General features: G+C 61.8%; 48 protein-coding genes (2 of these 48 running past the window's edge). 13 read left to right on the top strand and 35 right to left on the bottom strand.

What is annotated here, in order from left to right:
- From ABH944_RS33440 to ABH944_RS33425, 4 genes are all read left to right on the top strand, one after another.
- Positions 1-853: the 3' portion of an amidohydrolase family protein gene (locus ABH944_RS33440; RefSeq protein ID WP_404611664.1), read on the top strand. The gene continues 44 nt to the left of window position 1, outside the view; only the last 853 of its 897 coding nucleotides appear in the window; the start codon falls outside the window, past its left edge; it ends in the stop codon at positions 851-853.
- A gap of 50 nt (positions 854-903) precedes the next feature.
- Positions 904-1,791: an isocitrate lyase/PEP mutase family protein gene (locus ABH944_RS33435; protein WP_404611662.1), complete on the top strand. Its 888-nt coding sequence runs from the start codon at positions 904-906 to the stop codon at positions 1,789-1,791.
- A 75-nt stretch (positions 1,792-1,866) separates the two neighbouring features.
- Positions 1,867-3,180 carry an MFS transporter gene (locus tag ABH944_RS33430; protein ID WP_404611660.1) on the top strand — a complete coding sequence of 438 codons (1,314 nt, stop codon included), beginning with the start codon at positions 1,867-1,869 and terminating at the stop codon, positions 3,178-3,180.
- Between the two features lie 302 nt (positions 3,181-3,482).
- Positions 3,483-3,785, top strand: coding sequence for a hypothetical protein (locus ABH944_RS33425; protein ID WP_404611658.1), 303 nt, complete (start codon positions 3,483-3,485; stop codon positions 3,783-3,785).
- An 87-nt stretch (positions 3,786-3,872) separates the two neighbouring features.
- Here the strand turns inward: ABH944_RS33425 and ABH944_RS33420 are convergent, their stop codons facing one another.
- The 4 genes from ABH944_RS33420 to ABH944_RS33405 all read right to left on the bottom strand — a co-directional run bounded on the left by ABH944_RS33420 (position 3,873) and on the right by ABH944_RS33405 (position 7,445).
- On the bottom strand, positions 3,873-4,343 hold the full coding sequence (locus ABH944_RS33420; RefSeq protein WP_404611656.1) for a MarR family winged helix-turn-helix transcriptional regulator: 471 nt from the start codon (positions 4,341-4,343) through the stop codon (positions 3,873-3,875).
- Positions 4,344-4,385: 42 nt separating this feature from the next.
- The gene (locus ABH944_RS33415) at positions 4,386-5,924 is read right to left on the bottom strand and encodes an MFS transporter (RefSeq protein ID WP_404611654.1); all 1,539 of its coding nucleotides are present in this window, start codon (positions 5,922-5,924) and stop codon (positions 4,386-4,388) included.
- Between the two features lie 245 nt (positions 5,925-6,169).
- Positions 6,170-6,628, bottom strand: coding sequence for a GNAT family N-acetyltransferase (locus tag ABH944_RS33410; protein ID WP_404611652.1), 459 nt, complete (start codon positions 6,626-6,628; stop codon positions 6,170-6,172).
- 61 nt (positions 6,629-6,689) lie between these two features.
- On the bottom strand, positions 6,690-7,445 hold the full coding sequence (locus tag ABH944_RS33405) for an AAA family ATPase (RefSeq protein ID WP_404611712.1): 756 nt from the start codon (positions 7,443-7,445) through the stop codon (positions 6,690-6,692).
- 151 nt (positions 7,446-7,596) lie between these two features.
- Between ABH944_RS33405 and fabV the strand changes: the two genes are divergently transcribed.
- Positions 7,597-8,793 (top strand): enoyl-ACP reductase FabV, encoded by a 1,197-nt coding sequence (gene fabV / locus ABH944_RS33400; RefSeq protein WP_404611650.1) that lies wholly within the window; start codon positions 7,597-7,599, stop codon positions 8,791-8,793.
- A gap of 84 nt (positions 8,794-8,877) precedes the next feature.
- Here fabV and ABH944_RS33395 read toward each other — a convergent pair whose 3' ends face one another.
- The 3 genes from ABH944_RS33395 to ABH944_RS33385 are packed head-to-tail and all read right to left on the bottom strand — an operon-like array spanning position 8,878 to position 13,101.
- Positions 8,878-10,347 (bottom strand): efflux transporter outer membrane subunit, encoded by a 1,470-nt coding sequence (locus ABH944_RS33395; protein WP_404611648.1) that lies wholly within the window; start codon positions 10,345-10,347, stop codon positions 8,878-8,880.
- 20 nt (positions 10,348-10,367) lie between these two features.
- On the bottom strand, positions 10,368-11,969 hold the full coding sequence (locus ABH944_RS33390; RefSeq protein WP_404611646.1) for a DHA2 family efflux MFS transporter permease subunit: 1,602 nt from the start codon (positions 11,967-11,969) through the stop codon (positions 10,368-10,370).
- Positions 11,962-13,101, bottom strand: coding sequence for an HlyD family secretion protein (locus ABH944_RS33385; RefSeq protein WP_404611644.1), 1,140 nt, complete (start codon positions 13,099-13,101; stop codon positions 11,962-11,964). The genes ABH944_RS33390 and ABH944_RS33385 overlap by 8 nt, the downstream gene beginning before the upstream one ends.
- A gap of 92 nt (positions 13,102-13,193) precedes the next feature.
- Between ABH944_RS33385 and ABH944_RS33380 the strand changes: the two genes are divergently transcribed.
- Positions 13,194-14,000 (top strand): CerR family C-terminal domain-containing protein, encoded by an 807-nt coding sequence (locus ABH944_RS33380; RefSeq protein ID WP_404611642.1) that lies wholly within the window; start codon positions 13,194-13,196, stop codon positions 13,998-14,000.
- A 58-nt stretch (positions 14,001-14,058) separates the two neighbouring features.
- Here the strand turns inward: ABH944_RS33380 and ABH944_RS33375 are convergent, their stop codons facing one another.
- Complete coding sequence (locus ABH944_RS33375) at positions 14,059-15,114, bottom strand: class I SAM-dependent methyltransferase (protein WP_404611640.1); 1,056 nt, start codon at positions 15,112-15,114, stop codon at positions 14,059-14,061.
- Positions 15,115-15,221: 107 nt separating this feature from the next.
- On the bottom strand, positions 15,222-15,434 hold the full coding sequence (locus ABH944_RS33370; protein WP_404611638.1) for a DUF1059 domain-containing protein: 213 nt from the start codon (positions 15,432-15,434) through the stop codon (positions 15,222-15,224).
- Between the two features lie 402 nt (positions 15,435-15,836).
- Between ABH944_RS33370 and ABH944_RS33365 the strand changes: the two genes are divergently transcribed.
- On the top strand, positions 15,837-16,184 hold the full coding sequence (locus ABH944_RS33365; protein ID WP_404611636.1) for a hypothetical protein: 348 nt from the start codon (positions 15,837-15,839) through the stop codon (positions 16,182-16,184).
- 99 nt (positions 16,185-16,283) lie between these two features.
- Positions 16,284-16,814: a Spy/CpxP family protein refolding chaperone gene (locus ABH944_RS33360; RefSeq protein ID WP_404611634.1), complete on the top strand. Its 531-nt coding sequence runs from the start codon at positions 16,284-16,286 to the stop codon at positions 16,812-16,814.
- Between the two features lie 37 nt (positions 16,815-16,851).
- Here ABH944_RS33360 and ABH944_RS33355 read toward each other — a convergent pair whose 3' ends face one another.
- The 17 genes from ABH944_RS33355 to ABH944_RS33275 form a co-directional block, all read right to left on the bottom strand.
- Positions 16,852-18,210, bottom strand: coding sequence for a sigma-54-dependent transcriptional regulator (locus ABH944_RS33355; RefSeq protein ID WP_404611633.1), 1,359 nt, complete (start codon positions 18,208-18,210; stop codon positions 16,852-16,854).
- Entirely contained in the window at positions 18,203-20,005 is a 1,803-nt protein-coding gene (locus ABH944_RS33350; protein WP_404611632.1) for an ATP-binding protein, read from the bottom strand. The genes ABH944_RS33355 and ABH944_RS33350 overlap by 8 nt, the downstream gene beginning before the upstream one ends.
- Positions 20,006-20,567: 562 nt before the next feature.
- On the bottom strand, positions 20,568-21,314 hold the full coding sequence (gene phbB, locus ABH944_RS33345; protein WP_097272888.1) for an acetoacetyl-CoA reductase: 747 nt from the start codon (positions 21,312-21,314) through the stop codon (positions 20,568-20,570).
- Positions 21,315-21,379: 65 nt separating this feature from the next.
- Complete coding sequence (locus ABH944_RS33340; RefSeq protein WP_404611629.1) at positions 21,380-22,561, bottom strand: acetyl-CoA C-acetyltransferase; 1,182 nt, start codon at positions 22,559-22,561, stop codon at positions 21,380-21,382.
- Positions 22,562-22,729: 168 nt separating this feature from the next.
- Positions 22,730-24,064 (bottom strand): NAD(P)/FAD-dependent oxidoreductase, encoded by a 1,335-nt coding sequence (locus ABH944_RS33335; protein WP_404611627.1) that lies wholly within the window; start codon positions 24,062-24,064, stop codon positions 22,730-22,732.
- A gap of 47 nt (positions 24,065-24,111) precedes the next feature.
- Positions 24,112-25,455 carry a dicarboxylate/amino acid:cation symporter gene (locus ABH944_RS33330; protein ID WP_404611625.1) on the bottom strand — a complete coding sequence of 448 codons (1,344 nt, stop codon included), beginning with the start codon at positions 25,453-25,455 and terminating at the stop codon, positions 24,112-24,114.
- Between the two features lie 118 nt (positions 25,456-25,573).
- On the bottom strand, positions 25,574-27,856 hold the full coding sequence (locus tag ABH944_RS33325) for an NADP-dependent malic enzyme (RefSeq protein ID WP_404611623.1): 2,283 nt from the start codon (positions 27,854-27,856) through the stop codon (positions 25,574-25,576).
- A 56-nt stretch (positions 27,857-27,912) separates the two neighbouring features.
- Positions 27,913-29,676 (bottom strand): dihydrolipoyl dehydrogenase, encoded by a 1,764-nt coding sequence (gene lpdA, locus ABH944_RS33320; RefSeq protein WP_404611621.1) that lies wholly within the window; start codon positions 29,674-29,676, stop codon positions 27,913-27,915.
- A gap of 13 nt (positions 29,677-29,689) precedes the next feature.
- Entirely contained in the window at positions 29,690-31,297 is a 1,608-nt protein-coding gene (locus ABH944_RS33315) for a dihydrolipoyllysine-residue acetyltransferase (protein WP_404611619.1), read from the bottom strand.
- A gap of 20 nt (positions 31,298-31,317) precedes the next feature.
- Positions 31,318-33,999, bottom strand: coding sequence for a pyruvate dehydrogenase (acetyl-transferring), homodimeric type (gene aceE, locus ABH944_RS33310; RefSeq protein ID WP_404611618.1), 2,682 nt, complete (start codon positions 33,997-33,999; stop codon positions 31,318-31,320).
- Positions 34,000-34,282: 283 nt separating this feature from the next.
- A complete protein-coding gene (locus ABH944_RS33305) occupies positions 34,283-35,518 on the bottom strand; it encodes a polyhydroxyalkanoate depolymerase (RefSeq protein ID WP_404611616.1) in 1,236 nt (411 codons plus the stop codon).
- A 51-nt stretch (positions 35,519-35,569) separates the two neighbouring features.
- Complete coding sequence (tcuC, locus tag ABH944_RS33300) at positions 35,570-36,868, bottom strand: MFS transporter (RefSeq protein ID WP_404611614.1); 1,299 nt, start codon at positions 36,866-36,868, stop codon at positions 35,570-35,572.
- Positions 36,869-36,954: 86 nt separating this feature from the next.
- Positions 36,955-39,654, bottom strand: coding sequence for a CoA-binding protein (locus ABH944_RS33295; RefSeq protein ID WP_404611612.1), 2,700 nt, complete (start codon positions 39,652-39,654; stop codon positions 36,955-36,957).
- Positions 39,655-39,682: 28 nt separating this feature from the next.
- Positions 39,683-40,969, bottom strand: a complete 1,287-nt coding sequence (locus ABH944_RS33290) for an ATP citrate lyase citrate-binding domain-containing protein (protein WP_404611611.1) — start codon at positions 40,967-40,969, stop codon at positions 39,683-39,685.
- Positions 40,970-41,003: 34 nt separating this feature from the next.
- Entirely contained in the window at positions 41,004-41,321 is a 318-nt protein-coding gene (locus ABH944_RS33285) for a hypothetical protein (RefSeq protein WP_404611609.1), read from the bottom strand.
- A gap of 314 nt (positions 41,322-41,635) precedes the next feature.
- Positions 41,636-42,910 (bottom strand): MFS transporter, encoded by a 1,275-nt coding sequence (locus tag ABH944_RS33280; RefSeq protein WP_404611607.1) that lies wholly within the window; start codon positions 42,908-42,910, stop codon positions 41,636-41,638.
- 120 nt (positions 42,911-43,030) lie between these two features.
- Positions 43,031-44,215: a M20 aminoacylase family protein gene (locus tag ABH944_RS33275; protein ID WP_404611606.1), complete on the bottom strand. Its 1,185-nt coding sequence runs from the start codon at positions 44,213-44,215 to the stop codon at positions 43,031-43,033.
- Positions 44,216-44,330: 115 nt separating this feature from the next.
- Here ABH944_RS33275 and ABH944_RS33270 point away from each other — a divergent pair, with 115 nt between their 5' ends.
- Positions 44,331-45,290 (top strand): LysR family transcriptional regulator, encoded by a 960-nt coding sequence (locus ABH944_RS33270; RefSeq protein ID WP_404611604.1) that lies wholly within the window; start codon positions 44,331-44,333, stop codon positions 45,288-45,290.
- 16 nt (positions 45,291-45,306) lie between these two features.
- On the opposite strand, the gene ABH944_RS33265 is transcribed toward ABH944_RS33270, so the two are convergent.
- Entirely contained in the window at positions 45,307-46,533 is a 1,227-nt protein-coding gene (locus tag ABH944_RS33265) for a gamma-butyrobetaine dioxygenase (protein WP_404611602.1), read from the bottom strand.
- A gap of 244 nt (positions 46,534-46,777) precedes the next feature.
- Between ABH944_RS33265 and ABH944_RS33260 the strand changes: the two genes are divergently transcribed.
- Positions 46,778-47,734, top strand: a complete 957-nt coding sequence (locus ABH944_RS33260; RefSeq protein WP_404611601.1) for a GlxA family transcriptional regulator — start codon at positions 46,778-46,780, stop codon at positions 47,732-47,734.
- 12 nt (positions 47,735-47,746) lie between these two features.
- On the opposite strand, the gene ABH944_RS33255 is transcribed toward ABH944_RS33260, so the two are convergent.
- The 7 genes from ABH944_RS33255 to ABH944_RS33225 form a co-directional block, all read right to left on the bottom strand.
- On the bottom strand, positions 47,747-48,259 hold the full coding sequence (locus ABH944_RS33255; protein ID WP_404611598.1) for a DinB family protein: 513 nt from the start codon (positions 48,257-48,259) through the stop codon (positions 47,747-47,749).
- 149 nt (positions 48,260-48,408) lie between these two features.
- Positions 48,409-49,317, bottom strand: a complete 909-nt coding sequence (locus tag ABH944_RS33250; protein WP_404611596.1) for an ion channel — start codon at positions 49,315-49,317, stop codon at positions 48,409-48,411.
- A gap of 74 nt (positions 49,318-49,391) precedes the next feature.
- Positions 49,392-51,230: an FAD-binding oxidoreductase gene (locus ABH944_RS33245; RefSeq protein ID WP_404611594.1), complete on the bottom strand. Its 1,839-nt coding sequence runs from the start codon at positions 51,228-51,230 to the stop codon at positions 49,392-49,394.
- 52 nt (positions 51,231-51,282) lie between these two features.
- Entirely contained in the window at positions 51,283-52,626 is a 1,344-nt protein-coding gene (locus ABH944_RS33240; RefSeq protein WP_404611592.1) for an FAD-dependent monooxygenase, read from the bottom strand.
- Entirely contained in the window at positions 52,623-53,279 is a 657-nt protein-coding gene (locus ABH944_RS33235) for a PadR family transcriptional regulator (RefSeq protein ID WP_404611591.1), read from the bottom strand. The genes ABH944_RS33240 and ABH944_RS33235 overlap by 4 nt, the downstream gene beginning before the upstream one ends.
- A 247-nt stretch (positions 53,280-53,526) precedes the next feature.
- On the bottom strand, positions 53,527-53,937 hold the full coding sequence (locus ABH944_RS33230; protein WP_404611589.1) for a DUF3574 domain-containing protein: 411 nt from the start codon (positions 53,935-53,937) through the stop codon (positions 53,527-53,529).
- Between the two features lie 74 nt (positions 53,938-54,011).
- Positions 54,012-54,737 (bottom strand): sulfite exporter TauE/SafE family protein, encoded by a 726-nt coding sequence (locus ABH944_RS33225; RefSeq protein WP_404611587.1) that lies wholly within the window; start codon positions 54,735-54,737, stop codon positions 54,012-54,014.
- A 276-nt stretch (positions 54,738-55,013) separates the two neighbouring features.
- Here ABH944_RS33225 and ABH944_RS33220 point away from each other — a divergent pair, with 276 nt between their 5' ends.
- Together ABH944_RS33220 and ABH944_RS33215 are read left to right on the top strand one after the other, a co-directional pair.
- Positions 55,014-55,421 carry a MerR family transcriptional regulator gene (locus ABH944_RS33220; RefSeq protein WP_404611585.1) on the top strand — a complete coding sequence of 136 codons (408 nt, stop codon included), beginning with the start codon at positions 55,014-55,016 and terminating at the stop codon, positions 55,419-55,421.
- Positions 55,376-55,777, top strand: a complete 402-nt coding sequence (locus ABH944_RS33215; protein ID WP_404611583.1) for a carboxymuconolactone decarboxylase family protein — start codon at positions 55,376-55,378, stop codon at positions 55,775-55,777. Before ABH944_RS33220 ends, ABH944_RS33215 begins: the two co-directional genes overlap by 46 nt.
- Before the next feature lie 60 nt (positions 55,778-55,837).
- Here the strand turns inward: ABH944_RS33215 and ABH944_RS33210 are convergent, their stop codons facing one another.
- Positions 55,838-56,731: a LysR family transcriptional regulator gene (locus ABH944_RS33210; RefSeq protein ID WP_404611581.1), complete on the bottom strand. Its 894-nt coding sequence runs from the start codon at positions 56,729-56,731 to the stop codon at positions 55,838-55,840.
- 278 nt (positions 56,732-57,009) lie between these two features.
- On the opposite strand from ABH944_RS33210, the gene ABH944_RS33205 reads away from it, so the two are divergent.
- Positions 57,010-57,671 carry the 5' portion of an NAD(P)H-dependent flavin oxidoreductase gene (locus ABH944_RS33205; RefSeq protein ID WP_404611579.1) on the top strand. 415 nt of this gene lie beyond the right edge of the window, so the window shows 662 of its 1,077 coding nt (coding positions 1-662); its start codon is at positions 57,010-57,012; its stop codon lies off the right edge, out of view.

The raw sequence follows: 57,671 nt of genomic DNA, 5'->3' as shown, positions 1-57,671 counted from the left end.
GGTGGTGGACCGGTGGTATGACACCAACGATATCGACGATGCCCAGATCACCGCTATCGACGCCCATGCCCACGTATTCATACGCGGCTTGCCGCTGGCGCGGCAGCGTCGCCACGCGCCGGACTACGACGCAACGCTCGACGCATACGCGGGCCATTTGCTGGCGAACGGCGTCTCGCACGCCGTGCTGGTCCAGCCCAGTTTTCTCGGCACGGACAACAGCTTTTTCCTCGATGTGGCGAAGCGCTATCCGCGACGCTTTCGCGGGGTCGCGGTCGTGGATTGTGCAGTGACTGACACCGAGCTTGCACTGCTCGATAGCACCGGCGTGGTGGGTATCCGGTTGAACCTGATCGGCTTGCCGGTTCCTCAGTTGAGCGCACCTGAGTGGCGGCGATTGCTGGCGCGTGTCAATGCGCTCGGCTGGCATGTCGAGGTCCATCGCGAAGCGGTGGATTTGCACGCGGTAACAGGTCCACTGCTGGAGCAGGGATGCACCGTGGTCGTCGATCATTTCGGCCGCTCGGATCCGCGTACCGGCGCTAACGATCCGGGTTTCGGATACCTGCTCTCGATGGCTGCAACAGGGCGTGTCTGGATTAAGCTATCGGCGGCTTACCGGAGTGCGCCCGGCGATGACGGAACAGTCTTGGGGACCACCCTGGCAAGCCGGCTTCTCGATGCTTACACGCCCGAGCGTCTGGTCTGGGGCAGCGATTGGCCGCACACGCAGCACCAGCAACTGGTCGATTACGACGCCACGCGGCGCGCGCTCGATCAATGGGTTCCCGACGCGGCGCAGCGCGAGTGGATTCTCACTCGCTCGGCCCGCACGCTGTATCGATTCGAATAAATTGTCCCGGCGTCATCATCGTCACTAACGTCAACACGGAGAGTTCAACCATGTCGCTTCCCTCTGCTGAACGTCGCAGCGCCTTCCGCTCGCTGGTCGAAAGCCGGCAAGCGTTGCTCGTGCCCGGCGCCTTCAACGCGCTAAGTGCGCGCGTTGTTGCCGATACCGGTTTCGGTGCGTTGTATATCACCGGTGCCGGCGTGACCAACATGTTTTTCGGGCTTCCGGATCTCGGGTTTATCGGCTTGAACGAAATGGCCGACCATACCGCGCGCATTCGCGACGCTGTGGACTTGCCGCTTATCGTCGATGCCGATACCGGCTACGGCAACGCGCTCAACGTGCGTCACGCGGTTCGCACGCTGGAACGTGCGGGTGCCGACGCCATCCAGCTCGAAGACCAGGTAAGTCCCAAGAAGTGCGGGCATTTCGCCGGCAAGGCGGTGATATCGGCAAGCGAGATGGTTGGCAAGCTGCACGCTGCCGTCGATGCACGCGAGGACCCCAATCTGCTGATCGTTGCCCGCACCGACGCCTGCGCGACCGATGGATTCGACGCCGCTATCGAACGCGGGCATCGCTTCGCTGAAGCTGGCGCGGATGTGCTTTTCATCGAGGCAGTTGAAACGATCGAGGAGATCCAGCGCTTGCCCGCGATGTTCAATGCGCCTCAGCTCATCAACATCGTGATTGGCGGCAAGACACCCACGCTGCCGCAATCCCGGCTGGCGGAGCTTGGTTTCGGGATCGCGCTATACGCCAACGCATCGCTACAGAGCGCCGTACGCGGCATGCAGCGGGCTCTGGGGGTATTGAAGGCCCAAGGGAAGCTCGACGAGGATCCGGACCTCGTGGTGCCGTTCAACGAGCGCCAGCGCCTGGTCGACAAACCCTTCTATGACCGGCTCGACGAAAAATACGCCGCGCATGATGACTAAGCAGATTGCGCCGCGAAGACGGTGGAGCGCGGGCTTCACCGCATAACAAACAAGACAAACAAAAGGAGACTGACTATGAGCGCCCCTCGAATGGAAGGCCCCGCGGCTCGGCCGCCGCTGTTGAGATCCATTGCGGGGGGCCTCGCCGGTAACCTGATCGAGTGGTATGACTTTCTCGCGTACAGCATCTTTTCGATCTACTTCGCCAAGGCGTTTTTTCCCAGGGACAACGCCACGGTCCAATTGATGAACGCGGCGGCCATCGCGGCGGTGGGGTATGTGGCGCGTCCGCTCGGCAGCTGGTTGATCGGGTTGTATGCGGACCGTCGCGGCCGCAAGTCCGCGCTGACCTGGTCGGTATCGGTCATGTGCATTGGCTCGCTGATCATTGCCGTGACGCCGGGCTACGCGACTATCGGCGCTTTCGCCCCCGCCATCCTGATTGTTGCGCGGCTGTTGCAAGGCTTGAGCATGGGCGGCGAATACGGCACGAGCGCGACTTATCTCAGCGAGATCGCGCCCGCGAACCGTCGGGGCTTTTACCTTGGGTTCCTGCAGGTCAGCGTGGTGACGGGGCAGTTGCTCGCGTTGGGTCTGCTGCTGGTCATGCAGCATTTGCTGTTCACCTCCGGGCAGATTGACCGGTGGGCGTGGCGAATACCGTTTGTGATTGGCGGCGTGCTTGCATTGTTTGCGCTCTACATGCGGCGCAATGTGATGGAGAGCGAGGCATTCCAGAAGAGTGGGACCCGGCACGGTCCACCTATCAGCCGGGAGATGCTGCTGCACTGGCGGCAACTTTTATTGGCTGTCGGAATCACCGTGGGCGGGACCGTGGGTTTCTATACCTACACCGTCTATATGCAGAAATTCCTTGTGAATACCGTTGGGCTTGGCAAGGAAACGGCGACACTGGTTTCCGCTTTGGCGCTGTTGCTGTACATGCCGTTGCAGCCGCTCTTTGGCCTCGCCTCCGACATCCTGGGACGCCGGCCTGTCCTGATCTTTTTCGGGCTGAGCTGTACATTGTTTTCCGTACCCATTTTCAACGCGCTTGCCAGTACGCATGATCCCCTCGTTGCGTTCGTCTTGTCGTTTTGCGGGCTCTTCATGCTGAGCGGTTTTACGTCGGTTCACATGCTGGCGAAGACCGAATTGTTTCCGGTGCGCATCCGGGCGCTGGCTGTGGGGCTGCCCTATGCACTGACCACGGCCATTCTGGGCGGCACCACGGAATTCGTCGCGCTGAAGTTCAAGTCGATCGGGCACGAGCAGTATTTTTACTGGTACGTGTCGGCGTGGTCCGCTATTTCGCTGCTCGTCTATCTGAAAATGCCGGAGACGAATGGGCGCAGCGCGAGACTTAAGCTTCAGGAGACGATCGAGTGACGAGGGCGGGCGGGAGAAGCGGGCGCTGCCGTTGATGAGCCGAGTTGTCATGCCCCTTTTTCCCGATCCGCGCTCCCTTGTGCATTCGCTGGAACCGTGTCAATCTATTTCCCGTTCGCCACGCGGCGTCTGCATTGAAAAAATCGACTCCCAGCGATTTCCGCCGAAGCCTGCTGAAGTTTGAAACCCGGCGAACCGTGTCACGCGAACCGTCCGTCCCCAAGCGCAATACAAGAATAAAAAGCGCCGCCGGACGAGGCCGCTGTTTCATTGAGGTGCTTCATTAATAGACGGAGTCAACCATGTCTATTGTTGCCATTGATGGTGTTCGCTGGACCAATGATCGCGTCACTCATGTACGTTGGGGCAGCATCGATGAATTGACGGCCAGCTGGACGTCGGTACCCAAAGTAGTCGATGTGGACCGCGTTGTAAAAGTCCTCGAAAAAGGGGAGACGGTGCGCACGGTGTTCAAGCTTGGGGGGCGAAGCTATCTGGGTCCTCAGGTCAGCTCGATCCCTTACGCTAACGGCCACATTGGCATTGAAACCTCTTTTGAAGAGGGTCGGATTGAAAAGACGTTGGAAGATCTGCCAACTGTTTGATCGATTCAACTGACTTCGTTTTACCCTTCCGCGATAGTGGACAAGCTTGGGTGGCGCGATTGTGCCGCCCAAGCTTGTCCGTTGAACTCATTCGTCCAGGAACGCTTGCTCCAGCTCGTCGGAATAAACCTCCGCAAGCAGCGCGCGCAGCTTCGACGCCCTGGCTGCGCCATAGGCGTTTTCGAAGCGCATTTGCGCTTCATTCCAAAGGACTTTCGACTCCGCCAGCTTCTTTTTTCCGGCTGGAGTCAGGGCAACGCGGCGCCCGCGTTTATCCGTTTCATCGGGAAGCGATTCGACAAAACCGTCGCGCTCAAGCGGCTTCAGATTGTGTGAAAGCGCGGACCGGTCCAGCACCATGTCGTTGGCCAGGTCGCTCATGTTCGGTGTGCCCGCCCGATCGATATGCGCAAGTGTTGAATGCTGCGACAGCTTGAGGCCGCAAGGCGCGAGCACGGTGTCGTAAAGCTGCGAGAGCCTGCGCGTGGCTTTACGCAACGCGGCGCCGTTGCATACCGAGACCGCGGCGGACGAGTGCTGTTTGTTCGAAGTGTTCATGGCTCACGTGAAAATGACGGTTCGAAAGATCATCCGGCAATCTTAGTCTATCGACACATCCAGGCGCATGGCGGACGGCCGATCCGGATGAGGCGCCGTTTCCTCGGCGCTGATCAGCAGCCAGCACGACGCGCACGCCACGAATGCAACCGCGGACGCCGCAAACAGCACACCTTCATACCCGTATCCGAGACTGGCCCGTGCGATTGATCCAAGCCCCTGGTGCGATGAAATCAGCGACGCTGCCGAAGCCAGATTCCCGTTTGCTATGGAGCGGGTAATCTCGAGCTTGTCGTGGCCGCCGAGTGCCGGCAGTTCTCTCTCAATGCTCGCCTGGATCCGATAAAACAATAGCGCGCCTAACGCCGCGAACCCCACCACAATGCCGCTGAACCGCATGGTTCCGGATACCCCCGACGCCATGCCCGCCCGCTCCACGGGGATCACGGTCATGCTGACCTTGGCGATCTGACCGTTGAGAATCCCGGCACCGGTGGAGGCGATCAGCATGGGGACGAAGATCGCGCCATAGCTGAATGCCTGGATCCGCAGCGCGGTTCCGAACAAGCCAACTGCGACCAGCAACAGGCCGCAGACAAGCAGCATGCGTCCCGACATCCGGTGATCAAGGTACACGGACACGATGCGCGGCACCCCGAACAAGGGCACGGCGAGCGGCAGCATCAGCAGGCCGGCATCGAGCGGAGAATAGCCGAGCGCGCTTTGGAAAAAGAAGGGCAGATAGGTCAGCATGGTCAGGAACGCGACCGCGTACGACACGCCGGCCAGATTCGCGCCGAGATAGGTCCGCTTGATGAAATAGCCAAGTTCGACCATCGGACGCACCTGCCTGAGTTCGACGATCACGAACGCGATAAGGAAAATGACCGAGCCTGCCAGCCGCGCCCTGACGGACGTGCTCAGCCATCCCTCACGGTTGCCCGAGATCAACGCCCAGGTCAGCAGTCCAAGAAATGCGCTGAACGTCACGACTCCCCGGACGTCAATGGCGAGCGCATGCGGATCCCTGGATTCATCGACTACGAAATACGTCAGCGCGATCATGATTGCGCCAACTGGCAGGTTCACATAGAAAGCCCACTGCCAGCCGAGCGACTGCGTGATCAATCCGCCGGCCACGGGGCCGAGCATGATGGCCACGCCGATCACCGAGCCCCAGAACGCAAATGCCTTGGCGCGTTCCTTCCCCTGGAATCCATGGGCGAGAACGGCGAGTGCGGCGCTTAGCTGCAACGCGGCGCCTACGCCTTGGAGTGCGCGTGCGCTGTTCAGGACAACCGTCGACGTAGCCGCGCCGCAGATGAAAGACGCGGTGGTGAAGACGAACAAGCCGATGATCAGCAAGCGCTTTCTGCCGAAGCGGTCGGCGAGCGCTCCGGCCGGCATGACCAACGTTGCAAACGCCAGCGTGTACGCCGAGATCACCCATTCAATCCCGGCGAAATCCGCATGCAGCGAACGCGCGATCGAGGAGAGCGACACCGCGACAATATTGGCGTCCAGGTTGATCATGAATGACGGTACCGACACGCATAACAGCAACAGAAACCTTTTCTGCATAACTTTGCCTTGACGGGATAAGCGGCGGCGGACCGGGCGAATCGATTGTTGCAGGTACATCCAATATAGTGGCATATGCCACTATATTATCTCGTGCAGCCATTTAGGCAAGCAAATTCTATTGCGAGCTTATGCGCGGCAAGAACTCGTCTTGGCGGAAATGAAGACGCACGGATACCCGTGCGTTGGTGTGCTGGAGGAGAGAGGAGGCTTGTGGGCAGCTTTCAGCCAGAGCCCGGCGGGCTCTACAAGGCGAGCTTGTAACCCTCGTGGCTGGCCTTGAAACCGAGATTTTCATAGAACCGGTGGGCGTCGGTGCGGCTCTTGTCGGTGGTGAGCTGGACGAGACTGCACCCTCGCGACTTGCACTCGGAGATTGCCCATTCGAACATCTTGTGGCCTAGCCCGGAGTCACGCCGATGCGCGGCAATCCGGACTGCCTCGATCTGTCCCCTCCACGAACCCAGGCGTGCAATGCCGGGGATGAACGAAAGTTGCAGTGTGCCGATTATCTCGGTGCCGTCGACGACCACCACCAGCCGTTGGTTCACATCGGCTTCTATAGACTGGAACGCATCCACATAACGTTGATCAAGCGGCGTGCCGGTGTTTTCTCTCTTGCTCCCCAATTCGTCGTCGGCCAGCAAGGCGACGATTGCGGGGATATCCGCCAGGAGAGCGGTCCGGAAAACAAGGTGATTCATGCTGGAACCTCAGAGGGTCGGGAGTTGAAGGATGCAAACCCGGGTTGCCCGGCGAACCATGCTATTCCTCGTCGCCCAGAAGCGTGCGGAGCATGCGTTCGGGATTGACCAGGAACGACCTCATGACCTGGAAGTGTTCGGTCTCTTCGTAGGTGACGCGCGTTACGCCTTCCGCGGTGAATTCGTAGATCCACGCATCCGGATACGCCATCAGAATAGGCGAGTGAGTGGCAATGATGAACTGGGAATCGTCGCGGGCAAGATCGTGAAATCGGGCAAGCGCGGTGAGTTGACGTTGTGGCGATAACGCGGCCTCAGGCTCATCGAGGAGGTAAAGACCCTTGCCGCCGAGGCGGTTCATCAACAGCGCCAGGAAAGACTCGCCATGCGAGCGCTCGTGCAGTGAATTTCCGCCGTAAGAGTTAATGACGGGAGGACCGAGCGAAGGTTCTGCGTCGAGCTTCTCGATCTCGGTGGCCACGTTGAAGAAGCTTTCCGCGCGCAGAAAGAATCCATCCTTCGGACGTTTCACGCCCTTGGCTATGCGGAGGTATTCGTCAAGCACCGAGTGCGAGGCTCGGGTCCCGAAGTTGAAGTTCTTCGTGCCGCCCTCGGGGTTGAATCCCATGGAGACAGCAATAGCTTCCAGGAGCGTCGATTTCCCCGAGCCGTTTTCACCGACGAAGAAAGTCATCTTTGGATGCAGTTCCAGAGTCTCCAGTGATCGGACAGCCGGCAACGAGAACGGATAACGATCGAATGATTCGACCTTGTCTCGCTGCAAAGTGATCCGGCTGATGTACTGGGTAGAGATCATGATGTAAGCGTTTTGATGAAGCGCTATCTTAACCCGGTGGAATATCGCGTAATGGGACGAGCGGGTACCCACATCACCTCCCTCAATTACAATGCTGAAAATTTTCGTGCCGCCTGACCGTAATCCCGGCACCCTCACAAGCGAGGTCTTCATGATCGTCAAACCACGCGTGCGCGGTTTTATCTGCGTGACTACTCATCCCGTCGGCTGCGAAGCCAATGTCGAAAAACAAATTGGCTATGTGACGGCACAAGGCCCCATTGCTGCGGGACCGAAGAAAGTCCTGGTGATCGGTGCATCGACCGGGTACGGGCTTGCGGCCCGGATCACGGCGGCATTTGGTTGCGGCGCCGGGACCCTCGGTGTCTTCTTCGAACGCCCCGGTGAAGAGAGTAAGCCCGGTACGCCCGGCTGGTACAACACCGCGGCTTTCACCCGATTCGCGACTGCGAAGGGGCTCTATGCAAAGAGCATCAACGGCGACGCTTTTTCCGACGAGATCAAGCAGAAGACAATCGATGTCATCAAGCGAGACCTTGGGCAGGTCGATCAGGTCGTATATAGCCTTGCGTCACCACGACGGACGCACCCGAAGACGGGAGAGGTGTTCAGTTCGACGCTGAAACCGGTCGGCAAGGCCATCACGTTGCGCGGCCTCGACACCGACAAGGAGGTCATCAAGGAAAGCATCCTGGAGCCGGCCACGCAAAGCGAAATTGATAACACCGTGGCCGTGATGGGCGGTGAAGACTGGCAGATGTGGATCGACACGCTACTCGCTGCGGGCGTTCTGGCGGAGGGGGCGAAGACCACTGCGTTCACCTACCTGGGCGAGAAGATAACGCACGACATATATTGGAACGGCTCCATAGGCGCAGCGAAAAAGGATCTGGATCAAAAGGTCCTGGCTATTCGCGACAGCCTCTCGAATCACGGCGGCGATGCGCGCGTCTCGGTATTGAAAGCGGTTGTCACACAGGCGAGCTCGGCCATTCCCATGATGCCGTTGTACCTGTCGCTGTTATTCAAGGTCATGAAGGAAGAGGGCACGCACGAAGGTTGCATCGAGCAGGTCTATGGTCTCTACAAAGACAGCCTGTATGGCGCCTCGCCGCACATGGATCAAGAGGGCCGGTTGCGGGCGGACTACAAGGAACTCAGTCCGGAAGTCCAGGCCCGGGTGCAGGAACTATGGAACCGGGTCACGAACGACAACCTTTACGAGCTCACCGATTTCGCCGGCTACAAGAGCGAATTCCTGCGGCTGTTCGGGTTCGGAATCGACGGCGTGAACTATGAAGCCGACGTCAATCTCAAGGTGGACATTCCGGGCATGGTCCAGGATTAAATCCACATGCGCCGGTCCGACCTTATCGAGGCCGGCGCACGTCAAAGCCGCTTGAGGGCACGCGCTGCCCTCAACGTGCCCGCATCAACCTTCCACGCGCCAGCCGAGTCCCAGGCTCTTCTGCAGCGATACGAAATCCTTCAGCAATTCAGCTTGCGCGGCGACCACGTTTTGCTGCGCGATGAACTGGGTGCGTTGGGTATCGATCAGGTCGATCAGGCTTGATGTTCCGGCGACATACCGCTGACGCATCAACGTGGCCGAGCGGTCCGCCGACGCTTGCACTTGCTGCAGCGTAGCCAGATGTTCGCGCTGGTACCCATAACGCGACAACGAAGTGTTCGCGTCCTGCAACGCGGCGAGCACTGTATGCGCGTATTTCGCATCGGCCTCGTCGCGCGACGCTTCGGCGCCGCGAACGCTCGAGAGCGTGCGGCCGAAGTCCAGCACGTTCCACTGCAGATAAGGCGCGCCAATCCAGCTGAAGTTGTTCTTGCGGACCAGGTGACCCGGATTGGCAGCGGTATAACCTATGTCGCCGAACAAGGTCACCTTCGGGAAGAAGTCAGCCTTGTGCTCGCCGATCTGGGCGTTGCCGGAAGCAAGGCGCCGCTCGGCCGCGCGTATATCGGGCCGCTGCTGCAGCATTGATGCAGGATCACCTATGGCCACCGACGCCGGCAAGGCCGGCAGGGGGCCCAATGCGGACAGCTCCTGATCGAGCGCGCCCGGAGCCTGGCCCGTCAACACGGCAAGCTGATCGAGCGACTCGGCAACTTGCGCGTCGAGCGGCGACAACGTCGAGCGGGTGTTCTCGACCTGCGTGGTCAGGCGCTCCACATCGACATCGGCCGCTGTGCCGTGCGCGCGGCGCTGCTTGGTCAGCGTGAGCATCTGTTGCTCGAGTTCCGCCGAACGCTTGGCCAGCGTCAGGCGCTGCTGCTCGTCACGCAGGCCGACATACGCTTGCGCGACTTCCGCCGCGAGCGACACTTGTGTGTCGGCGAGGTCGGCGTCGACCGCATCCGCTTCCGCCGTCGCGGCTTCCACTGCACGCCGCGTGCCGCCGAACAGGTCGATCTCCCACGATGCATCGAAGCCCGCGGTATATAGCTGCAGCGGTCCTCCTCCGGACGAGGATGAGCCGCTCTGCGACGATGACAGCGAACTCAGGTTGGGCTCGCGCATGCGCAACGCGGCGGCGTCGAAAGAGGCGGTCGGCATGCCGTTCGCTTTCTGGTGCTGCAACTGCGCGCGCGCTTCGCGCAGACGCGCTTGCGCCGCGTGAACGTCGGGGTTATGGGCGAGCGCGGCGTCGATCAGCGTGTTCAGCTGGGGATCGTTGAGCGAGAGCCACCATTGACTCGGCGCACGGGTCGAGACCATGCCGGCCGCGGGCGTTCGCACGAAGTTGGCGGCATGCGCCGCGTCGGGTGCGACCTGCGGCGCACCGGCATAGTCGGGGCCGACGGTACAAGCCGAGAGGGCGCAGACCGACGCCAGCAGCGTAAGAAGCGGTGCAAGAGACAGAGGAGCAGTAGGGCGAGCGAACATCGTGGATAGTGTCTTTGCCGTCAATGGCCGGCGGACGTCGAAACGGGGCCGCGTGGAGTCTTCAGGAGGAGAGCGAGCGGCACGCAGGCAAGCAGCGCGAGACCGAGCAGATAGAACGTTTCAGAGTACGTCATGACGGTGGCCTGCATCTGGATCTGTGCCGCGATCTGGCCGAGCGCACGCATTTTGGCGTAGGCCATGTCGCCGGTTTGCGCGAACCAGCTCGCGGCGCTCGATGCCACCCGCTCCTGGCCGATCAGCGAATTGGCCGTCAGCGATTCGCGGATCATCGCGGTATGGAAGGTGGTGCGCCGGTCGATCACGGTCCCGATGATCGCGAGGCCGACCGAGCCGCCGAGATTGCGGGCCATGTTGTAGAGACCGGCGGCGTCGCCGGAGTCTTCGCGCGAGACCGCTGCCATTGACGCCTGGTTCAACGGCATCAGCGCGAGGATTTGCGCGAAGCCGCGTACCAGCTGGGACCAGAAGAAGTCGTGCCCGACACTCTGCGCGGTCAGCCCGATATCCAGCATGCAGCTCAGCGCGAACAACAACAGTCCACCGATCACCAGCATTCGAAAGTCGAGCTTGCCGAGAATGCGCGGCAGGACGGGCATGATCAGGAAGGCCGGCACGCCCGATATCAGCATGATGGCGCCCGACTGCTGCGCGTTGTATCCGGACACCAGGCCGAGGAACTGGGGCAGCAGGTACGACACGCCATAGAGCGCCGCGCCGACTGCAAACACAATGACAATGACGCTTGCATAACGCGGATTGCGCATCAGGCTCAGGCGCATGATCGGGCGTTGCGCGGTGAGTTGAGAAATGGCGATCAGCACCATGCCGGCCAGCGACACGCAGGTGAGCGTCACGATCATGCTGGACTCGAACCAGCGTTCACGCTGGCCTTCTTCCAGTACCACGGTCAACGAACTCAGGCCGATTGCAAGGCCGACAATGCCGACCCAGTCAGCCTTGAAAAACGTGCTCCATTGCGGCCGGTCCGACGGCAGCCCGACGATCAGCAAGGTGATCAGTGCAATACATACGGGCAGGTTGATAAAGAAGCACCAGCTCCAGCTGATGTTCTCCGCCAGCCATCCGCCAACGACCGGCCCCAGCAGCGGACCGAGCAACACGATCAGGCCGAACATGGTCATGCCGACGGGCATTTGCGAGCGCGGCAGGCGGGTCCGGATGATGGTCTGCGCGGTCGGGATCATCGCGCCGCCGGCGAAGCCCTGGCCAATGCGCCCGGCGATCATCATGGGCAAGCTGTGCGACCATCCGCACATCATGGAGAACGCGATGAACAGCGTGGCATTGGCGAGCAGGAAGTTACGCAAGCCGAACACGCGCGTGAGCCATGCCGCGAGCGGAATCATCACGATCTCGGACATCAGGTAACCGGTCGAGATCCACGTACCTTCGGTGCCGGTTGCGCCAATCTCGCCCTGGATCTGCGGCAAGGCCGAGTTGGTGATCGAGATATCCAGCGTGGCCATCAGCGCGCCCAGCGAGCCGGCCGCAACGGCGAGCCAGTCCGTCGCGCTCGCGCGTTCAGCTTCCGGTGCGGGCGCCGCAGACGAAGAAGCGGCTGCCTTGGTCACATCAGCCATGGTCGTTCTCGGCCTTGATGCGCTCGTCGCCTTCACGCGATGAACGGGTATCGACATCGGCCGTCACCGACAAACCGGGCAGCAGCACGCTGCGTGTTTCCGGTCCTGTCTCAAGGCGGATGCGCACAGGAATTCGCTGGACGATCTTGGTGAAATTGCCCGTGGCGTTTTCCGGCGGCAGCAGCGCAAATTGCGCGCCGGTGCCGGGGGCAAAACTGTCCACCACACCGTGCAGGTCGGTACCGGGCAGCGCATCCACATGCAGGATCACGGGCTGGCCGACACGCATGTGGCCGACCTGCGTTTCCTTGAAGTTGGCTGTCAGATAGGTGCTTTGCACCGGTACGACCGACAGCAACCGGGTGCCCGGCTGCACGTACTGACCGACGCGAACCGAGCGGTCGCCGACCTTGCCGGCCAGTGCGCTGCGCACGACGGTGTCCTGCAGGTCGAGGTGCGCTTGCCGCGCGCTTGCGTCTGCCGCTTCGAGTTGGGCACGTGCCTGGGCGATCTGCGCGGTGATGGCCGCGATCTGTGTCTCGGCGGCATTGACCGCGGCGGTGTTGGCCGCCAGTGTTGCCAGTGCCTGGTCGCGTGTGCTCGTCAGCTCGGACAGCCGTTCGCTGGTTTCGGCGCCGGTGGCGGCAAGCGGCGCGTAGCGCTGGACTTCGTCGCGGGCATGCTGGGCGCTTACACGGGCGACTTGCTGCTGTGCTTTGGCCTGTTCAATGGTGGCGTGTTGCTGCAGGATGTCGGCTTGCGCGCGCTGGATGTCCGCGGTGCGTGCGGCAATGGTCGCCTGCGCCTGGTCGAGCGCAACCTGGTACTGGCGGGTGTCCAGCCGGACCAGCGGGTCGCCTGCCTTGACCGTGGCGTTGTCGCCCACGTAGACGTCGGTCACGTAGCCACTGACCTTGGGTGCAACGGTCACGCTGTCGGCTTGCAGATAAGCGTCGTCAGTGCTTTCAATAAAGCGTCCCACTGTCCACCAGCGGGCAAGCCAGACTCCCGCGAGGATCAGCGCAACGATCCCGAGCGCGACGAGGATCAAGCGTTTTCCGGATCGCCGCGTGGGCGAGGCGGTGGAGTCTTGCGGCACTTCGTTCGGAGGCGATCCTGCGGTTGTTGACATCTTTGATCCAAATTATTCCAATCGGAACAATTATTCCAGCCGGTAAAATTGTGTCAAGTGATATATTTGTTTAGTTGAAGGGAGATGCACGAATGAACGACACAAAACGGCTGCGCCGTCCGTCGGCTGGCGGATATATGCGCGGCGACGAAACAAGGCTGCGAATCATCGAAGCGGCGATCGAGTCGTTTGGCGAGCATGGTTTCGAGGGCGCGTCCACACGTGACATCGCCGCGCGCGCCGGGGTCAATGCCCCCGCGCTGCAGTATTACTTCGAGAATAAAGAGGGGGTGTACCGCGCGTGTGCGGAACATCTCGCCGACTCGTCCTGGGTCACGTTGGAACCGGTGGTGAAACATGCTGCGGACGTGTTGAGCAAGGACAGTGATATTCCTGTGCTGATCGATGCTTTCATTCGCATTCAGGAAGCGATTGCGGACCGCATGTTCATGAAGGCTTGCGACACGTCCAACCAGCGGCTTTTCTTTACGCGTGAACAGGCGGGGCATGAGCCGTCCATTGCCTCCGAGATCATGATGCGGCGTGTGCGGCAGCCTTTGAACGATGTCGGCTCAAGACTGATTGCGCGCATTACGGGCGCAGAACCCGACGATCAGCTTACGTTGATCAGGATGCTGAGTCTGCACGGCCAACTGTTGATGTTCCATGTAGCGCCGCGCACGACGCTTGCAATGCTTGGATGGAAGGAGATAGACACCGAGAAGGGCGATTTGCTCAAGGCTACCGTGCGTACCCAGACGCAGATGCTGCTTGAGCAATGGAGCAGGGAGGGTTTGGCCACCAAGGGCGAATCCGGTGGAAGCAAGAAGCCCGCCGCCAAATCAGCGCCCAGGAAGCGTGCTGCCCTCAAGAGTGCGAAGGCCGCCGCAAAAAAGTAACAGGGGAAATCTGTGCGTGAGGGTTCCCGTCGTATGACGCCGGGAACCCTCACTTGTTTTATCGCCGCGCTTCAAAGACGAGATTGAATGGCGTGGCCGTTGCCCGGCGAAATTGCGTGAAGCCTCCTTCCGTGACCACGTCGTGAATCCGCCGCTCGCCGGCTTGTGCACCCAGGCACATGGCGCCCGCCTGCGCTCGCGAAGCCGGTGTACAGATCAGCGTGGATGCCGAGTAAAAGATCCTCCCGACCGGATTCAGGTTTCCTTCGAGCGTGTCGTTGGCAAATGGCTCCACGATCATCCACGTGCCGTCGTCGGCCAGGGTTTCAAACACATGACGCGCCGCCCCAAGGGGATCGCCCATGTCGTGAAGGCAGTCGAACATGGTGACGAAGTCGTAGTTATTCCCCGGGTAATCGCCGGCCGAAGCAACCTCAAAACTCACCCGGTTGCTTACGCCCGCCGTTGCCGCCGACTCTCTCGCATGCTCGATAGACCCTTCGTGATAGTCGTAACCCACGAACGTCGACTGCGGATAGGCCTGCGCCATGATGATCGTGGACGCGCCGTGTCCACAACCGACGTCGGCTACGCGCGCACCGCTTTTGAGTTTCGCCTCGACGCCGCCAAGCGCCGGAATCCAGTCGCTCACGAGATACGCCGCATAGCCCGGACGGAAGAAACGCTCCGTGCCGTGAAAGAGCGAGACGTCGTGCTCATGCCATCCCACGCCCAGTCCGGTCTTGAATGACTTCATCATCTTCGGGATGATCTTGAACTGCGCAACGGCAATCTGGAACGCGCCGGGTATGAATGCCGGGCTGCCCTCCTCGGCGAGCGCAAAGGACTGTTCTTCGCTCAGGCTGAAGCGTTCCGACGCGGGATCGTAGTTGACATAGCCGCTCGCAGCCTGTGCGCTTAGCCACTCGCGAACATAACGCGCGTCCGTTTCAGTTGCCTGCGCAAGTTCTTCAGCACGTAGCGGCTTGGCGGCGAGCGCCTTATAAAGCCCGAGCTGATCGCCGACGACGACAGTAGCCGCATGCATCACGGCGCCGAGATCGTGGACAAATCCTCCCATGAATGCATTGAGTTTCGACTGGTCGACTGCCATGATGCGCTCCCTTAAATACGCGGCGTCTCACGAAAGACTCTTCGTCATACTTATTAATATGTCAACGCCGACACGCGGAAATGAGGTTCTGATCGTTCACCGCCCGGTCATGCGGCACGCGGTGAGTCGACCGGCGGGGTGCCCTGGTGGAACAGCGCGCTCAACTGTGCGCGCAGCTCAGGAGAGTCGGTGTGTTTATGGACGGACACGGCGTGCTGGACGGCGGCGTCCAGGAGTTCCTGGTCGGAGTCCGCAGACAGCGCGATGGTGCAGTTCATCTCGCTGGGAAACTCTCGGCAGTCGATGTATTTGCGGGTCATGACGTCATCCCCCATTACGTAGTACGGAGTTAAGTGACGAAGGTGGATCGGGTCGGCGCCACGCCTCTATCGGCGAACCAGCGCCTGCGAAAATTATAGGTCGCTGACAAAGGGCTTGCGAGCTCATTCGTCCCTGCCCAGCGCACGCAAGGCACCGCGGTTCGGGCCAGGATTTTTATTTCACCGGCGCGTTAAAAGGAATTGATCGGTTGATTGCCTTCACTCCGGAAACTTTTTTGAGCCGCGGGTTATCAGACGCACGAGGGTCGCAGACAGTTCTGTGCGACGGAACTGTAAGTAATGGGGGCTAAGCTGGTTGCCTCGGCCCTCATCGTCCTTCATCGGTAATTTTGCCGCGGTTGTCGATGCAGATGCTTCACCCCTTGAAAGGAGACGAGCGTAATGACGCAGTATTCCCGAAGTTCGTTCTATCGCCGGCTGGGCGTGGTCGCTATTGCGATTGCCGCTGCAACGTCCGTGCTGCCGGCGCAAGCACAACACCGTGACGATCGCGGCGGCCGCGGTGGATACCGTGGCGGTCCAGCCTACAACCATGGGGGTTATCGAGGAGGCGGCGGAGGCGGCGGAGGCGGTGGCCTTCTTGTCGGCGCGCTGCTGGGTGTTGTTGCGGGTGCAGCAATTGCGGGGGCCGCGACGCAGGCACCCCCGCCTGTCGTGTATTCGGCACCGCCACCTCCGCCTCCGCCGGGCGCGGCTTATTACCCGAATAGCTATCCGCCCGGCTATTGAAGCTGGCGACCTTGCTGATCGCTCATTAGCCGGCAGCACGACCCTGACGCGCCCTGATAAAACGTCGCGAATCCAACAACTCAATCAAAACTTCCCAACATGAAACTCTCTCCTCGTATTGCTGTTGCGCCTGCATTGCTGGCGCTTGCCTGCTTCACGGCTTCCGCATGGGCACAGTCCTCGGCGGCAAGCGATTCAACCGCCGCGCCTTCTGCGGCCGCGTCGGCACTGGTCAGCCATGCACAGAAGCATGCGGATTTTGTGGAGAAGCGAATCAATGATCTGCACGCGCAGATGAAGATCACGAGTCAGCAAGCGCCGCAATGGGACGCCTTTGCGCAAACCATGCGCGACAACGCGACCAAGACCGATCAGGCTTTCCGTGATCGGGCGCACAAGCTGCCCACGGAGAATGCGGACGACGCCATGAAGTCCTACGCCGAGCTGGCCCAGTTGCATGCCGATAACATGCAGAAGCTGGCTGCGTCGTTCAGCGCCCTTTACGCCACGCTGTCCGACGAGCAGAAGAAGATTGCTGACCCGTTGTTCCGCAATGAGCAAGGCAAGAGGCATGCAGGACCGCGCAAACATAAGCCGGCGGCGTCCGCGCCCGCAGCGGCCTCGAACTGACGTTCCATTGTTCCATGGCGATGCCCGCACCGGTTTTTCAGCTGTCTTTCCTGAACTCATCGGTGGAAATTCGAAGCTTCCGGAGCTTGTCATATAAGGTTTGCTTCGGTAGCCCGAGGGTCGTCGCCGTACGAAGCACGTCACCGTGATGGCGTCTTAGTTCCTCGGTGATCATGGTGCGCTCGAAGTGCTCGACCTGTTGAGGCAAACCGGTCAGCATTTCGTGAGCGCCTGTCGCCGCGGTGAGGTGATCGCGGAACAGGCCCAGCACAAAGCGGTCAGCAACGTTACGCAGTTCGCGCACATTTCCGGGCCACGCATAGGCCATCAGCTCGGCCAGTTGGGTCCTGTTGAGCAGCGGAGCCGTGCGCTGGTGGCGACCCGCCGCCAACAGGGTGAAGTGCTCGAACAGCAGCGGGATATCTTCCCGGCGCTCGCGCAAGGGCGGCAGTTCAATGAACGCCACGCCAATGCGGTAATACAGGTCCGAACGGAATTTTTGCTGGTCGCTCAGGATCTTCAGGTCGTCCTTCGCGGCCGCGATCACGCGGCAATCCACATGAATGGCCTTGTTCGACCCAATGCGCTCAATACTGCGTTCCTGCAGGGCCCGCAGGAACTTGATCTGCACGGCCATCGGCATGCTCTCTATTTCGTCGAGAAACAGCGTGCCTCCGTGCGCATGCTCGAACTTGCCGATCCGTGCGCGCGAGGCGCCGGTGAAGGAGCCCACCTCGTGGCCGAACAGTTCGCTCTCCGCCAGCGCCTCGGACAACCCTCCGCAGTTCAACGGCACGTAGTTGGCATGGCGCCGGTCGCTGTGATCGTGGAGGCAACGCGCCACCAGGTCCTTGCCGGTACCGGTCTCGCCGTAGATCACCACGTCGGCCGAGGTGCCCGCAAGCGTCAGGATCGTCTCGCGCACGTGCTGCATCTGCGCCGAGCGCCCAAGCATCATGGCCTGAATACCGTGGGAGTTTTCGATCTGGTTGCGTAGTGCCTCCACCTGCAGCGTCAGATGACGTTTCTCGGCTGCGCGGCGAACGACGGCGACCAGATGCTCCGAGGGAAAGGGCTTTTCGATGAAATCGTAGGCACCCTGGCGCATGGCTTGCACGGCCATTGCAATGTCGCCATGACCCGTGACCAGGATTACCGGCAGATTGGGATCGATGGTGCGGATCTCGTTCAGCCATTGAGTACCCGGCATGCCGGGCAGCTTGACATCGCACAGCACGACGGCGGGCACACCGGCCCGAACGTGCGAACGCGCTTCCTCTACGCTCGCAAAGCCGTCGACCTCGAGCCCTGCCAGCTCCAAAGCCTGTGTACTGCCCATGCGTACATCGGGCTCGTCCTCGACGAAGATGACCCGGATGGCTTGTTGGTCACTCATTGGCATCAACCTTCAGTGTCGCCGCAAGCGGCAGTTCGATCACGAAACAGGCGCCACCGCCGTCCATGTTTTGGGCACGCAGGCTCCCGCCCAGCTCGCGCACGATATGGGCCGAGATCATCAGGCCCAGCCCCAGTCCGGCGCCGGCCGGTTTGCTGGTGGTAAAGGGTTCGAACAGGCGCGGCAGGATGTCGGCGCGTATGCCGGGTCCGGTGTCGCTCACCTGGATGACACAACGCTCCCCGCCCGTGGCGGCCACGCTTGCGCTTACCTGCAGGCGGCGCTGCGGCGAGGCGGCCATGGCGTCAATGGCGTTGCCCAGCAGGTTGGCCAGCACCTGCTCGAGCCGCGCCTCCTCGGCAAGGGCCGCGAGGCCCGCGGGCTCCGCCTGCACCACCAGTTCCACGCTGTTGCCACGCAGGCGTTCCGAGACCAGGAACTGCGCGTTGGCGATCATTTGCTGCAAGGGAACGGGTACGCGAGTGGGACTGGTCTTGTGTGCAAAGGCCTTGAGTTGATAGGTCAGCCGTCCAAGTCGATCCACGAGGTGTGCGATGCGTTGGAGATTGCCGCGCACGTCGCTTAGCCGATCCTTGTCCAGCAGCACACAGGCGTTGTCCGACAGGGTGCGCAACGCGGCCAGCGGCTGGTTCAGTTCGTGCACCATGCCGGCCGACATCTGGCCCAGCGCCGCCATCTTGCCCGCATGCACCAGTTCGCCCTGCATGACCCGCAGGTCGGCCTCGACGGCTTTGCGCACCTCGACCTCCTCGCCGAGTTGGGCAACTACGCTGCGCAATTCGGCGGTGCGATCGATAATCTTCGCTTCGAGGCTGTCATGCGCGGCCTGCAGGGCAGTCTGGCCGGCAAGCCTTTGGCGCAGCGCGCGCTGGCGTTGCGCAAACACTGTCGCCAGCAACAGCATGACCGCCATCCCCAGCGCTGCGGTGATGGCGAGCACCCATGCACTCGTGCGTACGGGTGCCACGTTGTCGAGCACGATCAGGTGCCAGCCAGCCTGCTGGGTCAACGGCCGTGTCGTAGCGAGATAAGGGTTGCCATTCAAGCTGACCAGCGAGGTGGCGGTGCCAAGGCGCTTCGTCACACGCCAGTCGAGCGGGGTCAGCGGAGCATCCCCGTAGGGGCGCGTACTGGCGATATCCGCGAGCGTTTGCTGCGTCAGCGGCGCCAGCGGCCGGAATTTCCATTCATCGCGGGAAGACAGGATCACCACGTCGCGTTCGTCGACCAGCAGCACATTGCCGGGGAGTTTTCTCCAGGCGAGCGCGGCGTCTTCCAGGTCGACCTTGACGGTGGCGATGCCGCGCAACTGGCCTTCATGGTAGAGGGCATAGGACAGGTAATATCCCGCGCGCTTGCTGGTGAAACCCATGCCGTAGAAACTGCCGCGTCCGTGCGCCAGCGCGTCCCTTACGTAGGGCCGAAACGAGAGGTCCGCGCCGACCGGCGTACCCGGCTGATTCCAGTCGGACGCCGCAATGCCTACGCCCGCCCGGTTCAGGACATAGAGGCTGCTTGCACCGGCCGTTGCGTTGACTCCCTGCAGATAACGATCGACTTCCTCGCGCAGGGTGGCGTCGCCGGGGGCATCGAGCAGTGCGAATACGCTGGGCGTCATCTCCAGCAGCGACGGCAGGTAATCCAGACGCTTCAGGGCGTCCTCAAGTCCCGCGCCCACCAGGTCGAGACGGTGCTGGCCCGCATCGCGCAGGTGATCCAGCTCGGATTGCATGGCCACTGCATGTCCGATCAGCGCGGTTACCACAATGAGCACAAGTGCCGCGGATACGGCCAGCGCGCGTCTGACACTTGTCCTGGCATGGCCTTGCCGTATGTGTACTTGATTGGCGGGCTGATGAATCACGGGCTGGTGGCCCCGAACCGGTGTCCGATAGTGCGGACGAGCTGCAGCGCAGCTCTTGACGTCGACCGGGTCATGTTCCGTCTCCTCTCGGGCTCTGCGCCGCATGCAACACAACGCGTGGCCCTTGGAATGGAGGCCTGATCGCGGTTGCCAGCGCCCGGAAGGCGCCTGACCGCGATTTGAAGCGCCCGCGCGTTCGCTCGTCGTCGAGGTCGCCGAGCGCATGACGCTTCCAGCCGTAGTGCTCAAATAATACCAACGCACGTGTGCCGGAACACCTCGGGAATTCCCGTTAAATACGCCATTCATTCGCTCTTTAATACAGATGTTTACCGTGGGCCCGGTCGGCTTGTCCTGACTCCATGACGACCCGCAGCCAGGACATCCCGCACGCCAGGGACGAACGCAGGCTGCAGCCGCTACGTCCGGCTGCGGCCGCATCCGCGTTGTCCCTGAGGCGGGAAGAGGTTGGTTACTGCATGTGCTGACCGCCATTGATGGCGATGTTGGCTCCGGTCACGAAGGCGGCTTCCTCGGAGGCCAGGTAGATGATCAAACCCGCGACTTCCTCGGGCTTGCCGAGCCGGCCAACCGGGATGTTCGGCAAGATTTTGGAGTCCAGTATTTCCTGCGGAATGGCCGTAACCATCTTCGTGCCGATATAACCCGGCGAGATGGTGTTGACCGTTACGCCCTTCCTCGCCACTTCGAGCGCCAGTGCTTTCGTGAAACCGTGTACGCCGGATTTGGCTGCCGAGTAGTTGGTCTGGCCGAAGGCGCCTTTGGAACCGTTGACCGAAGACACGTTGATTACGCGGCCCCAGTTGCGCTCGACCATGCCGTCGGCGACCTGCTTGGTCATGTTGAACAGGCTGTCGAGGTTGGTGCGCAGCACCGCGTCCCAGTTCACCTTGTCCATCTTCTTGAAGGTCATGTCGCGCGTGATGCCGGCGTTGTTGACCAGTACGTCGACAGGCCCGAGCTCGTCCTGCACGCGCGCCACCGCGCTCGCGCAGGAGTTGATGTCGGTCACGTCGCAGGGCACGGCGAGGATGTCATAACCGTTCTCCTTCATCTGCGCCACCCATTCGCCATAACGGGTGTTGCCGGGCGAGTAGGTCACGGCCACCTTGTAGCCGGCATCGACCATCTTGGTGGAAATCGTTTCGCCCAGGCCACCCATGCCTCCCGTTACCAGTACCACGCGTGCTTGTGTCATGCTCCATCTCCTTGTTGGTATTACGTTCAGTTATCCTTGCGAATATACGGATCATCCCGGCGTGTTCAGGCACGTTCCACAGCGAGCGCCACGCCCATGCCTCCGCCAATGCACAGCGACGCGAGCCCCTTGTTGGCGCCGCGGCGCTTCATCTCATGCAGCAGCGTCACGAGGATCCGGCAGCCGGACGCGCCGATCGGATGGCCAATGGCAATCGCGCCGCCATTGACGTTGATCTTGCTCGTGTCCCAGCCCATTTCCTTGTTCACGGCGCAGGCCTGTGCAGCGAAGGCTTCGTTGATCTCCATGAGGTCCAGGTCTTGCGGCGACCAGCCTGCGCGCTGCAGGCACAGTCGCGAGGCCGGCACCGGACCCATGCCCATGATGGTCGGGTCCAGTCCTGCCGATGCATACGCGCGGATCACGGCCAGCGGCCGTAGCCCAAGCGCCGCGGCGCGCTCCGCGCTCATGACCAGCACGGCGGCGGCACCGTCGTTGAGTCCCGATGCATTGCCCGCCGTTACCGATCCCGCTTTGTCGAAGGCCGGACGCAAACCGGCGAGCACGTCGGCACTCGTCTTGCGGTTGACGAACTCGTCGGCGGAAAAAACGATCGGCTCGCCTTTTTTCTGCGCGATGGAAAACGGCAGGATCTCGTCGGTGAACCGGCCTGCGTCCTGCGCCGCGGCGGCCTTTTGCTGCGAGGCGAGCGCGAGCGCATCCTGCGCGTCGCGCGTGATGCCGTACTCCTTCGCCACGTTCTCGGCCGTGATGCCCATGTGGTACTGGTTATAGACGTCCCACAACCCGTCGACGATCATGCTGTCGACCAGCTTCGCGTCGCCCATGCGAAAACCATCGCGTGAACCGGGCAGCACGTGCGGAGCCGCGCTCATGTTTTCCTGGCCGCCTGCAATGACGATCTCGGCGTCGCCGCACTTGATCGCCTGCGCCGCGAGCATGACGGCCTTGAGGCCGGAACCGCACACCTTGTTGATGGTCATGCCGGGAACGCTTTGCGGCAAGCCGGCCTTGATGACGGTCTGGCGCGCCGGGTTCTGGCCAGCACCGGCGGTCAGCACCTGGCCCATGATGACTTCGCTGACCGCGTCGACGGGTACGCCGGCTTGTGCCAGCAGGCCCTTGACGACATGAGCGCCGAGATCGACCGCGGGGGTCCTGGCGAGCGTGCCGCCGAACTTGCCCACGGCGGTGCGGGCGGCGGCGACGATAACGATATCGGACATGTTCACTCCTTCTCGGTGGATGATGCAAAAACCAGAAAACAGGCAGCGTCACACTGCCTTTCGTCGGCATAGGTCATGGCCCGATGCAGGCTCCATGACGCGGTACCTGGTGTTCCGGGCGCGCTAGACGCCTGGATCACGGTCATGTCTAAAAACACCCAGATGAAATCAATGCAGCTTTACATGAGGCTCGGTGCGCCGCACGATCAGCCGCGCCAGGGTGTCCAGCGCCACCTTGGGGAAGCCGTGCAATGCGAGTTCATGCATCTTGTAGAGCGACAAGTACATCAGGCGTGCGAACCGGCCTTCGATCATCAGGCTGCCGCCGGTCAATCCCCCCATCATGTTGCCTACGGTGCTGAACTCGCCCAGCGAGACCAGTGAGCCAAAATCCCGGTAGCGGTAGTTCTCAAGCGGTTTGCCGGCCAACCGCCGCCTGATCTGCCGCATCAGGTGGCTGGCCTGCTGGTGGGCGGCCTGGGCGCGTGGCGGCACGAGGATTTCTTCCCCGGCTTGCGGCCACGCGCAGGCCGCGCAGTCGCCAATGGCGAAGATGTTCTCGTCGCGGCTGACCTGCAGCGTCGGCTGCACCACCAACTGGTTGACGCGATTGGTTTCGAGGCCGGCCATGTCCTTCAGGAAGTCGGGCGCCTTGACGCCGGCTGCCCAGACCACGAGTTCGGCGGGCAGGAACTGGCCATCGGCCAGACGCACGCCGTTTGGCAATACTTCGGCTACCTTGGCGTTCGTGCGCACTTCCACGCCAAGCTTACCCAGCAGGTTCTCGGTGGCCTGCGAGAGGCGTGGCGGTAAAGCAGGCAGTACGCGCGGTGCAGCCTCGACGACTGTCACCCGGATGTCCTTGTTGGGATCGACGCGGTCCAGGCCGAAGGCGACCACTTCGCGCGTGGTGCGATGCAGTTCGGCCGCCAGCTCGACGCCGGTCGCGCCCGCACCAATGATCACCACCTGCAACTGCTCGGGGCGCAATGCCGTGGTTTGCGCGTGCGCGCGGATGCAGGCATTGACCATACGCGAATGGAAACGCAATGCGTCGGCGGCCGATTCCAGCCGCATCGCGTATTCACGTACGCCCGGTGTACCGAAGTCGTTGCTCTGGCTGCCGACGGCGATCACCAGCGTGTCGTAGCCGAACGCGCGCCGGGGCGTGACCTGCAGGCCTTCGTCGTCGACATGGGCCGCCACCAGCACTTCGCGCCGTTCGCGATCGAGGCCCACCATCTCGCCCACGCGGTAGCGAAAGTGATGCCAGTGCGACTGCGCGAGGTAACCCACCTCATGCGAGCTCATGTCCATGCTGCCGGCGGCGATCTCGTGCAGCTTGGGTTTCCATACGTGGATGCGCTTCTTTTCGATCAGCGTGATGTCGGCCTGCCCACGCCGGCCGAGCGTGTTGCCCAGCCGGGTTGCCAGTTCGAGGCCGCCCGCGCCGCCGCCGACAACGACGATGCGGTGGCGCGCGTGATCCGTTGCGGTGTTCATGGTGGGTTCCAGGTCCGGGGTGCGAGTCGAATGGTTAGCTAAGCCACTTAGTGCTTCGGGGCCACCGGCATGTGCTGTTCCACCACGTCGAGTACGGCTTCGGGCTCCTCCGTGGCGGCCCCGGACTGGTTGTTGAGTTGCCGGTGCAGGCGGTCGACATCCACGTCGCCGAGCCACTTTCCGACCACGACCGTCGCCACGCCGTTGCCGATCAGGTTTGTCAGCGCGCGTGCTTCAGACATGAAGCGGTCGATGCCCAGGATCAGCGCAAGCCCTGCCACCGGCACGCCGCCCACGGCCGACAGCGTGGCCGCCAGCACGATGAAACCGCTGCCGGTCACGCCCGCCGCGCCTTTGGAGGTCAGCATCAGGACGCCCAGCAGCGTGATCTGCTGTACCAGCGTCATTGGCGTGTTGGTCGCCTGGGCGATGAACACGGCGGCCATCGTGAGGTAGATCGAGGTGCCGTCCAGGTTGAAGGAGTAGCCGGTGGGAATGACCAGGCCGACCACCGACTTGCGCACTCCGAGGTTTTCCATCTTGACCATCATGCGCGGCAACGCGGCTTCCGACGAACTCGTGCCGAACACGATCAGCAGTTCTTCCTTGATATAGCGGATGAACTTCCAGATCGAGAAACCGTGCAGCCGGGCAATCGTCCCGAGGATGACGAAGATGAAGAACAGGCAGGTGGCATAGAACGTACCCATCAGCTTGCCGAGCGACAGCAGCGACCCCAGTCCATATTCGCCGATGGTGAAGGCCATGGCGCCGAAAGCGCCGATAGGGGCGACCCTCATGATCATGCCGACGATCGAGAACAGCACATGCGAGCCTTTCTCGATGATGTCGAATATCAGGGTGCCGCGACCGCCGAACTTGTGCAGCGCGAAGCCGAACATTACCGAGAAGAGCAGGACCTGCAGGATCTCGCCTTTGGCGAAGGCATCCACCACCGTGCTGGGAATGATGTTGAAGAGGAATTCCACCGTGCTCTGCATCTTGCCCGGTGCGGTGTAGGCCGCGATGGCCTTGGGGTCGAGCGTGCCGGCGTCGATGTTCATGCCCACGCCGGGCTTCAGGACATTGATGATCACAAGCCCGACCACCAGCGCGACGGCGCTGACGATCTCGAAGTACAGCAACGCCAGGCCGCCGGTCTTGCCGACCTTCTTCATGTCCTCCATGCCGGCTATGCCGACCACGACGGTGCAGAAGATGATCGGCGCGATGATCATCTTGATCAGCTTGATGAAACCGTCGCCGAGCGGTTTCATCGCCGTGCCGGTGTGCGGGTAGAAATGACCCACCAGCACACCAATGATGATCGCCGTGATGACCTGGAAATAGAGCGACTTGTAGAGCGGCCTGCTTTTGGGATCGTGGTCCATGGGTGTCTCCGTCTATGCTTGTGAGGTGATCCAGGCGTTCAGATGCCCGCAGCTTGGCGCCTACCGCTCCAGTGCTCTACGGTTTAAATCGGAATGCGTCCGGTCTCGTCCATGCCAGTCATTCGACGCCTCGTTGTGAGCCTGCATCGACAGTTGCCAGCGCGGTCATGTTGACGATGCGGCGCACGGTCGAGGACGGCGTGAGGATATGCACGGGCTGCGCCGCGCCGAGCAGGATGCCGCCCACGGTGATGCCTCCGCCCGCCGCGAGCCGCAACAGGTTGTAGGAAATGTTGGCCGCGTCCACGTTCGGCATCACCAGCACGTTGGCTTCATCGCTTAAGGACGAGTCCGGGAACTCGTGCTCGAGGATAGTGCGCGACAACGCCGCGTCGCCTCGCATCTCGCCATCCACCGCGAGCCGCGGGTCAAGCGCCTTCACCAGCGCCAGCGCTTCGCGCATCTTGACGGCGCTATCGGCGTCCGAACTGCCGAAGCTCGAATGCGACAGCAGCGCCACGCTCGGCGTGATCCCGAAGCGGCGCACTTCCTCTGCGGCCAGCAGCGTGATCTCGGCAAGCTGCGCGGCTGTTGGGTCGAGGTTGACATGGGTATCGCAGATGAAAAGCTGGCGCCCGGGAAGCCTCAGCATCTGCATGGCCGCGAAGGTCTGGCTGCCGTGCTTCAGCCCGATCACGTCGCGTACATGGGCGAGGTGGTCCTGGTAGCGCCCGAAGGTGCCGCACAGCATGGCGTCGGCGCGGCCTGCGCGCAGCACCATCGCGCCTAGCAGCGTGCCGCGGCTGCGCATCTCGGCCTGAGCCTGCACACGCGATACGCCGCGGCGGCGGGCGAGCTGGTAGTAAGCCTCGGCCGCATCGGCATAGGTGTCAGGGTCGAGCGGGTCGACGCACTCATAGTCCACTCCGCGCCGCAGGCGCAGGCCGAACTGCTCGGTCCTCTCGGCAAGCACCTCCGGCCGGCCTACCAGCAGCGGCCGGGCGATGCCTTCGTCCACCGCGACCTGGGCCGCGCGCAGCACACGTTCGTCCTCGCCTTCCGCGTAGAGCACGCGCTTCGCATTGAGCTTGGCGGCGGCGAACACCGGCTGCATCGCGTTGCCGGAATGGTAGACAAACTGGCCCAGACGCTGCCGGTAGGGCTCCATATCATTGATCGGGCACGTGGCGACGCCGCTGTCCATTGCCGCTTGCGCAACCGCCGGGGCCACCACTTCAATCAGGCGCGGGTCGAACGGTTTCGGGATCAGGTATTGCGCGCCAAAGCGCAGGCCGGCCGCGCCATAGGCTTGCGCCACCACCTCGGGAATCTCGGCGTGCGCCAGCTCGGCGATCGCGCGCACGGCCGCCAGCTTCATTGCTTCGTTGATCGTGGTGGCGCCGACATCAAGCGCGCCACGGAAGATGAACGGGAAACACAGGACGTTGTTGACCTGGTTCGGGTAGTCGGAGCGGCCCGTGCCAATGACTGCGTCGGGGCGTACCGCCAGCGCCTCTTCGGGCATGATCTCCGGGTTCGGGTTGGCCATGGCGAGGATGATCGGCGCACGCGCCATGCGCTTCACCATGTCGGCCGTGAGCACGCCGCCGGCGGACAAGCCCAGGAAAATGTCTGCCCCCTCGATAATCTCGCCGAGCTTGCGTGCCGGCGTGTCCTGCGCATAACGCTCCTTGTTGGGGTCCATCTGCTCCTTGCGGCCAGCGTAGACAACGCCCTTGCTGTCGGACACGAAGATCTTGTGCATGGGCAGCCCGAGGCTGACGATCAGGTCCAGGCACGCAAGCGCCGCGGCGCCCGCGCCCGAGGCCACCAGCGTGACCTCTGAGATGTCCTTGCCGACATGGCGAAGCGCATTCAGGATCGCCGCCGCGGCCACGATCGCGGTGCCATGCTGATCGTCGTGGAAGACCGGGATCTTCATGCGCTCGCGCAGTTTCTTCTCGATGTAGAAACACTCGGGCGCCTTGATGTCCTCCAGGTTGATGCCGCCGAAGGTCGGCTCCATGCGCGCGATGGTGCCGATCAGCTTGTCGGGGTCGGCCTCGTCGAGTTCGATGTCGAATACGTCAATACCCGCGAACTTCTTGAAGAGGCAAGCCTTGCCTTCCATCACCGGTTTGCCCGCGAGTGCGCCGATGTTGCCGAGACCGAGCACCGCGGTGCCGTTGGTGATCACCGCCACAAGGTTGTTGCGCGCGGTCAGGTTGCCGGCCTCGCGCGGATCGTCGACTATCGCGAGACAGGCTTCGGCCACGCCCGGCGAGTAGGCGAGGCCGAGGTCGCACTGGGTGGCCATGGCCTTGGTCGGCGTGACAGAAATCTTTCCCGGCGTCGGGTAGCGGTGGTAGTCGAGTGCGGCTTCGCGCAGGTTGTCCGTCATGGTGTCTCCAGGAAAGGGTCGGGGCCGCAGGGTGGTGTGGCGGCGCGCTGGCGCGCCTATTTTTTCTTCTGCGGCGGCAGGTCGGTGCAATGGCCTTCGAAGACTTCGGCGGCCATGCCGATCGACTCGCCCAGCGTGGGGTGCGGATGAATGGTCTTGCCTATGTCCGCAGGTTCGCAGCTCATCTCGATTGCCAGGCACACCTCGCTGATCAGGTCGCCCGCATGGGTGCCCACAATGCCGCCGCCGATCACGCGATGCGTGGTTTCATCGAAGATCAACTTGGTGAAACCCTCGTCGCGGCCGTTGGCTATCGCACGTCCTGAAGCCGCCCACGGGAACACCGCGCGGCCGATCTTGATGCCCTCGGCCTTGCACTGCTCCTCGGTCTTGCCGGCCCATGCCACCTCGGGGTCGGTATAGGCCACTGAGGGGATCTGGCGTGCATCGAAGTAGCTGGGCTCCCCATGCGCGGCCTCGGCCGCCACATGCGCCTCGTGCACTGCCTTGTGCGCGAGCATCGGCTCGCCGACGATGTCGCCGATCGCGAAGATATGCGGCACGTTGGTGCGCATCTGCTTGTCGACGTTGATGAACCCGCGTTCTGTCACCGCTACGCCGGCCTGGTCGGCGCCGATCCTCTTGCCGTTCGGGCTGCGGCCCACGGCGACCAGCACGAGGTCGTAGACCTGCGGCTCGCTGTGCGCTTTCTCACCCTCGAAGCTGACCTCGATCCCGGTCTCCGTCGCCTTGGCGCCCATGGCCCGGGTCTTCAGCATCACGTGGTCGAAGCGGTGGGCGTTCATCTTGTCCCACACCTTGACCAGGTCGCGGTCGGCGCCTTGCATGAGACCGTCGAGCATCTCGACCACGTCGATGCGCGTGCCCAGCGTTGAGTAGACCGTCGCCATCTCCAGCCCGATGATGCCGCCGCCGACCACCAGCATGCGCTTGGGGATGGACTTCAGTTTCAGCGCGCCGGTGGAGTCGACAACGCGCTCGTCTTCGGGCATGAAGGGCAGCTTCACCGCTTGCGAACCCGCGGCAATGATCGCCTTGGCGAACTTCACGACACGCTTGCCGCCGTCCGCTGTCGCAACCTCAATGTGGTGTGCATCGACAAAGCTGCCCACGCCGGTGATGACCTCGACCTTGCGTGCCCGGGCCATGCCGGCAAGGCCGCCGGTGAGTTTGCCGACCACGCCGTCCTTGAACGCGCGCAGCTTGTCCAGGTCGATTTCGGGAGCCCCGTAGCGCACGCCGTGGTCAGGCAGGTGGCTGACTTCGTCGATTACCGACGCCGTATGCAACAGCGCCTTGGATGGGATGCACCCCACGTTCAGGCACACGCCGCCCAAGGTTGGATAGCGCTCGACCAACACTGTCTTCATGCCGAGATCGGCGCTTCTGAAGGCGGCCGAATATCCCCCAGGGCCTGCACCCAGCACGAGCACTTCGCACTCGGTATCCGCTTTGCCGCCGTAGCTTGCGGCCACCGGAGCGGGGGAGGATGGTGGCGCTGCGGCTGCGGCTGCGGGCTGTGCAGGAGCAGGGGCCTTGCCGGCTTGTGTTGTGGCCTCACTCGCCTCGACCACCAGAATCACCGAGCCTTCACTCACCAGGTCATTGACCTTGACCTTGATCTCCTTGACGAGCCCAGCCTGACTCGATGGAATTTCCATGGAGGCTTTGTCGGACTCGACCATGATCAAACCGGTGTCGACGGCGATGACCTCGCCGACCTTGACCATCACCTCGATCACGGCGACATCCTTGAAGTCGCCGATGTCGGGCACTTTCACGTCCACAAGATTGGCCATTGCGACACATTCCTCAGAAGAGCACGCGCCGCAGATCGGCGAGCAGTTTGGCGAAATGGACGTTGAATCGCGCAGCGGCGGCGCCGTCGATTACGCGATGGTCCCAGGAGAGCGAGAGCGGCAGCGTCAGGCGCGATGTCCAGTTCTTGCCGTCAGCGGAGTGCTGTTTCCAGTAGCTCTTGCATACCCCCATGATGGCCACCTCGGGCGCATTGATGATGGGCGTGAAGTAGATGCCGCCAATGCCGCCGAGCGAACTGATCGTGAACGTGCCGCCCTGCATCTGCTCTGGTTTGAGCTTGCCGTCGCGCGCGAGCTTGGCCAGTTCGCCCATCTCCCGGGCGATATCCGGCACGCTCTTTTGATCGGCATCGCGGATCACGGGCACCATCAGTCCGTTGGGCGTGTCGGCCGCAAAACCAATGTGGTAGTAACGCTTGAGAATGAGCGCATCGCCGTCAGGGCCTTTCTCGAGACTGGCGTTGAACTCGGGGAATGCCTTGAGCGTGGCTACCGCCGCTTTCATCACGAACGGCAGCATGCTGAGCTTGACGCCCGATTTCTCCAGCTCCTTGTTCATCTGCACGCGGAACTGCTCGAGCTCGGTGATGTCGGCCTCGTCGTGGTTGGTGACGTGCGGGATGACAACCCAGTTGCGATGAAGATTGGCCGCCGAGATCTTTTTGATCCGCGGCAACTCGCGACGCTCCACAGGTCCGAACTTGGCGAAGTCCACCTTGGGCCAGGGCAGCAGATCCAGGCCACCAATACCCGCTCCGGCCGGCGCCGCGGCGCCTTTTGCCGTCGCGCTGGACGCGCTGGCCGATGCACCGCCTTTCGCGAAAGCCTCGACATCTTCACGCAGGATGCGGCCGTGTTCGCCCGTGCCCTTGACCTGACCCAGGTCGACACTGAGTTCACGCGCCAGCTTGCGCACTGCCGGGCTCGCATAGGCGATGGCGAAGCGGGCTTCGTCTATGCCGCCAGTCGTGGCACTCGTGACGGCCGCTGCTGCGGGACTCGCGATTGGCGGCGCGGCGGAGACAGGAGCGGCAGCGGCAGCAGGTCCCGCGTCCGTCACCAGCGACATGATGATGCTGCCTTCGTTGACCGTGTCGCCGAGCTTGATGCGTATTTCCTCGACCACGCCGCTCAACGGCGCGGGCACGTCCATGGTCGCCTTGTCGGATTCGAGCGAGACGAGCGGGTCTTCGGCTTTGACGGTATCACCGACCTTGACGTAGATCTCGATCACCGGCACATCCTTGAAATCGCCGATGTCGGGAATGCGCACCTCGGCTCGTCCCGCGGGCGCGCTCACCGGCGAAGGTGGCGCACTGACGCTGGGCTTGACCGCCTCCTCAGGGGACGCGGCGGCGGTGTCGTCGGCGAACTGCATGATCACGCTGCCTTCGCTGACGGTGTCGCCGATCTTCGCGAGGATCGCCTTGACGAGACCGCCGCGCGGCGCGGGCACGTCCATGGTCGCCTTGTCGGATTCAAGCGAGACGATCGGGTCTTCGGCTTTGACGGTATCACCGACCTTGACGTAGATCTCGATCACCGGCACATCCTTGAAATCGCCGATGTCGGGTACCTTGATATCTATTGCCTGGCTCATGTTACGGTATCCTCATCGTCTCAGACGGTCCACGGCGCGGCGCGCTCGGTGTCCAGGCCATACTGCTTGATTGCGTCGGCTACGACCTGCGGTGCGATCACGCCGTCGTCGGCCAGCGACTTCAGCGCGGCCACCGTGACGTAATAGCGATCCACCTCGAAAAAACGCCGCAGCTTGGCACGGTAGTCGCTGCGCCCGAAGCCGTCGGTGCCCAGGACAGTGAACCGGCGGCCGCTGTTCTGGACCTGTTCGCGCACCTGGTCGGCGTAGGCGCGCATGTAGTCGGTCGAGGCAATGACCGGTCCTTCATGACCTTCGAGCTTGCTTTCAAGCCAGCTCTTGCGCGGAGGCTCGGTGGGATGCAGCAGGTTCCAGCGCTGTGTCGCCATGCCGTCGCGCCGCAGCTCGTTGAAGCTCGTTGCGCTCCAGACATCGGCGGTGATCTTGAAGTCGTCCTTGAGCAGGTCGGCTGCGGCCATCACTTCACGCAGGATGGTGCCGCTGCCCATGAGCTGCACCCGCAGTCCCTTCTTGATGCTCGCGCCGCCGTCCTGCAGCTTGTACAGGCCCTTGAGGATGCCTTCCTCCACGCCCGCGCCGGCATCGCCAAGACCGGGGTGGGGATAGTTCTCGTTCATCAGGGTGATGTAGTAGAAGACATCCTCCTGTTGCTCGACCATGCGCCGCAGGCCTTCGCGCACAATGGTCACCACTTCGTAGGCGAAGGTCGGGTCGTACGAGACGCAGTTCGGGATCGTGCCGGCGATGATGTGGCTATGGCCGTCCTCATGCTGCAGGCCTTCGCCATTGAGTGTGGTGCGCCCGGCGGTGCCGCCCAGCAGGAAGCCTCGCGCGCGGATATCCCCTGCCAGCCATGCGAGGTCGCCCACGCGCTGCAGCCCGAACATGGAGTAGTAGATGTAGAACGGGATCATCGGCACGTTGCTCGTGCTGTATGAGGTCGCCGCGACAATCCAGCTCGACATCGCGCCGCCTTCGTTGATGCCTTCCTGCAGCACCTGGCCGTCCTTCGACTCGCGGTAGTACATCAATTGGTCGGCATCCTGCGGCTTGTAGAGCTGTCCCACCGACGAATAGATGCCGAGCTGACGGAACATCCCTTCCATGCCGAAGGTGCGCGATTCGTCGGGCACGATAGGCACGACGTGTTTGCCTATCGTCTTGTCACGCACCAGCGTGCCCAGCATTTGCACGAAGGCCATGGTGGTGGAGCTCTCGCGCGCGCCGGTGGGCTCGAGCAGGCGCTTGAAGGTGTCGAGCGGCGGAATCTGGAGCGAGGTGGAGCGGCGCCGGCGCTGCGGCAGGTAGCCACCCAACGCTTCGCGGTGCGCGCGCAGGTACTTCATCTCGGGGCTGTCTTCCGGCAGCGTGATGAAGGGCATCTTCGCGAGATCTTCGTCGGACACGGGAATCTGGAAACGGTCGCGGAAACTGCGCAGCGCGTCCTGGGTCATCTTCTTCGCCTGGTGGGCGATCATCTGCCCCTCGCCCGACTCACCCATGCCGTAGCCCTTCACGGTCTTGGGCAGGATCAGCGTTGGCTGCCCCGTGTGCTTGACCGCTGCGGCGTAGGCGGCGAACACCTTGTCGGGATCGTGACCGCCGCGCGTGAGACTCCATATCTCGTCGTCACTCATGTCGGCAACCAGCGCAGCGAGTTCCTCGTACTTGCCGAAGAAATGCTCACGGACATACGCGCCGCTCTTGCTCTTGAAGTCCTGGTATTCGCCGTCGACGCACTCTTCCATGCGCTTGAGCAACAAGCCGCTCTTGTCTTTCTCGAGCAGCTTGTCCCAGTCGCCGCCCCACAGCACCTTGATGACATTCCAGCCGGCACCGCGAAAGACCGACTCCAGTTCCTGCACGATCTTGCCGTTGCCGCGGACCGGGCCGTCGAGCCGCTGCAGGTTGCAGTTGATGACGAAGATCAGGTTGTCCAGCCGTTCGCGGCCGGCCAGCGAGATCGCCCCCAGCGACTCGGGTTCGTCCATCTCGCCGTCGCCCATGAAGGCCCAGACCTTGCGCGGTGCGGTGTCGGCAAGGCTGCGGCCCTGCAGGTATTTGAGGAAACGCGCCTGGTAGATCGCCATCAGAGGACCCAGGCCCATCGACACGGTCGGGAACTGCCAGAAGTCCGGCATCAGCCACGGATGCGGATAAGAGGGGATACCCTTGCCGCCGGTTTCCTGCCGGTAGCCGAGCAGTTGCTCTTCGCTCAGGCGCCCTTCGACAAACGCGCGTGCATAAATGCCCGGCGCGCTGTGCCCCTGGATATAGATCAGGTCGCCGCCGTGGGTCTCTGTGGGTGCATGCCAGAAGTGGCCGAAGCCGATGTCATACAGCGTGGCCGCGGACTGGAAACTGGCGATGTGGCCGCCCAGTTCCGAGCTGTCCTTGTTGGCGCGCAGGATGATGGCCATCGCGTTCCAGCGGATGATGGAGCGCAGCCTGTGCTCGATCGCGCGGTCACCCGGAGAGCGTTCTTCCTGTTCGGGCGCGATGGTGTTCTTGTAGGCCGTGTTCAGTGTCTGCGGCACGTACGTTCCATCACGCTGCGCCTGCTCCACTACACGGCTGACGAGGTAGCGGGTCCGCGGAATTCCACGATGCGCCTGAACCGCACGCAGGGCATCCATCCACTCGCTGGTCTCGAGCGGGTCGAGGTCATCGTTAGCGTTCATCTTGTCTCCACTTGTCGTGTCGCGTCCGTGATGGCGCGGCACATTGTCAGGTCAATAAGGCAATGCCCATGCCAAGCGCAGCAGCAATGAAACGTGCAGATCAAGTGATTGATTAAACTGGGGTTGCTACAGGAAATAGGGACGTGTCGGAACGGAGTATCGGAATAGCTGCACGGGTGCCGTCTGGTTTTCCGTGCGCGCGGATCAGGGTAATTGCGGGGCCTCGAAAGACGGCGTCGAAGACATCGTCATGGAAGGATTTTCGTTCGACGCCGGCGGTGACTCAGGAATGCATCCGGATAAATTCACCGATCCTGGGGCAGACCATCTCGCGCCAGCGGCGCCCTGAAAAAATGCCGAAATGCCCGCATTGCGGTGCGGTGAATTGCTGCCGCTTCGCATCCGGAATTGCCGTGCAGAGATCGTGCGCCGCATGGGTCTGGCCGGACCCGGAAATATCGTCATGCTCACCTTCAATGGTGAACAGGGCGACCCCTTCGATATCCTGCGGACGTACGGGTTTTCCACCCACCTGCCAGGTTCCCCTCGGCAGACTGAATTCCTGGAAGACGGTCCGGATCGTTTCCAGGTAATACTCGGCGGGCATATCCAGCACCGCGTTATATTCGTTGTAGAACTTGCGATGTTCTTCAGCCAGTTCGTCCTCGCCCCTGATCAGATGCTCGTGAAATTCCCGGTGACTTTGCGCGTGGCGCTCGGGATTCATCGCAACAAAACCGGCATGCTGCAGGAAGCCCGGATACACCTTGCGCCCAGATCCCGGATGGCTGGGCGGAACCCTGTAGATCACGCTGTTTTCAAACCATGAATAGGTTTTTTCCGTGGCCAGCGCGTTCACCTGCGTAGGCGATCTGCGCGGGTCGATAGGGCCACCCATCATGGTCATTGTCTTCGGCAACTGTGTGTCGCCGGCGCTCGCCATCAGCGCGATCGCCGCCAGCACCGGAACCGTCGGCTGGCAGACCGAGATGACATGCAGCTCAGGGCCGAGCAGCCGGATGAAATCCTGCACGTAGTAAACGTAGTCATGCAAGTGGAATGCACCCTCGGACAAGGGCACCAGACGCGCGTCGGTCCAGTCGGTGATGTAGACGTCATGGTTCGGCAGCAAGCCATGCACGGTGTCGCGCAGCAGGGTCGAATGATGGCCGGACAACGGCGCCACGAGCAGCACCTTGGGGTGCTTCAGTGCGGCCAGTTCCTCGTCGCCCAGATTTTTCCTGAAATGCAGCAGCGTGCAAAAAGCCTTGTTGAGCGTCACCTCTTCTGAAACGGCGACCGTCTTGCCGCCGACCAGTGTCGTGCGAATCCCGAATTGCGGTTTTTCATATTCCTTGCTGAGCCGGTACATCAACTCGTATCCAGCCGCAATATGACGCGCAAACGGAAAGCGTGCCGTTGGTGAGACCGGATCGACCAGCAATTTTGCCCACGCGTGCGCCCACTCGACGAAGGGCGCGAAAAGAGAACGGTTTTGTTCGTGTAATTTATAAAGCATAGTTATCCAGATGAATTGCTGAGAAAGCGTACCCGATCAAATCCCGGGTGATCACGCGGTCAGCGACACGTGCTCCCGCTTGGCGACTGCGCTACGCCGGTAAAGTACTAGCGTGCCAATCAGGCCGCATACGGCAGCGAAGCTCATCCACAAGCCCGGTGCGCCTTTGTTGTGTGTTACCTCGATCAGGAAGGTCGAAATGACGGGAGTGAAGCCCCCGAAGATCGCGGTTGCCAGGCTGTACGCCAGTGAGAATCCGGAGGTCCGCACGTCGACCGGCATCACCTCGGTGAGGGCTACGACCATGGCCCCGTTGTAGCTGCCGTAAAGGAACGAAAGCCACAACTCGGCTATCAGCATCTTCTCGAAAGTCGGTCCGTTCACCAGCCACACCATGACCGGATAGGCGGTGAGGATGGTCAGCAGCGTAAAGCCGATCAGCAGCGGTTTGCGTCCAACACGGTCGGACAGGGAGCCCATCACCGGCAACCAGAACAGGTTCGACACGCCGATGCAAAACGTGACAATCAGGCTGTCCTCCGCCGAGAGCTTCAGCACGCTGCGCCCGAAGGTCGGCGTATAGATGGTGATCAGGTAGAACGACACCGTGGTCATCACGACCAGCATCATCCCGGCCAGGACAATGCCCCAGTTGCGCATCATCGAGCGGAAAATTTCGCTCGCGTTCGGCCGGTGCTTGCGAGCGGTGAACTCCTCGGTTTCCTGCAGCGAACGACGGATCACGAAGAGAAACGGCACGATCATGCAACCAATGAAGAACGGAATGCGCCAGCCCCATGCGGCAATCGCTGCTTGTCCCATGGTGGCGCTCAGTGTGTAGCCAATCACGGCGGCCACGATGATCGCGGCCTGCTGGCTGGCCGACTGCCAGCTCACATAAAAGCCCTTGTGACCGGGCGTCGCCATCTCGGCGAGATAGACCGATACGCCGCCCAATTCCACGCCGGCCGAGAAGCCCTGCAGCAACCGGCCGATCAGTACCAGCAGGGGTGCGAACAGGCCGATGCTCGCGTATCCCGGCACGAAGGCCACCAGCACGGTGCCCATCGCCATGATGGCGAGCGTCGTGATCAGCCCCTGCCGCCGGCCCACCTTGTCGATATAGGCGCCCAGGACAATCGCGCCGACAGGCCGCATGATGAAGCCCGCGCCGAATGTGCCGAACGTCAGCATCAACGAGGCGAATTCGCTGTCGGCCGGGAAGTAGGTTTTGGCGATGTAGGTTGCATAAAAGCCAAACAGGAAGAAATCGAACATCTCCAGGAAATTCCCGCTGGTCACCCGGACAACCATTCCGAATTTGGATTGTGTTGCGCTAGCGTTCGACATTTCACCGTCTCCAGAATCTGATTCTTGTGTCCGGCCGGCATGACCCGCCGCAGGTCATGCCGCTCCGGACATTCGATCACACGTACTCAAGCGACAAACTGGCACTGCGATGCCGGCGTGCGTGTGTCCATGTTGCGGCCGCGGTTCATGTGGTCGTCCACCTCAGCGGCGCAGCCAAGCATGCGGGGGTAGAGAAAGATCGTGAAGGCCGCTGTCTCCAGCGCCGCGCCGGCATACTCGCCGTTGCGGTAGGGCTGCCACAGCATCTTCAGCAGCAACGCGGCAATCACCGCGTCGACGTTGACGCAATAGACGTTGCGCGACACGCCTGCATCGAACAAGGTCTGCACCAGCGTGCCGTAGAACTCGTGGAAGACGTTGTATTCCTGACGCTCGGCCATGAGGTTGTGAATGAAGACCTCGCGCGGATCGTGATTGACGGGTTTGTCCTTGAACACGGGGTGATTGACGCCGGGAATCTTCTGAATATCCAGGCTGCCTGTGTTCTTCTTGTTCGACTTGTAGCGCGCATAGGCCTCCACATATTTCAAGGCCAGCGCTTTCAGGTCCACGCCGTGACCCGGGTCGCCCGGATCGGCCAGACCAGAGTCCCTGAACTGGTCGATCAGGAACGCGATGCCCTCGTAGCCGTTGCCGCCATGGGTGTAACCGGTGTGGGTCAGGAAGCCGATCAGGCCTTTGTTGAGCTGCACGCGCTCCGGGTCTTCGGGGCCGTCGGCGGAGACCGCGCCCTTGGCGCCCTGGGCCGAGATTGTGCCGGGTCCGTTGGACAACAGCAGCCCCACGAGTACCTGGAACGAGAACAGGTCGGCCGGCTTCGGGGTGAAGCCGAGCAGCGCGACGAAGGCCACTTCGCTGATCGGCCGCTGCTGCAGGATATCGGTCGTCGCGATGCCGCAGAAACTGTCGGGCTGGTGCTGGTCCGCTCGCACCGAGGCGCCGATCAACGCGCCGAACAGGCGCATCCACCAAGGCAGGCTCTCGGCGGTCAGCCGCGAGACGCGTTTGCGCATCAACGGACCCCAGGCGAGGGTGGTTGTAATCGCCGCGAGGACAGCGTCGGCGGTGGGGTGGCCGGGCAATGTCTCCAGGTAACGCACGAACACTGATTTCGCGCCGCGTGCGTGCAAGCCCGCGAGCAGCGCTTGCGCGTGGGCGTCGGGCTCGGCGCTGACAAACAAACCAGGATCGTCGATGGTGATCACGCTGGTATCAAAGCTTTCGTCCAGCGCGTCGTCCATGCCGGCCGCGGCGAATGCGTCGATGAATACCCGCGCGGCCTGCCGCGCCTGACCCTGGCAACGCGGCCCGAGGATGCTGGCGGCAGCGGCCAGCACGGTGTTGGGCGCATTGCCGGCGTCGCGTGCAGCCTGTGCCGCAGCCAACGCCGGATGACCGTGCAAGTTGAGGCCGCCGCCAATGGCGACATTGATCAGGCGCCGGTCGTTCTCGCCGCCGGGCTCGTGCAGCAGTGCAAGGCTGACGTTGGCTTCCAGCGGGTACTGCGCGGCGTCGAGCATCGACACCCCGTACAGGCTCGTAACCTGGGTTTTCGCGTCCATCTGCGAGGCGCCTGAGGCGTCCTTCATCGTCTGGCGGGGCGGGACTGCCCCGATCTGCTGGTTCAGCGCCGCGACCTGTTCGTTGTAGGGGGTAGTAGCCTCGACCACGGGCAAGTCGAGGTCAGCCGGCAGCTCCAGGCCATGGCTCGCGCCGAACCACGGTTTGAGCGCGAGATTACCCTCGGACGCGAAGTCAGGGCGGCAGGCGTTTTCTCCCATGACCGCAGTCAGTGCAGCCGGGATGTGGGCGATGTTGGTGACGAGCGCACCCTTGGCCGAGAACACGGGATGCTCCGGCGTGAAGATGCCGTCCACGCCGAATTTCTCCATGAACCAGCGTTCCTTGCTGAGAGCGTCGTCGGCACCACCGGCCATCGCTCCGGCATGTCCGACCGAGCGGGTCAGCTTGGACTTCCAGCGTCCGACCACGCAAGCAACGACGGGCTTGGTGAAGTGCGCATCGAGTTCGTAGTAGCCGCCGGGTTCGACATAGAGCACAGCAGCCTTGCTACGTGCGTCGTTTGACAGGGCGAACGCAAACTCCGGCGCCGCGAAGTGGACGTAGACATCCTTGCCGCTGGAGATGGACGTGGTGGTGCCCCAGCCGGCCATGCGCAGGTAGGTCGCGATCGTGGTCGTGAAATTGCCGGAGTTGGAGAAGATCGCAATGGAGCCCTTGCGCAAGGCCTCTTCCGGATGGTCGCCACCCAGTGCGCCGCCAATGCGAACCTGATTCCAGGAGTCCGCTACACCCAGGCTGTTGCCACCGAAGATGTCGATGCCGTTGGCCTGACCCATTGCCCGGATTTCGCGCGAGTCGTGCACGGCGAGCTTCTCGGTAACGATGAAGATCTTCTTCAACTCCGGATTGACCCGGATCAGTTCGGCCACGCCGTCACGCGCCGCCGCGGGCGGCAGGTAGATCACGCCGCAGTTGAAGCGATGGCCGTCGTTGATGCCTTCGAGCACGTTGTTGTAAACCGGCACTGCGCCGAGCGATGTTTCCAGCACCTGGCCTCGTTTGCCGGGCGCCGTGCCGAACACCACATTGCCGCCCGAATAGACGTGGCCGACGGGCGTGACGTCGCTCGACTCGCCGCCAAGGATGTTAAGCACACAGACCCGATCCTCGCGCGTGGCCACGTGAGCCAGCGAACTCGTACCGACGAAATACTTGAAATCACCTACACCTTGCTTGTACATGACACTCTCCTTATGCGTGTGGCAAGCTTCAGGCGGCTTGGCTGGACGCTAAGCCGAGCTGTGCCGCTACCTGCTCGCGACCGCCGGACTTCATCCACGCATCGACCTTTTTTGCATACAGGACAACCTCGCTCATGTCCGAGTCGAAGCCGAAGAAACGGTAGGGCAGTCCGAGCGCATCGAGCGTGTCGCGCATCGCACCCATGCCGCGTACAAGGTTCGGACCGCCCCGGCCGATCACCACGTACAGGGGCGTGGCTCCATGCCGGCTGAAATGTTCGCGCAGCGCATCTGCCATGGCGCGGAATGTCTCGAAGATGTCGGTGTTGTTCGACTTGCCGCCGATGATGAACAACACGTTGCTCTGCCTGATCCAGTGTTTGAAGCAGATACGTGCCACCTCTTTCATTTTTTCGTAAGGAGGATTGCCGCCGAAGTCCGAGGAGATGATGGCGTCGTCGCCGAGCATCTGGGTGACGAGCGAGTTGGCGCCGCCGCCGAAGGTCGGCGCGAGGATGGTGCCTCCCGAATTGATCACGTAGACGTCGCTTTGGCCCTGGTACGTGCGCAGTTGATTGATCTCCTGCTCGAAGTCGGAGTAGTCGACCGCGAACAGGCTTGCCGGCAGATTCAGCCGCCGCCAGCGCGGGTCGTCGCGGTCGAAGCCGCATTTGAAATCGCAGGCGACGGGCGTCATGCGTCCCTTCTTGTCCACGCGCATGCGGATGGGGTTCAGCTCGAGCGTGGTCATGCCGTAGTCGTGATACAGCTCCCACAGCTTGGGCAGGTGCTGCACCAGCGGCGAGATGATCTGCTTGGGCGCACCTAACGCCGACAGCGCGTTGGCCACGACAAAGGCCTTCAGTCCCGTGAGCGGATCGAAAGGCACTTGCGCTACCTGGCTCCGGTCGAGCTCTTCAATGTCCATGCCGCCATGGTGGGTGAGCGTCATTGTCGGCGCGCGGTAATGCGTCGAGTCTGTAATTGAAAAGTAGACTTCGTGCTCGGCCGGCACGCCGGCTTCGAAGGTCACGCCGTTCGCCTTGGCCACCGTATGCCCGACCCGGTGCTCGACAAAGTACAGGCGTTCCTTTTCCTTCAGTGCGGTTTTCAGGTCGGTTGCCTTGCCGATCAGGCCGGCCTTGCCTTTCTTGCCCACGCCGCCCTTGAACACGGGCTTGATGAAGATCAGGCCGTGTTTGTCTATCAGCGCCTTGATCTCTTCCTCGCTGGCGTCGGGTCCCAGCACTTCGGTGGTGGGGAAGTCGACGAACTGGAGCATCTTGGCTCCGTGCAGCATACCGGTGACTTGCATAGTGAGCCCCTTCAGAAAGGCATTGCGGTGTCTTCTAGGCGTGACGGTGCGATCCGGCGGGCGATGCCCGTATGGATGGCAGTGCCGCGTGCGCCGTGCTGCCGGATCCGGATACGGTCACGGCAATGCGTGTGGGCCGGTGCATGCGAGGAGAGGGCGAAGCCGATGCCGTATGGAGCGGCAGCGGACCGGGAACTGACGATGTGCTCCCGCAGAGAGGATCGAACTCTCGTTGCTCAGGCGTGATCGCGTATGGGCTCTCGCGCTGACTGCAACTATGCGCCTGAACAGGACGCAAGGCATCCGACCACTCGCCGGGCTCGAGTGGATCGAGATCGTCGTTCGCGTTCATCTTGTCTCCTCTTTTGTTTCGCGTCCGTGGCCGGCGCGGAACATTGTCATTTCAGCAATGCAATGGCTATGCCAAGCGGCATGCCGCTGAAATCAGAGGATCAAGTCGTTGATTTGGTTAAAAGAACAACACGGAATTCGGGGGATGCGCGAACGAAATGCCGGAATGGCCGCGCGGCGGTCGTACGGCTTTCCGTGCCAGCGAATCAGGGTAATCGCGGGTCTCGGTCTGGGGTTGGCGGACAGACCCGCTCAACCCCATTGCAGGGTGCGGACGAAACCTCGCCGCGACCCTCCACTGCTATTGCCCAAACATCAGGTCAGATCGCGCCCACCGGTTTCATCGAGCATGGAAACGGCGATCAGCGAAATGATCACGCATACGATCATGTACCACGCGGGGGCCATCGTATCGCCGGTGACCTTGATCAGCCAGGCAACCACCAGTTGCGCCGAGCCGCCAAACACCGACACCGCCACCGCATAAGCACTCGCAAGATAACCCGCACGTGCGTGCTTCGGAAAGTTCTCCGGCATGAGTGCATAGGCGGGTGCCGAACCCATTGTGTAGAACAGCATCAGCAGCATGATCAACGCCACCATGACCGGCAGCGAGGGGAACTGGTTCATCAGCCAGAACGCAGGATAAAGCAGCACGATCAGCACAATGCGCCCGATCAGGATCAGCGGCTTGCGGCGTTGCATCTTGTCGGATAACGCGCCCCACAGAGGACACAGCGTCAGCGAAACGATCGCCGCGCAGATCGACACCAGCATGGAAAGCTTGGCCGGCATCTTCAGGTACTGGATGGAATAGGTCGGGATGTAGTACATGAGTACATAGGTCGCCACCGTCATGCCCATGATCGCGAAGACTGTCAGGAACCACTTGCGCACGAGACCCGGCTCCATGCTGGACCCCGCCGCCCTGGCTTGCTTCGGCGGCTCTTCCACAATGTGCCGGCGCAGATATACGCCGACCGGCATGATCAGCGTGCCAATCAGGAACGGCACTCGCCATCCCCAGTCAAGCAGTTGTTCGCCGCTTAACTGGTAAGTCAGCAATGCTGCAATGCCCGAGCCCATCAGCGCGGCAGCGCCTTGACTCGCCAGCTGCCAGCTAGCCCGAAAACCGCGGCCTTTAGCCGAACCCGTCTCCAGCAGCGTCGCGGTGGCGGCGCCGAATTCGCCGCCCTGCGCGAAGCCTTGCAGCAGGCGAGCAAAGATTATCAGGGCCGGTGCGGCAAGGCCGATGCTTGCATAAGTCGGCGCCAGGCCGATCATGGCCGAGCCGATCGCCATCAGGAAGATGGTCAGTGTCAGCGCGGCACGCCGGCCACGTTTGTCCGCATAGTGACCCAGCACGAAGCCGCCGACCGGACGCGCGACAAAGCCAATCGCAAACGCGGACAGCGCGAGCAGCGTGGAGACAACCGGATCGTGCGCCGGGAAGAAAAGCTTGGCGATCGTCAGCGCGAAAAAGCTATAGACGGTGAAGTCGAAAAACTCGAGCAGGTTACCGATGATCGCGGCAATCACGATCTTGCTTTGCGAAACGGCTTTAGCGGGCTGGGCTGTAATGACTGACATGGAAGTCCCGTGAATGCTTGGGTCTTGCGCACGGCTAAGCGCGATGCCGAGGCATCGCGCAATGCGCAATGCGCAAACTTTAATGGCTACCGAACTGCTATTGATTCACCGGTCTGAAACCTACTGCGCGAGGAAACGCTCGACCAGACGGGTCCAGTAGGCGGCGCCTACGGTGAGGTTGTCGTCGTTGAAGTCGTAGGAGGCGTTATGCAGCATTGGCGCACCTTCGCCGTTGCCCAGGCGCAGGAAACATCCCGGCTTCTTCTGCAGGTAATAAGCGAAATCTTCGCTGCCCGCGATCGGGCCGAAGTTATCGACAACCCGGTCGTCACCTACCAGTTCGCGCGCCACTTGCAACGCCAGTTCCGTTTCGGCCTGGCTGTTGATCACGACTGGATAACCCGGCACGTATTCAATCTCCGCGCGCGCGCCATACGCACCTGCGTGAGCTTCCGTCAGCGCGCGGATGCGTGTTTCGAGCAGCTTGCGGACATCGGGGTCGAATGAACGGACGCTGATCTGCAAGCGCGCCGATTCAGGAATCACATTGGCGGCATGACCCGCGTTGAATGCACCGACCGTGACCACGGCCGTTTGCATGGGGTCGATACTGCGTGCGACCACCGTTTGCAGCGCGGTCACCAGACCCGCGCCGATCACGACGGGGTCCACGGCAAGATGCGGGCGGGCGGCATGGCCGCCGCGGCCGTGAATGGTGATGTTGACCGTATCCGATGCCGCCATGAAGGGGCCGCTGCGGAACATGAATGTGCCCGTGGGATAGCCGGGGTGATTGTGCAGGCCGAAGATTGCCTCGCAGGGGAAACGCTCGAACAGGCCGTCGGCAATCATTCGCATGGCGCCGCTGTCCGCGCCGATCTCTTCGGCAGGCTGGAACACAAGATGAACGGTGCCGTTGAATGCACGCGTGCGGGCGAGGTGGCGCGCGGCGCCCAGGACCATGGTGGTGTGACCGTCGTGGCCGCAGGCGTGCATCAGGCCCGCGTTGCGGCTGGCGTACGGCAAGCCGGTTTCTTCAGGAATCGGCAAGGCGTCCATGTCGGCGCGCACGGCCACGGCGCGAGTGCCCGTCCCGGCCGTGAGCGACGCGACCATGCCGGTTTCGCCCAGGCCGCGCGTCACCTTGTAGCCCCAGCTTTCCAGGTTATGCGCAACGAGGTCGGAGGTTTGAAACTCCTTGTACGCAAGCTCCGGATTTTGATGCAGCCGATGACGGATCTCGCTTAGTTCATCGCGGAGATCGGTGGTGTCGTCTAGCGAGCAAAAAGCCTGGGTATTTTCCATGGTCGTGGGTGTCTCTCTGTAAGAAATCTGATGGGTGAGTATTCTGCTGCAAAATCCGCTAATCAATGACGTTCCCTGGCCGATAATGTTGACCTGGATGTCAACGGGCGACGATATGGCCAAAGACAATACGCCTGCCCGGGAGAATCTGCTTAGCACCCGGAGCCTGCGATATTTGCACGAAATCGACCTGCACGGAGGCGTGCGTGCCGCTGCTGACGCGCTGGCCATCAACGGCTCCGTGATCAGCCGGCAAGTGGCGCAGCTCGAACGCGATCACGGCGTGGTGCTGCTGGAGCGGCGCGGCAGGCACGCGGTGCTGACCGAGATCGGGCTAAGCCTTGTCGAACATTTCCGCGAGAGCAGCCGTCGTGACGCGGACATGCTGGCACAACTGGAAGATTTCAGAAGCCTGCGGCGCGGAAGGCTGGGGATTGGCGTGGGCGAGGGGTTCGTCGAGAACCTGCTCGCCACCGTGCTGGAGGGTTTTAGCTTGCAGTTTCCTGACATCGTGGTGGAACTGCGTAGCGGCGCGACATCTGAAATCATCGCGATGGTCCGCAACGACGACGTCGACCTTGGCTTGTGCGCGGGCGGCGGCAGCGACCCCGCCATACGTTCCCGAACCTTCCGGGCGGCGCAATTCTGTGCGCTCGTCAGTCCACGCCATGCTTTGGCGGGCGAGCGGCGTATCCGCTTTGAGCAGTTGCGCGATCAGCGGCTGATCTTCATGCCCGAGCGCTTTGGCGCGCAGCAATATCTTGACGCCATCATTCGCGCAGAGCGGCTGAACCTGACGCCGTCATACCGATGCGACCTTTTCTCGGCCGCGCAGGCCATTGCCGCAGCGGGACTGGGCGTGGCGTTCATGTCGACGGATGCGGCGCGGCAATATCTCGAAGCGGGGCGTCTGGTTGCGCTTGAACTGGAGCATCCGATTGCCCGCGAATTCAGCAGTCAGGCAATACGGCGCGTTGGCCGGCGCCTTTCTCCCGCGGCTGAATTCCTGTGGCGGCATCTTGTGGAAGCGATGCAGCGGCGATGGGCCGCTGTATCGCCGAAGCAAGGTGAATGAGAGTGGCGAGCGTCGCTCAAGCGGCGCGGATTGAGCGGCCTGGATCATTGCGCTGCAGTACAAGAATGCGCGAAAGCAGTTCGTCGCGATCCATGTAACAGCCTCGCAGAAAGCGTTTTCCGCTCGCCTGGTCGAAGGCTTTGCGAGCATGCATGGTCCGGCGATTATCGAAGCACCACATCTGGCCCGCTTCCAACCTGTGACTCACGATGAATCGCGAATCCCGGGTAAGCGCGGAAAAGTGCCGGTATGCACGATAGAAAGCGCCCATCTCGGAGGCCGGCAAGTTGAAGGGCGCGCGAAGCCAGTTCGCCAGCCGGATTTCACTTACCTCGCCGCGCGAGTCGAGACCGATGACAGGTGCATAACTTCGATAGTCACTCTGGGGCGCCTTGTTCCAGAACTCTACGGGGTGCTCGCACAGCAGGCGGAAGTCTTCGGGTGAATTTGCTCGCAAAGCTGCCGCGATCGCGAATCCATCGACGAAGGTACTTTCTCCGCCGGTGGCGTCGTTGATCAGGCAATGGAGGAACTGCAAACCGGGCTGAAGCTCCCGGGTCGGCAGGTCGGTATGTGCCGGTAATTCCAGGGCCGTGTAGGCATTGCTATCGACTGCTTCAACCTTCGTCCTGACTTTGAAGGTCATGCCGAAATTGCTCTCGCGAATAAACGATATGCGCGTTGCAACGGTTTCCAGCGCCTTGCCGGTTTCAGGCATGCCGGTGAGCAGGGTCAATCCAACGTCGCGCGCTGCAAGCAGCCAGTCGAGCAGGACACGGTCCGACGACATCACGGACGCGTAGTCGAATGTCGGGATCACCAGCTTGCTGTCCCACGGCCGAACGCTGCGCAATTGGGCTGCCCGCTCGCTGCGGGATGTTTCATCGTAGGCATGGGAGCGCAACCAGCCGGCCTCATACAGGCTGCGATGACCGTCGCTCCACTGCACATTCAGTGCACCAGTGACGTCAAGGGAAACGCTTCCGGCCACAAGGTTCTCAGGGGCGTCCACTACTTCGAACATCTGTTCCCGGGTAGCGGGATGGACGCATTGGGAGCACGGGCAATTGTCGCGCAGCCATAGAAAATGGTAGCTGCTGATCCGGGCGTCGTCCCAGGTTGTCTCCACGCTGTCGGTCAGGAGTGTGACGCTCCGAAGACGATGAGCCGATTCGAAGGTTCTCCAGTCTGCGGAGAACGTTTCGTTGGCCGGGCTTGCAACTGCGTTTATGTTTATCTCCATGTCATGGTGTGCGTTCGTCAGGGTCGGGTTGCTATCTGCATGCCCGGATCTTCGGCCGCTTGATTAGATACGTTATCCTGATTGATATTGATTTTTCAATTTTCCGGTGCGTCACGCCGATCCGCTAGTGATTCAACGTCCCAGCCACTCTACGGTTCCTGTTCCAGACTGAATAATAAAAATGCGACCTTGATTGCTAATTTTGCGACAATCGATCATGAACACATGCCGGAGTGTCCGCCTCATGAGCGAACTCATTGTTTTTCTGCTGATGCCGGGTTTTTCGCTGCTCGACTTCGCAGCCATAGCTGAACCCCTGCGATCCGCCAACCGGCTTGGCGGCGACTTGTATCGCTGGAAGGTGCTGAGTGCGGACGGACATCCGGTGCAGGCAAGCAACGGTATGTCGATGGCGGTGGACGGCCCCTTGGCCACGCTTGAGGCGGCCTCGATCCTGTTCGTGGTCGCGGCGTACGATCCCCTGGCGTATCTTGACCGAACGCTCAGGCACTGGCTGAAACGGCAGGCGACCACGGGAATCATTCTCGGCGGCGTGGACACCGGCGCCTTCGTGTTAGCGGAGGCGGGATTGCTGCAGGGATTTCGCGTGACGGTTCACTGGGAGACGGTCGCGGCTTTTGTCGAGCGTTATCCGGCGTTGCGCGTCAGCCGCGAGATTTTCGAGATCGACCGTCAGCGGATCACGTCGGCCGGGGGCACGGCATCGATGGACCTGATGCTTGAATTGATTGCGCGGCGTCATGGGCGGGACCTTGCTGTCCGGGTGGCCGACCAGTTCGTGCTGGGGCAGATTCGTCCGCAGAAGAACCTGCAGCGCGCGGCGCCCGTTGAGCGTTATGGCGTGAACAACACCCGGCTGCTGTCGGCCATTGCGCAGATGGAACAGCACATTGAAACACCCTTGGCGATTGATCTGCTGGCCCGCAATGCCGGCATCACCCGCCGTCAACTCGAGCGGCTGTTCCAGGCCGGCATGGAAGAGTCGCCGGCCGGATTCTATTTGAACCTGCGACTGGAACGAGGTCGCCAACTGCTGCAGCAAACGGACCTCTCCATCATGGAAGTCGGTCTTGCAAGCGGGTTCGAGTCGTCGTCTTATTTTGCGCGTTGTTATAAGAAACGCTTTCAACGGTCGCCGCGCGAAGACCGGCAAGCCAGAGCGGGAACCATGAACCCGTAAGCCACGGGACGCTCAAGCTACTTGAGCCACATCGCGCAGGAACACGGGGAGATCGGTGGCCTGTGGCGTGACGCCTGCCTGATACATCATGTCGCCGACAAACCCCCGGTGATAAGTGCCGTGATTGACCACGTGCAGGATCATTTCATTGCAGGTCATGACACCCTCGCCACCGCCAATGAACTTGAAGTGGATCGACCGGTCGAGATCCTCGGCGGATAGACCCTCGGCAAAATCGACATACCACTGGTCCATTGTCCGGACCACGTTCCACAGTTCATCAAGGGAGGGATGAGTCGGTGTGTTGCGCGCCGGGTAACCATGATCGCGTCCTTGAAGATGCGCCTGGAACACGGCGTCTATGACGTAGATGTGGTTCAGCGTGTGCACCATGTTTCCGAAGCGCGTCTGCCGTGGACGGATAACCTCTTCATAAGGCATGCCCCTCAGCATGGAGAAGAGGAGCTCGTTGGCCCATGCTTTGTAGCGGGTCAGCGTTCGGACGGTCTTGTTGGCGGCAGTCATGGTTTGCTTCCATGGAGGGAATCAGATGGCATGGCATCGGGCGGAATGACATGGTCCAGATTATCCGCTAACGAATCGGCCCACCATATACAGTGACTGGGTGAGCCGCCGGATCAGTTCCAGCCAGGCGCGGCAAACCGGCACCTGCTTCAGAGCGGCACGACATCGTGAAACTTGCCGTAGTCGAGATGCGTCTCACCGTTCCGCTCGAACAACAGGTCGACGTAAGCATGCTGCCAGAGGATCAATTCCGGCGGCCATGCATAACGTGCCTGCATGGGCTGCGCGGTGGTTTCGTCCAGGCCTTCCACCATCAGCATCAGCTCGGCGTTGCTCGCTTTGAGCGACTCCAGCGTCTGGCCAAAGAGCGGGCTTTCTTCATCGATGACATGCATGAGGCTCCACCCGAGCAGGAAGATCGGATGCTGTTCGCGGATCAGCGGAAGGTCATGCACCTTACGAAGATAAAACCCTTCGGGACTGGTCTCCGAACGCATCAGCCGCATCTTGGCCTTCGCTTCCACAATCACGTTCTGACGCGCATTGGCGGCGCGGACCATGAGTGTCATCCGGCCGTCGATAGGACGCACCACCGCCCGCTTGGCAAACAGGATGCGCGCGTGGGGTCGTGAAAACCGCGCGAAGATCATGCCGGTCGTCAACGCAATGCCTGACATGCCGACGAAGATCTCGAGCGTGGCAACGCTGTGGCCGTAGATGGTATCCGGGTGCATGTCGCCGTAACCCACCGTTGCAAGCGTCTCCACGCTGAAGAAGAATGCGCCTAGCAGACCCGGGGGAGACTGGTTTGCAATAGCGTGATCTCCCAGCAGGTACAGCAACGCGAACCCGAAGTTGAGCAGGAGAAAGAGCAGGGCCGCGACCGCGAAGAACAGCGCCCATCCGGCCGTCAGTGCGATGTGATAGATGTCCTGCCAGAAGTAGGTCCTGAGGCCATGCGTGATGACATGACGGTCTTCACCGAGCGCCAGCCGCCGATGCGGTCCCTCAGGCTCGAATGCCTCATCGGATGGCGGCTGCGTGGTATTGGATGGCATCGTTGAAATGGCTCTGGAAAGGGGGGCGGGACAACTCACGCGGCACACGTGCGGATGTTCAACCCGCGTGGGTCTTATACAAGTTTCGTGAAACCGTCGGCGCTCCAGCGTTCGCTCCCTACGCCGTGATGAACGAAGAAGAGGCCATCGGGATCATACCGATCCTTGACCGCGAGCAGCCTGCTGTAATTCGTGCCCCAGAAAGCCCGCTGCCAATCCGCGTTGAAGAAATTGCTTTCGGAGACGTAAGAACCCGGGTCCGGAACCAGCTTGCGCACTTCGTCCATCGCGCGCCCGATGGACTGCGCGCTCCTGCGCGCCAACTCGCTATCCGGCTCGTGGCCCTGAATGCCCGGATAGGCGGGCGGACCCTCCGCCCCGGAGATAAGCAGCGCGAAGGCCTCCAGCGCGGCCGGGTTCGTGGCGGTGTCCCTTGCTGCAGCAATGGCCTCGCCCGGCGCACCCGCCAAGCCTTTGTTGACGTGCAGCGACACCGTCCATTGGCGGCTTGCGGCAAACAGCGTGTCGGCCAGCGCCTGACGCTGGCCATCTTGCAGCAAGGCTGCAGGGAGCCAAGCGGACTCGTAGCCGTGCAGCACTTGTCCCGCCTCGCCCTGATTGCCCGTCCAGAAGACATTGTCCTTGGGTGAGTCCGGCCGGTCGTCGGTGCTCATGAAACCGAGGAGCCTCTTGAACAGCGTGGGAGCCCAGAAACTGCGGGCCGAGAGGGCCGCGATCTTCAGTGGCGAGAACTCGACCTTGAAGTCGTCAGGGGATGCGTCAAGCGTATCCATGAACGGTTGCCATACCGCTTGTGCTTCGCTGCGGCTGAGTCCCTGGAACACCATCGAGATCTTGAGGACGTTGTTGCGGCGCAGCGTGATCTGTTCGCCCCAGTGCGGGTTCAGCAGGTTCTGCCGATAGAAGTCGATGATCACGCCAACCAGCCGGCGGAACGCAGGCGCCGACGTGGCCTTGATCGTCATGTTCACCGCGCCGAAGGTCTCGGGCAGTTCGTGGACCCGCAGCGTGAGCCGGGTGACCACGCCCAGGCTGCCGCCACCGCCGCCTTTCAGCCCCCAGAACAAGTCGGGATTCGTGCAGGCATTGGCGATCCGCACCACACCGTCCGCCGTGACGACTTCTGCTTCGAGCAGGCTTCCCGCGGCCATTCCGTAGGCCTTGGAAAAGCTGCCGAACCCGCCGCTCTGGATCAGCCCGGCCACGCCGACCGTCATGCAGCCGCCGCCTTGCACGTAGCCGCCTGCCTGGGTGGTGACCGCATCGTAGACGTGCGCCCAGAGCGCGCCGGCCCCGACCGTCACTGCCCGCACCGGCGATGCGTGACCCTCGCATCCCGCGCCGACGAACGCGTCCCGGAGGGTGATGTCGTTCATTTTTCGTGTCCAGACCAGCAGGGAGTCCGGCGCATTCGATGTGCCTTGATAGCTGTGGCCACCGCCCTTCACAACCAGCCGCAGATTGTTCTGGCGTGCGAAGTTGACGGCGGCGACGATGTCGTTTGTATTGCGCGCAGCCACCGCATAGACGCTGGGTTTCGATGTCCACGCGTCAACCCAGCCGAGGGTTTGTGTCAGGCCGACTTCGTCGCCCAGGAAATAGGGGTTCTTGAGTTCCTTGAACAGTTGCTGGCAGCCGGCGCTATCGGGCGAGTTCCGGCAAGCCAGCAAGGGCGACTGCACTTTGACGAGTGCATCGCCGACTTGCTGGCCCAGTTCGTTCCATTGCGCCCCGGATGGCCAGCGCGGATCCCCGGGACGCACGCGGGCAACCGCACTGGATGCTGCTGCCGCGTGTATCGGTTTCCAGACGCCCGACAAAAATGAAAATCCCGCTGCGAACTGCAAAAGACGCCGGCGTTTCCAGGACGGCGGTTGGGTCGAAGGTTTCATCGGTGGCCGTGAAATCTCAGAGTGGTCGCAACCGTGACGTTATCCCGCCTGACTACTGTTGTGCACGCTCCACGCCACGAAAATCGTTTTCCGCGTCGATCATGCGGCGCTTGAGCAACGGTACATTGTTCACCACGCGCAAACCGGTGCGCATTGCGCCTAGCGCCACGCGCCCGACCACCGGCCGATGTATCGCGCCGCTGGCGTCGAACTGTTTGCGCGACTCCACCACTGCGTGGAAGCCGTATTCGCGCATCTGCGCCTCGTAGCCGGCAACCGCCTCGCGGCCCGACAGCTCACAGCGTTGCGCCGCGCCCAAGCGGGCGGCCAGCAGTGCTGCGTCGCGCAACGCGGTGTTGGCGCCCACTCCCCGGCCGGGTGTCATCAGGTGCACCGCGTCGCCCAGGACGGTCACGTTGGTGGTGGGCCACGCGCCGACGGGGACCGAGGTGCGGACATCGACGGCAAAGGCGGTGCCCGGATCGGACGCGCGGATCAGCGCGCGCAGATTCGGATGCCAGCCGTCGGTGATCTCGGTGGCCAGCGCGAGCAGCGCGGGTTGGCCGAGGGCTTTGGGATTAGCCGGCAGGTTATGCAGCGCACCCCATACGCCCCACATCAGATAGTCGCGGGTGTTGTCGAAGAGCAGGCCGGGCCAGCGCGCGATCAGCTCGGCGTTGCTGCTGCCGATGCCCTCCTTGAGACCGTCCGCACTCCACGGGAATTCCATTACATGCACGATGGCGCCGAAGCCCTTCGGCGCGTTGATCAGCGTGATGCCGTCCAGCACCTTCGGCGGCAGCAGCGCGCGCGATGCTTCGCTCATTGGCACCTTGGCCGCGATGCTGACAATGCCGGTGTTGTCCAGCCGCGCTTCGGGCAGCAGTTGCCGGCGCACCTTCGAGCGCGCGCCATCGGCCCCGATCAGCAGGTCCGCCGTGGCTTGCGTGCCGTCGTCGAAGAACGCGGTCACGCTGCCGTTGGCGTGCTGCTCGTACCGGGTGAACGTCTTGTCGAAGCGGAGGTGCTGTTCCAGTCCGGTCATCAGCACCTGCCGCAGCGTCATCCGGCTAACGGATTTGCCGCCGCTCATGGACTCCTCGTCGAGCGTGACTGACAACAACTCGGTCAAGCGTTCCGTCAGGATATTGAAATGACGAGGCGTACGCGCGCATGTGGCGACGAAGGTAGCGAACAGATCGGGCGGCAAGCAGGCCTTTAGCGATGCAACGCCATGCGCATTGATGCCCAAGCGATAACCCTGCAAACCATCGGTCCGCGTCCGGTCGCGTTCATAGAGGGTTACGTTGACGCCCGCACGCTTCAGGCCATGCGCAAGGCATAACCCCCCCGTGCCGGCGCCGATGATGATGACGTTCATGGGTTCGCGGTTCATGTCTTCGTCTCCTTGTCCGTGGTGGGCGTGTTCAGTTTGTACGAGCTCGCGTCGGCGGGCGCAAAGCGCTGTGCGATTTCCTCCAGCCACGCCGGGCTCCAGGTAAGGGCGCCGGCCTTCAGGTCAGCGGCCACGCTGCGCACCCAATCCAGTTCCGCCACGAGTTTCGCGCGTATCAATTCGCCCTCGAGCAGGAATAAACGCGGCACTTGTACGGCTTGGGCGTGCTCGTCTACCGCGTCAAGGCGAGCCAGTTCACGCTCCAGCGCACCGGTGCGTGTAACGAGTTGCCGGCACACATCCTCCGGCGTCAGCACGGGCAGAAATGAAAGCGCTGCCGGGAAGGCCGGAAACTCGTGCGCAGGTTGAGCGAGCTGTTCGCGCAGCCAGAGCCGGGCAGTGTCGCGGCCCGCCTCGGTGATCTCGTAGACCGTGCGCTCAGGAAATGTACCGTCGCGCTCGGTCTCGCGCACGGCTATCAGGTCGCCGCGCATCAAACGATCGATCGTTTGATAAAGGCTGTTGCGTTGACTGACATTGATGACCTCGTCCTTGCCACGTGCCTTGATGAGCTGCTGCATGCGGTAGGGATGCATGGGCGCTTCAGTCAGCATGGCAAGGACGGCGAGGGCAAGCGGGGAATAACGGGTCATGGGTATCGATTAGTCTTAATGTATCTAGTCATAATATAACTAGTTTTGCGGGATTGGCAAGCGCGGAGTTGAACGCGGTTTGGATGAGTGAGGGAGCGAATGACGTGACAGGGTCCGGGTGAAACTCCCCGGGTATGCCTGGTGTCAAGTGTGATGAAAGACTGCCGGGACAGGATGCTTGTCTTTGGCGGCTTGAGCTATGTGCTGTCGCTTGGGAGACGCCAGGAGAAAGGTCTGCCCGGAATGCTTAGAAGGAAACGCAAGCGTGGCTCTTGATACGGAGCACGGATTCCTGGCTAAAGCGCGACTTGTAGTCGTCGGCGATCGCGCGCACTGCAGCTTCGCTAGGCGGGTCCTTGGGATGTACCAGGCGGAGTACAAACGAGGCTTCGTGGACGATGGTGCTATCGGCGCCTTTCCATTGTCCGGATGCCTGCCAGACCGTCAGCCCTTGAGGAAACCGGGGTGTCACCGAGGTTCGCAGGAATTCCGTCCACTCAGCGGATGTAACAACGCCAGCCGGTTTGGCGGTGCCGAAAATCATCACGTCGTCGACTGCGCGCTCCTCGCCCGGCGCGCAACGGCTTTCCTGCACCGCGGCACATCCATACATGGCAAACAGGGACGCGAGGACCACTGCGGTTCGAAGGCGGGACAAGGGCAGCGTTGTCATCATTTGCGCAGGTTAACGACCACTATGCGACCACTATGGAGGGGCAGGCTTGGCGGCTGCTACTGACCGGCCGCTGCCCAAAGTAAAGAGAGACCGGATGACAACATGAGTCCGTCAACAAGCAATTTGAATGTCGATGGCGCCATGCGAACGACGATCGACTTGGCGAAAAATGATCCGGTCATGAGCGCCGCTCCCGCGATCAGCCCCTGGAACACGACGCCCGCCGGCAGCGCGCCAAACTCCTTGAACGCAGCGATCTTCGTGCCGTACACGGCGAGCGATCCGGCGGCTTCGGTGGCGAGGAAAGCGCCTCGTTCAAGACCGTAAGACGTGAAAACAGGCACCGTGATCGGACCCGTGGAGACAACAATGCCGGTCAGGAATCCAACCGGGCCGCCGATCAGCGCAAGGTGCAAAAGGCTGAACTTCACCGAGCGCCGTGCAAGCCATCGCCGGGTGGGGATCATGGCTACAAAGAATACGCCCAGCGCTATTTCGACAGCCCGGGCAGGCAACGCCAACAGCGTGTGAACCCCCAGCGCCGCGCCCGGAACTGCCGTCAGGCAATAGGCGCCGCACGCACGCCAGTCGATCTCTCTCCACCACGCGGCGATCTTGCCGAGATTCCCCATGATCGCGCCAATTGCCATGATGGGGACGGCCTGCTGGGGACCAAAGAAGATCACCAGGACCGGCATCAGCATCATGGACGATCCCGTGCCAATGATGCCGCTCAACATGCCGGCCGCCACGCCGACGGCTAAAACAAGGACGTATTCCATGGCTCGCGTCTCTTTAGCGATTATTTGAATGAGCGACGTTGAAGAAATGCGACTAGCCGGTATTGCGCACGCCGTATGGTACGTGAACTTTTCGCACCTCGCGGCTAGCGGCAGAAGAGGATAAAGCGCGTTCTTGATATTTTCCGGCGCCAAGCGGCTCGCTTTAAGCAACGCTGGCGGCCAGCATTCCGCGTTAGCGGCACAATGCCGGAAAGCGCTTGACTTAGAGTGCGCTCTAAGTCCTACCATGCTCTATGTCGAAACGAGAATGCAGCCATGAAGATAGGTGAGATCGCCGAACAGACGGGCCTGACTGCCCATACGATTCGCTACTATGAACGGATCGGATTGCTTCCGTTCGCGCCGCGCGACAGCACGGGTCAACGGGTCTATGACGCTTCCATCCTCACATGGATCGAGTTCCTGGGCAGGCTTAAAACGACCGGCATGTCAATTCAGGAAATGCTGCGTTATGCCGGGCTTCGCGCCCAGGGTGTCGCGACCGAGGAAGCGCGGTGCAAGCTGCTGACGGAACATCGCGATCAGGTCCGGCTGAAGGTAGCGGAGCTTCAGGCATGCCTTCTCGTCCTCGACAACAAGATAGCGGGTTATGCCCATACTCAACGGAGGACTGAAAAATGCAAGACACGATCGAACGCCAGGCGGGTCAGGAAAGCCGCCTAGAACGGGGCAAACGGGTGTTGTCGGAAATCGATGGGAAAGCGGGGGAGAAGGTCATCGACTCGCTTGCGGATATTGCGCCAGACTTTGCGCGCTATCTGCTCGAATTTCCATTCGGCGATATCTATTCGCGGCCGGGCCTGGATATTCGTGCCCGCGAGATTGCGACCATTGCCGCGCTCACCGCGTTGGGCAATGCAACGCCCCAGCTCAAGGTCCATATTGCCGCGGGGCTCAACGTGGGTATTAGCCGCGATGAGATTGTCGAGACCATCATGCAAATGGCGGTGTACGCGGGATTTCCGGCCGCGCTCAATGGCTTGTTTGCCGCGAAGGAAGTCTTTCGCGATCACGTTTGAGCGGGGTCGTGCAAGCGCCCATGCGCGAAGCCTCAATCCGGTCGCTCAAGCCCGCGTCGTTCAGGCAGGCACAAGCGCGGGCCCGGGCGTTACAACCGGCCGCGCAATCTCGAGAAAAGCGTTGAGCGCGGTGCTCGCGTACACGTCGCGGCGACGCACGAACAACGTGTCCACGCGGGCATCTTCCGGTGCGACATCATGCACCGCCACGCGGCCCTCGCGCCATGCCGTGGCGACTACGCCTTTCGGTAACAGCGTCACGCCGACGCCCGCGGCCACACAACCGATCATGGCGTCGATCGAGCCGAATTCCAGCGGCGTGCTGACCTGCAAGCCATGCCGCGTCAGCACGCTATCCAGCCGTGCCCTATACGAACATCCGGTCCGGAAGACGATAGTCTTCACGTTGCCCGAATGCGCAAGCTCGGCGATCGAGCGAATGTGACGCGCTGTCACGAGCACCATTTCCTCGCGAAAGATGGCCTCGGCAGACAGTTCTTCGTGATGCACCGGCCCCGCGACAAACGCGCCGTCGAGCCGATACTGCAGGACGTCGTCTATCAGGCTCGCCGTGGTCCCGGTGCGCACCACCATGTCCACTTGCGGATAAGCCAGCGCAAACGATGCGAGCACAGCCGGCATGCGCAGTGCGGCGGTGGTCTCCAGTGTGCCGATAATCAACGGTCCACGCGGGACGCCGTCGTCCCTGACGGCGCTGCGTGCGTCGTCGAGCAACCGTGCCATCTGTCTGGAGAAAGGTAATAGCCTGCGGCCCGCAGCCGTCAGCTCAACGCCGCGGTGGTGCCGGTGAAAGAGCGCTGCGCCCAGTTCCTCTTCCAGCAAGCGAACCCGCGCTGTCACATTCGATTGAACGGTATGAAGCTCAAGCGCCGCGCGATTCATGCTGCCGTTTCGCGCGACCGACTCGAATATGCGTAAATCGGCAGCGTCCATGTCGACCTTCGATATCGGGAAAAGTGATAGCAATTATCACATCAAAGCGCCACTGGTTTCAGGAAAGCTTGCTAAGCTTTGCGCTGCTGACAGCGTTTAATGAAGGCTGTCCTGAAGCCGGAATCAAGCGGTTCCACTGAGAAGCAATGAGAAGCAATGCGCATATTCACGCACGCTTTCAACCTTGATGCAGCCGGGCCGCACTCACGGTCAAACCGAGTGCAACGGATGGATCCAGGGTACTCACGCACCGCGATCATCATCAAGGAGAAAAGAGCATGGGCACGTGGCGCGATCGTCGGATTCTCGACTTGTTTGGTATTGAAGCACCTATTGTTCTAGGGCCCATGGCAGGTCCCGGTACGCCCGAATTGGCCATAGCTGTGGGTGAAGCGGGCGGGCTGGGATCGCTGCCTTGCGCGCTGCTCAGCGTGGAGCAGGCGCGTGACGGCGTTGCGCTGATCCGGTCTAAAACCCGTGCCCCGATCAACCTCAATTTCTTCTGCCATGTTCCGCCGCAAGCCGATGCAGCGCGCAGCATGGCATGGCGCGCGCGTCTGGCGGAATATTACGTCGAGTATGGACTCGATCCCGAAGTCACGCCGCCCGCGGCAGGCCGTCGCCCGTTCGACAACGACTTCTGCGCGATCGTGGAGGAATTCAAACCCGAGGTCGTGAGCTTTCATTTCGGACTGCCAGATAAAAACCTGTTCGATCGCGTGAGAGCGACCGGCGCGAAAATCATAGCGGCGGCAACAACCGTGGCGGAAGCGCGCTGGCTCGAGGCGCATGGATGTGACGCCGTCATCGCGATGGGTGTTGAAGCAGGCGGGCATCGCGGAAACTTCCTGACGCAGGACTATGCCGCGCAGGTCGGCACCTTTGCGCTGGTGCCGCAAGTGGTCGACGCCGTCTCTGTTCCCGTGATCGCCGCAGGCGG

The organism is Caballeronia udeis (assembly GCF_044909315.1).
Taxonomy (GTDB): domain Bacteria; phylum Pseudomonadota; class Gammaproteobacteria; order Burkholderiales; family Burkholderiaceae; genus Caballeronia; species Caballeronia udeis_A.
Note: the sequence above shows the minus strand (reverse complement) of the source record. Positions and strands in the feature narration are given on the sequence as shown.

Bases quoted from the DNA above. Each gene is read 5' to 3' on its own strand.
- ABH944_RS33435 (WP_404611662.1), top strand. From the start codon at position 904: ATGTCGCTTCCCTCTGCTGAACGTCGCAGCGCCTTCCGCTCGCTGGTC.
- ABH944_RS33430 (WP_404611660.1), top strand. From the start codon at position 1,867: ATGAGCGCCCCTCGAATGGAAGGCCCCGCGGCTCGGCCGCCGCTGTTG.
- ABH944_RS33425 (WP_404611658.1), top strand. From the start codon at position 3,483: ATGTCTATTGTTGCCATTGATGGTGTTCGCTGGACCAATGATCGCGTC.
- ABH944_RS33420 (WP_404611656.1), bottom strand. From the start codon at position 4,343: ATGAACACTTCGAACAAACAGCACTCGTCCGCCGCGGTCTCGGTATGC.
- ABH944_RS33415 (WP_404611654.1), bottom strand. From the start codon at position 5,924: ATGCAGAAAAGGTTTCTGTTGCTGTTATGCGTGTCGGTACCGTCATTC.
- ABH944_RS33410 (WP_404611652.1), bottom strand. From the start codon at position 6,628: ATGAATCACCTTGTTTTCCGGACCGCTCTCCTGGCGGATATCCCCGCA.
- ABH944_RS33405 (WP_404611712.1), bottom strand. From the start codon at position 7,445: ATGATCTCTACCCAGTACATCAGCCGGATCACTTTGCAGCGAGACAAG.
- fabV (WP_404611650.1), top strand. From the start codon at position 7,597: ATGATCGTCAAACCACGCGTGCGCGGTTTTATCTGCGTGACTACTCAT.
- ABH944_RS33395 (WP_404611648.1), bottom strand. From the start codon at position 10,347: ATGTTCGCTCGCCCTACTGCTCCTCTGTCTCTTGCACCGCTTCTTACG.
- ABH944_RS33390 (WP_404611646.1), bottom strand. From the start codon at position 11,969: ATGGCTGATGTGACCAAGGCAGCCGCTTCTTCGTCTGCGGCGCCCGCA.
- ABH944_RS33385 (WP_404611644.1), bottom strand. From the start codon at position 13,101: ATGTCAACAACCGCAGGATCGCCTCCGAACGAAGTGCCGCAAGACTCC.
- ABH944_RS33380 (WP_404611642.1), top strand. From the start codon at position 13,194: ATGAACGACACAAAACGGCTGCGCCGTCCGTCGGCTGGCGGATATATG.
- ABH944_RS33375 (WP_404611640.1), bottom strand. From the start codon at position 15,114: ATGGCAGTCGACCAGTCGAAACTCAATGCATTCATGGGAGGATTTGTC.
- ABH944_RS33370 (WP_404611638.1), bottom strand. From the start codon at position 15,434: ATGACCCGCAAATACATCGACTGCCGAGAGTTTCCCAGCGAGATGAAC.
- ABH944_RS33365 (WP_404611636.1), top strand. From the start codon at position 15,837: ATGACGCAGTATTCCCGAAGTTCGTTCTATCGCCGGCTGGGCGTGGTC.
- ABH944_RS33360 (WP_404611634.1), top strand. From the start codon at position 16,284: ATGAAACTCTCTCCTCGTATTGCTGTTGCGCCTGCATTGCTGGCGCTT.
- ABH944_RS33355 (WP_404611633.1), bottom strand. From the start codon at position 18,210: ATGAGTGACCAACAAGCCATCCGGGTCATCTTCGTCGAGGACGAGCCC.
- phbB (WP_097272888.1), bottom strand. From the start codon at position 21,314: ATGACACAAGCACGCGTGGTACTGGTAACGGGAGGCATGGGTGGCCTG.
- ABH944_RS33340 (WP_404611629.1), bottom strand. From the start codon at position 22,561: ATGTCCGATATCGTTATCGTCGCCGCCGCCCGCACCGCCGTGGGCAAG.
- ABH944_RS33335 (WP_404611627.1), bottom strand. From the start codon at position 24,064: ATGAACACCGCAACGGATCACGCGCGCCACCGCATCGTCGTTGTCGGC.
- ABH944_RS33330 (WP_404611625.1), bottom strand. From the start codon at position 25,455: ATGGACCACGATCCCAAAAGCAGGCCGCTCTACAAGTCGCTCTATTTC.
- ABH944_RS33325 (WP_404611623.1), bottom strand. From the start codon at position 27,856: ATGACGGACAACCTGCGCGAAGCCGCACTCGACTACCACCGCTACCCG.
- lpdA (WP_404611621.1), bottom strand. From the start codon at position 29,676: ATGGCCAATCTTGTGGACGTGAAAGTGCCCGACATCGGCGACTTCAAG.
- ABH944_RS33315 (WP_404611619.1), bottom strand. From the start codon at position 31,297: ATGAGCCAGGCAATAGATATCAAGGTACCCGACATCGGCGATTTCAAG.
- aceE (WP_404611618.1), bottom strand. From the start codon at position 33,999: ATGAACGCTAACGATGACCTCGACCCGCTCGAGACCAGCGAGTGGATG.
- ABH944_RS33305 (WP_404611616.1), bottom strand. From the start codon at position 35,518: ATGCTTTATAAATTACACGAACAAAACCGTTCTCTTTTCGCGCCCTTC.
- tcuC (WP_404611614.1), bottom strand. From the start codon at position 36,868: ATGTCGAACGCTAGCGCAACACAATCCAAATTCGGAATGGTTGTCCGG.
- ABH944_RS33295 (WP_404611612.1), bottom strand. From the start codon at position 39,654: ATGTACAAGCAAGGTGTAGGTGATTTCAAGTATTTCGTCGGTACGAGT.
- ABH944_RS33290 (WP_404611611.1), bottom strand. From the start codon at position 40,969: ATGCAAGTCACCGGTATGCTGCACGGAGCCAAGATGCTCCAGTTCGTC.
- ABH944_RS33285 (WP_404611609.1), bottom strand. From the start codon at position 41,321: ATGAACGCGAACGACGATCTCGATCCACTCGAGCCCGGCGAGTGGTCG.
- ABH944_RS33280 (WP_404611607.1), bottom strand. From the start codon at position 42,910: ATGTCAGTCATTACAGCCCAGCCCGCTAAAGCCGTTTCGCAAAGCAAG.
- ABH944_RS33275 (WP_404611606.1), bottom strand. From the start codon at position 44,215: ATGGAAAATACCCAGGCTTTTTGCTCGCTAGACGACACCACCGATCTC.
- ABH944_RS33270 (WP_404611604.1), top strand. From the start codon at position 44,331: ATGGCCAAAGACAATACGCCTGCCCGGGAGAATCTGCTTAGCACCCGG.
- ABH944_RS33265 (WP_404611602.1), bottom strand. From the start codon at position 46,533: ATGGAGATAAACATAAACGCAGTTGCAAGCCCGGCCAACGAAACGTTC.
- ABH944_RS33260 (WP_404611601.1), top strand. From the start codon at position 46,778: ATGAGCGAACTCATTGTTTTTCTGCTGATGCCGGGTTTTTCGCTGCTC.
- ABH944_RS33255 (WP_404611598.1), bottom strand. From the start codon at position 48,259: ATGACTGCCGCCAACAAGACCGTCCGAACGCTGACCCGCTACAAAGCA.
- ABH944_RS33250 (WP_404611596.1), bottom strand. From the start codon at position 49,317: ATGCCATCCAATACCACGCAGCCGCCATCCGATGAGGCATTCGAGCCT.
- ABH944_RS33245 (WP_404611594.1), bottom strand. From the start codon at position 51,230: ATGAAACCTTCGACCCAACCGCCGTCCTGGAAACGCCGGCGTCTTTTG.
- ABH944_RS33240 (WP_404611592.1), bottom strand. From the start codon at position 52,626: ATGAACCGCGAACCCATGAACGTCATCATCATCGGCGCCGGCACGGGG.
- ABH944_RS33235 (WP_404611591.1), bottom strand. From the start codon at position 53,279: ATGACCCGTTATTCCCCGCTTGCCCTCGCCGTCCTTGCCATGCTGACT.
- ABH944_RS33225 (WP_404611587.1), bottom strand. From the start codon at position 54,737: ATGGAATACGTCCTTGTTTTAGCCGTCGGCGTGGCGGCCGGCATGTTG.
- ABH944_RS33220 (WP_404611585.1), top strand. From the start codon at position 55,014: ATGAAGATAGGTGAGATCGCCGAACAGACGGGCCTGACTGCCCATACG.
- ABH944_RS33215 (WP_404611583.1), top strand. From the start codon at position 55,376: ATGCAAGACACGATCGAACGCCAGGCGGGTCAGGAAAGCCGCCTAGAA.
- ABH944_RS33210 (WP_404611581.1), bottom strand. From the start codon at position 56,731: ATGGACGCTGCCGATTTACGCATATTCGAGTCGGTCGCGCGAAACGGC.